The following is a 57,031-nucleotide window of genomic DNA, read 5'->3' on the forward strand; positions in this document are numbered from 1 at the left end:
ACAGCACATGGGTGGTCGACACCGGCAGGCTGAAGATGTTGGCCAGGCCAATCATGCTCGCCGTGGTGATCTGCGCCGACATGCCTTGGGCGTAGGTCATGCCTTGCTTGCCGATCTTCTCGCCGATGGTCAGCACTACGCGCTTCCAACCGACCATGGTGCCCAGGCCCAGGGCCAATGCAACGGCCAGGATCACCCAGAACGGTGCGTACTCGGTGGTGGCGGTCAGGTCTTTGCGCAGCTTGTCGAGGTCGGATTTCTCACGGGCATCCAGGCCTGGCAGCTTGCCGACTTTCTTCGCGGTGTCGTCCAGGCAAAGCAGGTAGCGACGCACTTCGATACGTTGATCGGCGCTCAGCGAATGGTAGTCGGACACACCTTTCAAGGTGTTGACCAGCGCGTTGATGGTCGGCTCGGTCTGTTGCGGGTTGCACTGGAACTTGCCCGGCAGGTCGTCCTTCATGCTTTTGCCCAGGGCCAGGAACTCGCCGAGGGTTTCGTTATTGCGCTGATAGAACTGACTCAAATGCACGGTGGCGTCGCGGGTGCGTTCGATCTGGTAAGTGGTGCTGCCCAGGTCGAGAACGAACTGCGCCGGCACGATACCGATCAGCACCAGCATGATCAGGCCGATACCCTTCTGACCGTCGTTGGAACCGTGCACGAAGCTTACGGCCATGGCCGAGATCACCAGTACCAGGCGGTTCCAGAACGGCGGGTGCTTCTTGTCGTCGAGCTTGCGGCGCTGGTCCGGCGTCTTGTGCATCTTCGACAGCGGGCGCCACCACTTCAGGCCGATCAGCACCAGGGCCGCGACCAGGAACCCGGCCATTGGCGAGAACACCAAGGAGGCACCGATATCGATCGCTTTCTGCCAGTTCACACCGTCAGCCAGGGGGATATCGTTGATCAGTGCGTTGGCCAGGCCGACACCGAGGATCGAGCCGATCAAGGTGTGGGAACTGGAAGCAGGGATACCGAAATACCAGGTGCCGAGGTTCCAGGTGATCGCCGCCGCCAATAATGAGAAGACCATGGCCAGACCATGGCCGGTATTCACATTGATCAGCAGCTCCACCGGCAGCAGATGCACGATGGCGTAAGCGACACCCACACCGCCGAGCAACACGCCGAGGAAGTTGAACACCCCGGAGAAGAACACGGCCAGGTGTGGCGGCATGGCTTTGGTATAGATGACTGTGGCCACCGCGTTAGCGGTGTCATGAAAGCCATTGATGAACTCGAAGGCGAGGACAAAGGCCAGGGCGAGCAACAGGCTCACTAGAACCCACGCATCCAGTCCGCTGAATAAATCGATCATGAAGGTTTTCTGACCCGGTCGTAAGGGGGCGCGATTATGCCAGAAAACCTCGGTAATCGATGCACTAGCTGCTCATCGGTAACATTCATCAATGAAAAAATACCCAGGGACGGCGTGTATCCCAGGGATTCCGGGGCTTTGGCAAGTGTTTGATTTATAAAGCAGAGGGCGTGCGAGGAGGGGGAATGTCACCAAAATGTCATATCGGAAACATTTGTATGAAATTTTACTGGAAGTGGTGAGGTACCAAGGAGCCGGCTGCTAGCCATACGCCAGCAGCCAAGGCCACACCCAGGCTGTAACCGAATCGCTTATGGCTCTTGGGCCTTGAGTTCCTGTTCTATCTTTTGGATTTCCTGGGCAAACGCCTGATCCAGCAGGCTGGCGCGCTTGCGCCACGGTTTGCGCTCAGGTTCAGGCTGGGCGGCGTAGGTGGTGACTTCCCCGCCGTAAACGTCCTTGTAACGTTGTTCCTGGCGCTCAAGTTCCGCGCGCAGTTCATCTTTCGTCACATTGTTACCTAAATGAGTTGAGTGTATTTAAGTTCAAGCGTCATGCCTGATGGCCGCCCCGGATTGTTCAAAGTTGAACCGTTGTCGTGTTCAAGTTTGAAAATACAGAAGACAGACCGTGGCGGTCATTTCAGGCAAGTAGTTGCGCTCGGTCATGCACTGCCTGTGCACGGTTTCGGGCCCGCTTGCGCTAGCAACGTCGAATGGGCCTGAGCACAGGGTGCATTATAGCCGCGCATCTGAATAACACTATCGGCATAGAGTTAAAAAGCTTCAAGGATGTGTGAACATCTTGTGATACCCGCGTGTGCGTATTAATAAAAGTCTGGCGTCAGAAAGTCCGCAACTGCTTTAACGGCGAAGATCGTTTTGTATAACTTTGCGCAGCATCATCAGGTTTGAGCGCTGGGCCTGCCGGGGAGGAATACGACGAGTTGCGATAATCGAATACCCGTTCGATAATCGCCCGGCGTCGTCGCCCCAAGCTTGTATCGCGCGGCCGGCGCGGCTTGTAATACCGGGCAAACCTCCCCTGCGGCTGACAATAAGAGAAGGCATCGAGATGAATGATCAATTGCGCAATTCTTTCGCGTCCGTAGCCCCTCCGATCGTTGCCTCGCCGGCAAAACGCATCCAGGCGTTTACCGGTGATCCCGACTTTATGACCTCCCTGGCCCGCGGCCTGGCCGTGGTGCAAGCCTTCCAGGAGCGCAAACGCCACCTGACCATCGCCCAGATCAGCCATCGCACCGAAATCCCGCGTGCCGCCGTGCGCCGTTGCCTGCACACCCTGATCAAACTCGGCTACGCCACCACCGACGGGCGTACCTATTCGCTGCTGCCCAAGGTCCTGACCCTGGGCCACGCGTACCTGTCGTCCACGCCGCTGGCGGTATCGGCACAGCCCTATCTGGATCGCATGAGCGAGCAACTCCACGAAGCCTGCAACATGGCGACCCTCGAAGGCGATGACATCCTCTATATCGCCCGTTCGGCCACCACTCAGCGCCTGATCTCCGTGGACCTCTCCGTCGGCGGGCGTTTGCCGGCGTACTGCACCTCCATGGGTCGCATCCTACTGGCGGCGCTGGACGATGCGTCGCTGCAGGACTACCTCGACCACGCCGATCTGCAAACCAAGACCAGCCGTACCCTTACCACCCCTCAGGCCTTGTTCGAATGCCTGCAACAGGTGCGTCAGCAGGGCTGGTGCATCGTCGATCAGGAGCTCGAACAGGGCCTGCGCTCCATCGCCGTGCCGGTGTATGACGCCTCCGGCCAAGTGCTCGCGGCGCTGAATGTGAGCACCCACGCCGGGCGGGTCAGTCGCAGCGAGCTGGAACAGCGTTTCTTGCCCAGTATGCTCAGCGCCAGCCGCGAGCTGAGTGCGCAGCTGTTTGCCTAAGTGTTCGGTGACCGCACAGATCCCGGTCTGATCAATTGACGGTGTTTCCCCCGGCTTATTAATGTGCGGCAGCGCTGTTCCAGCGCCCTTTAATAAGAATGACGGCCCCAGGCCGTCAGCCCGCCATCGGTGTGGAATAAAAATAATGAATCAGCCTTCTGTCGGTACTTCTCTGGACGTGCAGTCCTTTATCAATAGCCAGCCGCTGTCGCGCTATCAGTGGCGCGTGGTCATCCTGTGTTTCCTGATCGTGTTTCTCGATGGCCTCGATACAGCGGCCATGGGCTTTATTGCGCCGGCTTTGTCTCAGGACTGGGGCATCGACCGCGCCAGCCTTGGCCCGGTAATGAGCGCCGCGTTGATCGGCATGGTGTTCGGCGCCCTGGGCTCTGGCCCGCTGGCCGACCGTTTCGGGCGCAAAGTCGTGCTGGTAGGCGCGGTGCTGGTGTTCGGTGCATTCAGCCTGGCTTCGGCCTACAGCAGCAGCGTCGATCAGTTGCTGGTGTTGCGTTTTCTCACCGGCTTGGGCCTGGGCGCGGGTATGCCCAACGCCACCACCTTGCTCTCCGAATACACCCCTGAACGCCATAAGTCGCTGCTGGTGACCAGCATGTTCTGCGGCTTCAACCTGGGCATGGCCGGCGGCGGGTTTATCTCGGCCAAGCTGATCCCCGCGTTTGGCTGGCATAGCCTGTTGTTGATCGGCGGCATTCTGCCGTTGATCCTGGCCGTGGTGCTGCTGGTGTGGTTGCCGGAATCGGCGCGTTACCTGGTGGTACGCAACCGTGGCACCGACAAAGTGCGCCGGACCCTCTCGCCCATCGAACCCAATCTCGTCGCCCAGGCCACCCATTTCAGTGTGCCCGAACAAAAAACCGTGAAGGCACGCAACGTGTTCGCGGTGATCTTTTCCGGCACCTACAGCGCCGGCACCTTGTTGCTATGGCTGACCTACTTCATGGGGCTGGTGATCGTGTACCTGCTGACCAGCTGGCTGCCCACCCTGATGCGCGACAGCGGTGCGAGCATGGAGCAGGCCGCGTTTATCGGCGCGCTGTTCCAGTTCGGCGGTGTATTGAGCGCGGTCGGCGTGGGCTGGGCAATGGACCGGTTCAACCCGCACAAGGTCATCGGTACGTTTTACCTGCTGGCCGGTGTATTTGCTTACGCGGTCGGGCAGAGCCTGGGCAACATCACGTTACTGGCAACCCTGGTGCTGATCGCCGGGATGTGCGTCAACGGCGCGCAATCGGCGATGCCTTCCCTGGCTGCGCGCTTCTACCCGACCCAGGGCCGCGCCACTGGGGTGTCGTGGATGCTCGGCATCGGGCGTTTCGGCGCGATTCTCGGGGCCTGGATGGGCGCCACGCTGCTGGGCCTGGGCTGGAACTTCGAGCAAGTGCTCACCGCCTTGGTGATTCCCGCCGCACTGGCCACCACTGCGGTTGTGATCAAAGGCATGGTCAGCCATGCCGACGCGACCTGATCGATAGCCTGCCAACAATCAGTTCGATAATCGAACGCTTAGTCGATTATCGGATTGTTCGGCCCATTTGCCCGGCTTAATCTGCAAGCACTCGGCGCGCCCTCAGCGCCTTTTTCGATCAACACCGGGAGCCCGACCCCCATGGCTGAAATCCTTGCCCTGCGTGATGCGGTAAAGCAATTCGTCAACGACGGCGACACCGTCGCACTGGAAGGTTTTACCCACCTCATTCCTACGGCAGCGGGTCATGAAATCATTCGTCAAGGCAAGAAAGACCTGACGCTGGTACGCATGACACCTGACCTGATCTACGACCAGTTGATCGGCGCCGGTTGTGCCCGCAAGCTGATTTTTTCCTGGGGCGGCAACCCCGGCGTAGGCTCCCTGCATCGTCTGCGGGACGCAGTCGAAAAGCAGTGGCCGCAACCGCTGGAGATCGAAGAACACAGCCACGCCGACCTGGCCAATGCCTACGTAGCCGGGGCCTCCGGCCTACCGTTCGCGGTGCTGCGCGCTTACGCCGGTTCCGACTTGCCCAAGGTCAACCCGCTGATCAAGAGCGTGACTTGCCCATTCACCGGCGAAGTGCTGGCAGCGGTGCCGTCGGTGCGCCCGGATGTCACGGTGATTCACGCGCAGAAGGCCGACCGCAAGGGCAACGTGTTGCTCTGGGGCATTCTCGGTGTGCAGAAAGAAGCCGCGCTGGCCGCCAAGCGTTGCATCGTCACCGTGGAAGAAATCGTCGACGACCTGAATGCGCCGATGAACAGCTGTGTGCTGCCGACCTGGGCCCTGACAGCGGTGTGCCATGTGCCCGGCGGCGCGCACCCGTCCTACGCCCATGGCTACAACGAGCGGGATAACCGTTTCTACCAGGCGTGGGACCCTATCGCTCGCGACCGTGAGACCTTTACCGCATGGGTCGACGACTACATCCGCGGCACTGCCGATTTCACTGAGTTCCAGGCCAAGCTGGCCGCCGCACCGGAGGCCAAGTAATGACCTATTCGACCAATGAGATGATGACCGTCGCCGCCGCGCGCCGCCTCAACAACGGTTCGGTGTGCTTCGTCGGCATCGGCCTGCCCTCCAAGGCCGCCAACCTGGCGCGCCTGACCTCATCGCCGGACGTGGTGCTGATCTACGAGTCCGGCCCGATCGGCGCCAAGCCGTCCGTGCTGCCGCTGTCCATCGGTGATGGCGAGCTGGCGGAAACCGCCGACACCGTGGTGCCCACTGGGGAAATTTTCCGTTACTGGCTGCAAGGCGGGCGCATTGACGTGGGCTTCCTCGGCGCGGCCCAGGTCGACCGTTTCGGCAATATCAACACGACCGTGGTCGGCGATTACCACCAGCCCAAGGTGCGTTTGCCGGGGGCCGGGGGCGCGCCGGAAATCGCCGGCTCGGCCAAGAGCGTGTTGATCATTCTCAAGCAGTCGGCGCGCTCGTTCGTCGACAAGCTGGACTTCATCACCTCGGTCGGCCATGGCGAAGGCGGCGACTCGCGTAAACGGCTGGGTCTGCCAGGCGCAGGGCCTGTAGGGATTATTACCGACCTGTGCGTCATGGAGCCGGAGGAGGGCACCCATGAGTTCGTGGTCACCGCGCTGCATCCCGGCGTGACCCGTGAACAGGTGGTGGCCGCCACCGGTTGGGCGATTCGTTTCGCCGAACAGGTCAGCACCACCGCCGAACCCACTGAGGCCGAGCTGACCGCGCTGCGCGACCTTGAAGCCCGCACCGCCGCCGCCCACGGCCAAGCCCCGGGAGAAGCCTGATGCGCGAGGTATTTATCTGCGACGCCATTCGCACCCCCATCGGCCGCTTTGGCGGTGGTTTATCCAGCGTACGCGCCGACGACCTGGCGGCGCTGCCGATCAAGGCGCTGATGGCGCGCAACCCGTCGGTGCAATGGGACGCGGTCGATGAGGTGTTCCTCGGCTGTGCCAACCAGGCCGGCGAAGACAACCGCAATGTGGCGCGCATGGCGTTGCTGCTGGCCGGCCTGCCGGAGAGCGTGCCGGGCGTGACCCTCAACCGTTTGTGCGCCTCGGGCATGGAGGCCATCGGCACTGCGTTTCGTGCCATTGCCAGCGGCGAGATGGAGTTGGTGATTGCCGGTGGCGTCGAGTCGATGTCCCGAGCGCCCTTCGTGATGGGCAAGGCCGATGCCGCGTTTTCGCGCAACATGACGCTGGAAGACACCACCATCGGCTGGCGCTTTATCAACCCGTTGATGAAAGCCCAATACGGCGTGGATGCGATGCCGCAAACCGCCGATAACGTGGCCGACGATTACAACGTCTCCCGCGCCGACCAGGACGCGTTCGCCCTGCGCAGCCAGCAACGCACGGCTGCCGCGCAGGCCGCCGGTTACTTTGCCGAGGAAATCGTGCCGGTGCGGGTCGCCCATAAAAAAGGCGAAACCGTGGTGGAGCGCGACGAGCATCCACGGGACACCACCCTGGAAGCCCTGGCCAAACTCAAGCCGGTCAACGGCCCCGACAAGAGCGTCACCGCCGGCAATGCCTCGGGGGTCAACGACGGCGCGGCGGCGCTGATTCTGGCGTCCGCCGAGGCTGTGCGACAACACGGTTTGACGGCCCGCGCCCGCGTATTGGGCATGGCCAGTGCCGGTGTGGCCCCGCGCGTAATGGGCATCGGCCCGGTGCCGGCGGTGCGCAAACTGTTGGCCCGTCTGGACCTGGCAGTAAGCGATTTCGATGTGATCGAGCTCAACGAAGCCTTCGCCAGCCAAGGCCTGGCCGTGCTGCGTGAACTGGGCCTGGCCGACGATGCGCCGCAGGTCAACCCGAACGGCGGCGCTATTGCCCTTGGCCATCCATTGGGCATGAGCGGTGCGCGGCTGGTCTTGACGGCCCTGCATCAATTGGAAAAAACCGGCGGCCGCAAAGGCCTGACCACCCTATGCGTGGGCGTCGGCCAAGGCCTGGCCCTGGCGATCGAACGCGTCTGAGTCTAATAAGAGAGGATGGCTCCATGAGTGATAAGCCCGGTTACCGGCGCCCCCAGGCGGGCACCCAGCCTGAATACCTGCATCCGGCGTACCAGTCGACGAACCTGCGTTCGCCGTCCAAGCCGTTGGTGTTTCTGCCCCATTCCTTGTCGGAAATCACCGGCCCGACCATCGGCGCCGAGCGGGTCGGTGAGAAGGACAACGACCTCACCGCCCAGCATGACGGTGAGCCCCTGGGCGAACGCATCATCATCCATGGCCGCGTGCTGGATGAAAACGGTCTGCCGGTGCCCGGTATTCTGGTGGAGATCTGGCAGGCCAACGCGGCCGGGCGCTACAACCACCCGCGCGACCTGCACGATGCGCCGCTGGACCCCAACTTCACCGGCACCGGGCGTACCGTTACCGACGCCGACGGGTGGTACCAGTTCCAGACCATCAAGCCCGGCGCCTACCCGTGGGGCAACCACCACAACGCGTGGCGCCCGGCCCATATCCACTTTTCGCTGTTCGGCCCCAGCGTGCTCACGCGTTTGGTGACCCAGATGTATTTCCCCGGCGATCCGCTGCTCGAATACGACCCGATCTACAACTGCGTGCCGGACACCCGTGCCAAGGAACGCCTGATCGCGCGTTTCGATCTGGAAAAAACCATTCCGTCCTATGCCCTCGGCTACCGCTGGGACATCGTCCTGCGCGGCCGCGATGCCACGCCGATGGAGAAATAAGATGACACTCAACGCAACCACGTCCCACACCGTCGGGCCGTACTACCACATTGGTCTGACCTGGCTGAACCGCGAAGACCTGACCACCCCGGCCACCCTTGGCGAGCGCGTGGCGATCAGCGGGCAAGTGGTGGATGGCAAGGGCGAGGTCGTCAATGACGCCATGCTGGAAGTCTGGCAGGCCAACGCGGCCGGCAAGTACAACCACCCCGAGGACGAGCAGGACAAAGCCCTCGACCCGAGTTTTGAAGGCTTCGGCCGCGTGCCGGTGGACGCCGAAGGGCGGTTTCGCTTCACCACCATCAAACCGGGTAGTGTGCCGGGGCTCAACGGCACGACCCAGGCACCGCACTTGGTGATATTGGTGTTTGCCCGTGGTCTGGTGAAGCACTTGCTTACGCGGATTTATTTCGATGGTGAAGCACTGAATGGGGATGACCCGCTGCTGGCCTGTGTGCCCGTGGAGCGCCGGAGTACCTTGGTGGCCAAGCCGGACGCGCACGGTGTGTATCAGTGGAATGTGATTTTGCAGGGGGCCGATAAGGAAACGGTGTTCTTCGATTATTGATTCGTTTGGTAGGGCCTGATCGGGGGCAAGCCCCCTCCCACAGTTGATAGGCGGTGCGGTCAAGATGTGGGAGGGGGCTTGCCCCCGATCAGGCCGTCTCAGGCACCGCTTTCGGAACATGGCTGTTGCAAAGTGTGTCTAGGCTATAACCGTTCCCACTGAGTGAAAACACTATGACCACCACCACCAGTCATTACACCGGCGAAGAACGCAGCAAGCGCATCTTCGCGATTGTCGGTGCCTCTTCCGGCAACTTGGTCGAATGGTTCGACTTCTACGTCTATGCCTTCTGCGCCATTTATTTCGCTCCGGCGTTTTTCCCATCGGATGATCCCACCGTTCAACTGCTTAACACCGCCGGTGTGTTCGCCGCCGGGTTCCTGATGCGGCCGATCGGCGGCTGGCTGTTTGGTCGAGTGGCCGATAAGCATGGGCGCAAGAACTCGATGATGATCTCGGTGCTGATGATGTGCGCCGGGTCGCTGGTTATCGCCTTTCTGCCCACCTACAAGGATATCGGCGCCTGGGCCCCGGCATTGCTGCTGGTGGCGCGGTTGTTCCAGGGGTTGTCGGTGGGCGGCGAATACGGCACCACGGCCACTTATATGAGTGAGGTGGCGCTCAAGGGGCAACGCGGCTTCTTCGCCTCGTTCCAATACGTGACGCTCATCGGCGGGCAATTGCTGGCCGTGCTGGTGGTGGTGATCCTGCAACAGCTGCTCAGCGAAGAGGAACTGCGCGCCTGGGGCTGGCGCGTTCCGTTCGTGATCGGCGCGATTGCCGCGCTGATCTCCTTGTTGCTGCGTCGCACCCTGAAAGAAACCACCAGCCAGGAAACCCGCCAGGACAAAAACGCCGGCAGTGTGGCCGCGCTGTTCCGTCATCACAAAGCCGCGTTTATCACCGTGCTGGGCTACACCGCCGGCGGTTCGCTGATTTTCTACACATTCACCACCTACATGCAGAAGTACCTGGTGAACACCGCCGGCCTGCACGCCAAGACCGCCAGCTTCATCATGACCGGCGCGCTGTTCTTGTACATGTGCATGCAGCCGTTGTTCGGCATGCTCTCGGACAAGATCGGCCGACGTAACTCGATGCTTTGGTTCGGCGCACTCGGCACGCTGTGCACGGTGCCGATCCTGTTGACGTTGAAAACCGTGACCAGTCCGTTTCTGGCATTTGTGTTGATTTCCCTGGCGCTGGCGATTGTGAGTTTCTACACCTCCATCAGCGGCCTGGTGAAAGCCGAAATGTTCCCGCCCCATGTTCGCGCCCTCGGCGTCGGGCTGGCTTACGCCGTGGCCAATGCGCTGTTCGGCGGCTCGGCGGAATATGTGGCGCTGGGCTTGAAGTCCATAGGCATGGAAAACACTTTCTACTGGTACGTGACTGGCATGATGGCGGTGGCGTTCCTGTTCAGCTTGCGTCTGCCGAAACAGGCGGAATACCTGCACCACGATCTGTAAGGACTGAGTTATGACGTTGCGCACGAGCAACCAACTGTTCGACGCCTATTTCACCGCCGACAGCATGGCCGAGGTGTTCTGCGACCAGGGGCGCTTGCAGGGCATGCTGGATTTCGAAGCCGCTCTGGCCCGGGCGCAGGCGCGCGTCGGGTTGATTCCGCTAGCGGCCGTGGCACCGATTGCCCAGGCGTGCCTGGCATCGCTGTACGACGTGGATGCCCTCGGCATGGCGATTGCCTCGGCGGGCAACTCGGCGATCCCAGTGGTGAAAGCCTTGGGCAAATTGATTGCCAGCGAGGACGCCGATGCCGAGCGCTATGTGCACCTGGGCGCCACCAGCCAGGACGTGATGGACACCGGCCTGGTCCTGCAACTGCGGCGTGCCTTGGTGTTGATCGAAAGCGACCTGGCGCAATTGGGGGATGTGCTGGCCGCGCAAGCCCAGCGCTATGCCGCGGTGCCATTGGCCGGGCGCACCTGGTTGCAACATGCGACACCCGTGACCCTGGGCATGAAAATCGCCGGATGGCTGGGCGCGGTGACGCGCAGCCGGCAACGTCTGGCCGAACTCAAACCGCGTTTGCTGGTGCTGCAATTCGGCGGCGCCTCCGGCACGTTGGCGGCGTTGGGCGAACAGGCCATGCCGGTGGCCGAAGCCTTGGCCGCCGAACTGCACCTGAGCCTGCCCGATCAACCCTGGCACACCCAGCGTGATCGCCTGGTGGAGTTCGCCAGTGTGTTGGGCCTGATCGCCGGCAGCCTCGGCAAGCTGGGGCGGGACATCAGCCTGCTGATGCAGACCGAAGCGGCGGAAGTGTTCGAACCTGCCGCGCCGGGCAAGGGCGGTTCTTCCACCATGCCGCACAAACGCAACCCGGTGGGCGCCGCCGTCCTGATCAGCGCCGCCACTCGTGTACCGGGGCTGGTGGCCACGATGTTCAGCGCCATGCCCCAGGAACACGAGCGAAGCCTGGGCCTGTGGCATGCCGAGTGGGAAACCCTGCCGCAGATTTGCCGGTTGGTTTCCGGTGCCTTGCAGCAGGCGGTATTGCTGAGCCAGGGCTTGGAGGTCGACCCGGCGCGCATGGCGCGCAACCTCGAATTGACCCAGGGCCTGGTGCTGGCCGAAGCGGTGAGCATTGTGCTCGCCCAGTGCCTGGGCCGCGAAACCGCGCACCATCTGCTGGAGCGATGCTGTCAGCGGGCGGTCGCCGAGGGGCGCCATCTGCGCGCGGTATTGGCGGACGAACCACAGATCAACGCCGAACTGTCCCCCACGGAGCTGGATCGCTTGCTCGACCCGGCCCATTACTTGGGGCAGGCGCACACTTGGGTCAGCCGCGCCGTGACCGATCATTTTGCATTGACTGCCTGAGGAGACTGCTGTGGCTTTTGTACAACTCGCCGAGGGCGACCTGCACTACCAACTGGAAGGCCCGGTGGATGCGCCGGTGTTGGTGCTGTCCAATTCGTTGGGCACCAACCTACGTATGTGGGATACCCAGATCCCGGCGTTCACCGAGCATTTTCGCGTGTTGCGCTATGACACCCGTGGGCATGGCAAGTCGCTGGTGACCGAGGGGCCTTACAGCATCGAGCAATTGGGGCGCGATGTGCTCGCGCTGCTGGATGGGTTGCAGATTCGCCGCGCGCATTTTTGCGGGTTGTCCATGGGCGGCCTGATCGGCCAATGGCTGGGCATTAACGCCGGTGAGCGCTTGCAGCGTCTGGTGGTGTGCAACACCGCCGCCAAAATTGGCACGCCCGAGGTGTGGAACCCACGCATCGAGACCGTGCTGCGCGATGGCGCGGACGCGATGGTGGCCTTGCGCGATGCGTCGATTGCGCGCTGGTTCACCCCCGACTTCGCCGCTGCCAACCCACACCAGGCCAAACTGATCACCGACATGCTCGCCGCCACCTCGCCCCAGGGCTACGCGGCCAACTGCGCGGCGGTACGGGATGCGGATTTACGCGCAAACCTAGGGGCGATCCAGGTGCCGACCCTGGTCATCGCCGGCAGTGAAGATGCCGTCACGCCGCCAGCGGGTGGGCACTTTATCCAGCAACAGGTCAAGGCTGCCGAGTACGCCGAGTTCTACGCCGCGCACCTGTCCAATGTGCAGGCCGGTGCTGCGTTCAGTGACCGGGTGATTAAATTCCTGTTGTGCCGCTAAGGAGCTTTTCGTGGACGAGAAACAACGTTACGCCGACGGCCTGCAAGTGCGTCGTGAAGTGCTGGGCGATGCCCATGTCGACCGCAGCCTCAACGCGTTGACCGAATTCAACAGCGAGTTCCAGGAGATGATCACCCGTCATGCCTGGGGCGATATCTGGACCCGACCGGGCTTGCCCAGGCACACCCGCAGCCTGATCACCATCGCCATGCTGATCGGCATGAACCGCAGCGAAGAACTCAAGCTGCACCTGCGCGCCGCCGCCAGCAACGGCGTGACCCGCGCCGAGATCAAGGAGGTGCTGATGCAGAGCGCCATCTACTGCGGGATTCCGGCGGCGAATGCGACCTTTCACCTGGCCGAGTCGGTGTGGGATGAGCTGGGTGTGGAGTCGCGGGAACCGGTTTGAACAGGGGGTTCCCGCGCAGGCGTGGAGGGCTCGGACCTCAGGTCTATGGATTCTCAAAGACACGTTTGCGTAACGGCAGACCCATCTCCCGCTTCAGGGCATTTTCGGTGAAGGGGGGCGGGTTGGTCGTGGTAGGGGCGGTGTTTGGGTCACCATCAAAGTCAAAAGGTGCTGAGGTGGTTTGCAGGCCCACGGCTTGCCGTTCCAGATTCGGCTCCTCGGTATTATTGTTGGCCGAGTCCGCCGTATTGCCCGGCACAAATGTGCCGGTGGCACCGTTGAACGCGTGGGCCATTTCATGGGCCAGGCCGGTGATTGGGCTGGAAGTTTCGTTATACATGGACAAAGGGTTGTAGAGGATTGTGCCGCGGTCAGCCTTTGCTCCCGGCTGACCGTCAACGATGAAACCTCGCTGTGAAAGCGTGAGCGAGTCCAAGTCACCTCCCGCTTCAAGGTGTTGTTCAATGGATGTGTTGTTGAAACCGTACAGCATGTCATCGCGGGCGCTTAATTCACGGAGGGTAATGGGGGCGTTGTTTTGCTCGGCCAGTTCGTCGGCCTTCTGCAACACGCCTTGGCCGGTCGGCGACATTCGCAACAGCTCCAGATTGTCCTCGAAGTTTTGTTTGAACTCGGCAGAGCCCTCTACTCGAAAGGCTTTTTTTCCGGCGTTACTGGGCTCTACATCGATCCGGCGTGAGTTGAGCGAGCTAACCACGTTGTCTGAGGGCTTGGCGTAGATCGTCGTATTGTCGTGGTAGGACCTGACCCTGTTGCTACCACGGCCGGTGTAGATGACCGCGCTGTCGTGGCTGACCATCAGGTTGTTACCACCGCCACCGTGCATCACGGCGTGGCGCTTTCTAGCGACCATTGTGTCGTCACCGTTTCCGCCGTCCATATGCACCATGCCTTTGGCGAGAGGCGTTACGGCATACATCCTATCGTTGCCATTACCGCCATACAGTGCAGTGCTACCGCTGCCCGCGACCAACAGGTCGTTGCCGTCCTCGCCCGAGGCCGCGCCGCGCCCACTGCCCATGACGATATAGTCGTCTCCTGCGCCACCCCTGATCTGAGTAGTGGCGCCACCGGCATGGGCGTAATCGTTACCGGCGCCCAGGTCGATGCGGATGAGGGGGGTAGTGACGTCGGGGGCAATCACTACAGAGTCGTTGCCGCCGTGGGTTTTGATATGCAGGGGTTGGAACTGCCCCAGGTCGGGGCGCGCGTGTAACTGGAGGGTGTAGGCCTTTGCGTTGACGGTGACGAGCAACTTTCCTTCGGTGCCCTTGGTGATGTGGATGTTGTCTGCGCGGTTGCCGGTTTCCAGCACGATCTGGGTGGATATCAAGCTTACGTCGCCTTTTTTTGTCGCTGCGAATTCGAAATCCTGGGAGATTTTGACGTTCTTGTCTTGGAACAAAACTTCGTTGTTGATGTAGTTTTTTTCTCCGATTCTGCCAGCCGGAGAAGGCCGGGAGGCGGCGGTGAATGCATCGGAGTCAGGGCGTTTGTACTTGATCTCAACGGACGGCTCTGGCGGCGTCGTTGATGAATGGCCGGAGTAGGTCGTCGGGTGAGATGTGCTTGCGGAAATAGTCATACTGAAGGCTCGGGGTTGTTAACGGATGTGCCTTATCAGTTGGTTTGCACATAAGTCCCGTTCCGCGTGGGGTCTCCTCGATTGCTTTTCGCGATGTTTATTAATGCCACTCGGCTTTGGTTTTAGTGCGAGTCCGCATCCCACACCCAATTCCACACGCCCGGCAGGTGTACGGTGTCATTCACGTCCTTGACCGTACGGGCCAGGGCGGCGCGTTCCAGTGCTGGGTGGTCGGTGTAGAAAGGTTCTGCGGCGGTTTTCATGCCGTTGATGCGGGCGCTGTCCAACAGGATCTGCAAGTACTCCTGCAGGTGCCGCGCGGTGTAGCGGTTGATGTCGTGGAAGGTCACCACCACCGGGATCACGCCGTCCACCGTGGGCAATTCGCTGAGGGCGATGCGCTCGCGCACCACCGACAGTTGCCGATACAGATTGGCGCGTCGGCGTGGGCTGGCATTGAAACCCCAGATCTTGCCGTCATTGGCGCTCAGGTCCGTAAGCAGTACCTGCATACCGTGGCGTTGATAGGCGGCAAAGGTGCGGCGGTCATAGTTCCAGAACGGCGGGCGCACCAGGCGCGGCGGTGCGCCGGTGATGGCGGCGATATCGGCCGCACCCTGGGTGAGGGTGCGTTCCAGTTCGGCATCGTTGAGCCAGCGGTGATTGGTGTGGAAGGTGGTGGCGGTGTGAAACGCCAGCACATGCCCGCCGGCGTACTCGCGTTCCATGGTCTTGCGACCCCGCGAACTGCCGCCTGCGCGCGCGGATTCGGTCTGTAAGAAGAACACCGCCTTGATGCCCGGCAGCACCGGGTTGTGTGCCAGGTCGGCGATCACCGAGCGGGTCGGGTTGTTATAGCCCGAAGCACTGGGACCGTCATCGAAGGTCAACAGAAAGCGGATTGGCGCCTGGGCTTGCAGGCGTTGTTCGGTCTGGGGCGTCAAGGCGATTGGCGCGCTGATGCAGCCGCCGAGGCTCAAGGCCAGGGCAAGCACGGCAGCGGCGAAAGCAAAGGGTTTCATGGTGGGCACGGGCTCGGCAAAGAGGCCGCTGCTGGGCGGATCAGCAGCGGCAGGCGCGCACCATACAGCAAGTGCCGCGCCGGTTTACAGCAGACTGATCGGGTAACTGACGATCAGCCGGTTTTCATCGAACTCGTTGTTGCTGTAGTCGCGGCGCATGCTGGAATTGCGCCAGCGAACCGTCAGGTTCTTCGCCGCGCCGCTTTGCACGGTGTAGCCCACTTCGCTTTCGCGCCCCCATTCCTTGCCATCGGTGACGATGCCGCTGTGCACATTGCTGCCGCTGATATAGCGGTTCATCAGGGTCAGGCCCGGCACGCCGAGGGCGGCGAAGTTGTAGTCGTGGCGCACTTGCCAGGATTTCTCCTGGGCATTGTCGTAGCTTGAGTTGTAGCTGTCGTTGGCCAAGGTACCGCCGCTGGTGCCGTTGACGCGCATCCACGCGCTGTCGCCGCTGAGCTTTTGCAGGCCCACGTAGAACGTGTTGCCGCCGTATTTGGCCGAGAGCAGGCCGGACCAGGTTTTATTGTCCAACTCGCCCGCGCGGGCGCTGCCGTCTTCTTTGCCATAGAAGAACCCGAGGTTAGCGCCCAAGGTCCAGTCGCCCACGGGCTGGCTGTGGATCAGGTTGACGAACTGTTGGCGGTAAATGTCCTTGAGTTGAGCGTTCCACAGGCCGATCTGGGTGCGCTTGTCGTTGAATATGTATTCGGCGCCTTGGAAGTTGAAGCGGTCCGAGGTAAAGGCCGTTTTGCCCACCATCGACATGTCCGACAGACTGCTGTCGTCGCGCGGGCTGTTAGCGCGGAATTGGCCGCCGTAGAGGGTCAGGCCCTCGATTTCCTTGGATGTGATCTGCCCACCGCGCAAGGTTTGCGGCAGGGAGCGGCCATCGTCGGCGCGCAGGATCGGCAGCACCGGCATCCACTCGCCCACCTTCAGCTCGGTCTTGGACAGCCGTGCTTTGAACGCCACGCCCAAACGCCCGAAGTCATCCGCCGGGCGGCCGTCGTGATCCAACGGCAACAGCTGGGTGCCGCCGGTGCCGCGTCCGCCGTCGAGCTTGAGCGAATACAGCCCCAGGACATCCACGCCGAACCCCACCGTGCCCTGAGTGAAACCGGATTTGGCGTCGAGGATAAAACTCTGCGTCCACTCCTGGGCGCCACCCTGGGTTTTGCTCGGGTTGGCGAAGTTACGGTTGAAGAAGAAATTACGCAGGTTGAGGTTGGCGCTGGCGTCTTCGAAAAAACCGTGGTCTTCGGCGACGGCAGGCAAGGCAAGACTGGCGACAGCGGTGGCCAGCAACAGCCGGCGCGGGTGGAAAGTGCTCATGGTATCGAACCTGTTGTTATTGGGGTTATGCAGGTGGCGGCCATGGTGCGCGGCGGTGCGTGGGCGGTTCAATCGGGGGAGGGCGGGTTGTGGGCGATGATCGAACGCAAGTTGCCGGGCGCTCAGGCCCGGCAGGCTCAGCGTTTGGGCAGATCGATGTGGGTCCAGGGGAACGCCGGCAGGTAATGCTGGGCCGCGACGATCACGGCCACCATCACCACCAGGAACACCGCTTGCCATGGGCTCCAGAACGCCCAATGCAGGCCGTTGAGCCACGGGTAGCCTTCGCTGAAGCGTTGGCTCATATGACCGATGCGTTTTTTGTGCAACAGGTTGATCAACACCATGCCGGCATAGGTGAACGCGCCGAGGACGCCGAGCATCAAGGCGCAGGCCACCAGCATGATCGCTTGCGGCACGCCGTGGCGGATCACCAGCCAATAGTCGTTGGGGTTGAGTCGCTTGGGGATCAAGCGCTGGCTCAGCCACAAGTCCAGCACTCTGTAGGTCGAACTCATCCCGGCCCAAAACTGCGTGACGCGAAAACCGATACCGGCCGGCACCAGTGCCATGAACATAAAGATCGACACCGACATCAAGCCCAGCTTGTCGGGCTTGGAGTGGGCGATGCTCAGGCCGATACCCAGGGCGAACACGGCCCACAACCGGATAAACACTTGGGTGTAGATCGGCCGTGGCACGAATTTGCGCCAGAAGAACAGGTCAGGCTGAGGCAGCCGCTCGATCAGTTGCGGATAACGCCAGGTCAGGGTCTCGGCCAGGTGCTGGCAGGCGTTCCATTCGTTTTCGCCGAAGGTGTCGATGATGCGTTTTTGTTGAGTGGTGGACATCGGCGTCAGCAATAAGCGCGCGGCCAGAGCGTCGGCGGAGTTGCGTCGGGTGTCCTGGGCTTTTTCTTGCAGATGAGTGAAGAAACTCTCCTGCTCACAACGCGACACCAACTGGCGCCACATCCACGCCGGTTCCGGGTACACCCCTTTCTGATCGTCCCAACCAAATGTCTGGCACACCCGTTCGAACAGCGGCACGCTCCATTGGGTGTCATGCAGCAATTGCAGAACGATGCGTTGCCACTGCTGCTGCAAGTCGAATACCTGTAACCAGGCTTGGCTGTTGTACTGGGTCAATTGGCTGATGAACTCGCGTTCGGCCTGTTGCTCCAGCAGTTCTTGCAAGGTGCGGCGATAGTCCTGCAACAGTTCGCCGGTCAGCGCCTCGTATTGCCAAGGGGTCATCGCTACCTGCTGCCACGGCGTCAGCCATTCCAGGTGCTGCGCGGCCCATTGGGCGATGGCGCTGCGTTCGCCGGGGGCATTGAAACAATGGCGCAACAGGCCGGCCTGGAACGCGTCGGCGCAACCCTGTTGCCGAGCCTGCGCCCAGCGTTCATTGAGGTTATGGGCATTGAGGCCGCAGATCAGCGCTTCGGCAGGGTCTGGCGCGGGGGCGTCGAACGGCGCCGGGCTGAGGGGGCGCACGTCCATCAGTTCGGCCAGATCGCTGAGGTTGTCGGGGGCCGCTTCGGCCAGCGGTGCCTCGACGGCCACTGCCTCGGCGTTGTCCATGCGCCAGCGCGCTTCGCTCAGCGCTTCTTCATAGGCCTCGCGCAGGCGCTGGAAGCCGGCGGCGTCTTCATCCGGGCGGCAGCTTTTGAGCAGCCGCGCATAGCTGCGTTTGATGGTGCGCTCGTCGGCATCTTCCGGCAGCTGCAGTACGGTCCAACAATCCATGTGATCTTTCCTCAGCGCCAAAAGCCGTTATCGAGCTGCTCCAGTTGCCGGGTCAGTTCGCTGCGGGCTTCGCGGATGCGGCGTTCGTCCTGGGTGTCGAGCACATGCTGGAACTGAGCGGCCCAATGCCCGAGTTGTTCGCGCAGCTCACCCAGGCTTTCCTGATAGAGCCGTTCAAGGCGCGCGGTCAGAACGGTGTTGACCTGCTGGTCACGCGGATGAATCTTCAGTAGCGCCAGGGCTTGCAGGCGTTGCTGGATTTCCTGCGGGCTGAGCACACCTGGGTTGTTTTCGATCACCAGGGAATGTTGCTCGCCGGTCAGCGGGATATTCACCTGGGCTTCCAGCAGGCCGTTGTTGTCGTAGGTAAAGCGTACGTCCAGGGAGACTTCACCGGCTTTGCGCTTGGGCACGGCGATTTCCAGTTGGCCCAGTTCGATGTTGTCTTTCACCAAGCGGCTTTCGCCTTGATAGATCTTCAGCAGCACGCGGCTCTGGTCATCGTGCAGGGTGACCACACTTTTGACCCGGCTCACCGGCACGCTGCTGTTGCGTTCGATCAGGGGCAGGTAGTGGCCGCTTTCGATATGGCCGCCGTATTGGTTCGAGGTTTCGATGCCCAGGGTGTAGGGGCACACGTCGGTCAGCACCACTTCTTCCAGCGCGGCGGAACGCGCTTTGAGGGCGGCCTGGATTGCGGCGCCGTGGGCCACCACTTGGTCGGGGTCGAGGCTGATGGAGGGAAAACGCCCGAACAACCCGGCGGCGAGTTTGCGCACCAGCGGCATGCGCGTGGTGCCGCCCACCAGCAGGATTTCATCCAGGTCACTGACACGAATGCGCGCATCGCGCAGGGCGCGCTCGATTGGCGCGCGCAGGCGCTCCAACAGCGGCGTGTAGAGCTTGGCCAGCTCCGCTTGAGTGATGGTTTTTACCCACTGCTGGCCATCGACGCGCAGGGTGAAGTCGGCGCTGTCATCTTGGCCCAATGCCTTGCGTACGCGTTCGGCCTCGCGGCGCAAGGCGTGCAGCACGCTGCTGGTGGGCGGAAAGCCTTGGGCGTTGCGCTGGCTGTCGACGAAATGCTCCAGCAGCAGCGTGTCGAAATCTTCGCCGCCCAAGAAATTGTCGCCGGCGCTGGCGCGCACTTCCATGACCCCTTCGAACAGTTCGATGATCGACACGTCAAACGTGCCGCCACCGAGGTCGAACACCAGGAACGAGGTTTCTTTGTCGCGTTGATGCAGGCCGTAGGCGAGGGCGGCGGCGGTGGGTTCGTTGATCAGTTTTTCAACGTTGAGTCCGGCCAGCTCACCGGCAATGCGCGTGGCTTTGCGTTGGCCGTCGCTGAAGTACGCGGGCACGCTGATCACGGCTTCGGTGACGGTGTGGCCGTAGGTGCGCTCGATGTCTTCTTTCAGGCTTTTGAGCACCAGTGCCGAGAGTTCTTCCGGGCGGAACGAACGGTCGCCCAGGCGCACTTCGGTGGCGCTGCCCATGTAGCGCTTGAACAGCGACGTAGTCAGGTGCGGGTGAGTGTGCAGGCGCTCCTTGGCGGCCTGGCCGACCAGCACGCGCCCCTGATCATCCAGCCCGACTACGCTCGGGGTGAGCAATTGGCCAAGGGCATTGGGCACCAATTCGGCGGCGTCACCGCGCCAGACCGCTGCGAGACTGTTGGTCGTCCCCAGGTCGATTCCTACGATCATTACGACAAGCTCCCTCTGTGGTCTGTAAGAATCTGTAACCAATTTTCCCGAAAGGTTGAACGCAAAGCAAGACGGTGGCCGCTGACCCGAGCGGGCTGGCGGTATTTGCCGTCGCGAACGGGCTGCTCAACCTTTCAACCTTACGTTTCACCGCTGCGGTGTCTACTGTCAGGGTTGACAGTAGAACACGGGTTTTTCAGGGCGTAGTTTTGTGGTGGTCACAGTAGATGTTGAAGCACGCGAGGGAGGAAAACTCATGAGCTTCGGAAAAGATATAGGAGAGATCTTAACGTCCGGGGACAGGTTCGAGGCGAACTTGATCATTGATCACGGAAAGCCGGTGCCGATTAAATTTGACCACCTTGAGCTGGAGTCCTACATCAAGGGGTTGCAACTACGTATTCGCCTCGGCATCGAGGATAACCCCGGCTCCAAGAATGAGCTGACCCTTGAAGCCGACAAAGGTGAGCTGAAGGCACCCATGACATATCCGATCGGCCCGGGCCAGTTCATCCGTGCTCATTTTGGTCTGGAAGGTTATGTGGAGTACCTCCCTTCATCGTATTGGGGGAGTTTGACCGTCAACCGTCTCGAAACTGATGAGGCTAATAATAAAACTTCGATGGATCTCAGCTTCTCAATCGGTTGGAAGGCCACTGATGGCCGAGAACTGGAGGTCGATTGTTCAAAGCTTGAGATCAGCCAATGAGTTCATTGTGATACTGAGAAAAACGCACATAAAAAAACGCCTCCTGTCAGGGAGGCGTTTTTCTTGACGACGGCGTTATCAGAACGCCTTGAACGCCGGCGCTTCTTCTTTCAGCGGTTCATTCTTCGCAGTCTGCTCGTTCCAGCCACCGCCGAGGGCCTTGTACAGGTTGACCTCGCTGGTCAACTGCGCGAGGCGGTCGGTGATCAGCGATTGTTGCGCGCTGAACAGCTGGCGCTGGGCATCGAGGAACGTCAGGTTGCTATCCACACCGATGCGGTAGCGACGCTCGGCCAGGCGGTAGTAATCCTGGTTGGCCTCGACGAAACCGCGTTGGGCTTCCAGTTGCTGCTTGTAGGTCGCCCGCGCGGCAAGGCCGTCGGAGACTTCCTGGAAGCCGGTCTGAATCGCCTTCTCGTAGTTCGCCACGTTGATCTCTTTCTGGATCTTCGAGTAGTCCAGGCTGGCGCGCAGGCTGCCGGCGTTGAAGATCGGGATGTTGATCTGCGGCGCGAACGACCAGGTGCCCGAGCCGCCTTTGAACAAGCCGCCCAGGTTCGGGCTGGCGGTGCCGGCGCTGGCGGTCAGGCTGATGCTTGGGAAGAACGCCGCACGGGCTGCGCCGATATTGGCGTTGGCGGCCTTGAGGTTGTACTCGGCCTGCACAATGTCGGGGCGACGTTGCAGCAGGTCCGACGGCAAGCCGGCCGGCACTTCGCTGAGCAGGTCATCCGACAGCGGCTGGCTGGCCAGATTGGCCGGCAGGCCGGTGCCCAGCAGCAGGGTCAGGTTGTTTTCGTCCTGGGCCACCTGGCGAGTGTAGCGGGCCAGTGACACCCGGGCGTTTTCCACCGAGGTGCGCGCCTGGCTGAGGTCGAGGGCCGAGGCCACGCCGACTTCGTTGCTACGCGAAGTCAGCTTGTAGCTCTGCTCGAACGCAGCGAGGGTGTCCTGGGTCAGCTTGAGCAGTTCCTTGTCGGCCTGCCAGGTCAGGTAGGCGTTGGCCACACTGGCCACCAGGCTGATCTGGGTGCTGCGCCGCGCTTCTTCGGTGGCGAAGTACTTTTGCAGGGCTTCTTCACTCAGGCTACGCACGCGACCGAACAGGTCCAGCTCGTAGGAGCTGATCCCAAGACCGACCGAGTACTGGCTGGCGATCCTCGATTCGCCGGTCTGCGACAGGCGAGCCGGGGTGCGCGAGCGCTCACCGCTGCCCGTGGCCGAAACGGCCGGGAACAGGTCGGCGCGCTGGATGTTGTACTGCGCAGCGTAGGCATCGATGTTCAGGGCCGCGACACGCAGGTCGCGGTTGTTCACCAGTGCGGTCTGGATCAGCTGTTGCAGGGCAGGGTCATGGAAAAACTGCTTCCAGCCTTGCTCGGCGGCAGCCTGACCCGGCGCCTGGGCCGACGAATACGCCGGCCCCTGCGGGTACTGCGCTGCTACCGGCGCGTCGGGGCGCTGGTAGTCAGGGATCAGCGAGCAGCCACTGAGCACGAAGGCTGTGACGGCTAGGGAAAGTAGCGACTTGCTCATTGGCCAGCCTCGTTAGAAGTTTGCTTGGTTTCGGGTTCTTTGCGGTTGCCGATGGCCGACACGGTAGCGAAGAACAGCGGCACCCAGAAGATCGCCAGGACAGTGGCGGTGATCATGCCGCCAATGACGCCGGTACCGATGGCGTGCTGGCTGCCTGAACCGGCGCCCGAGGAGATCGCCAGGGGCAGTACGCCGAGGATGAACGCCATGGAGGTCATGATGATCGGCCGCAGACGCATGCGAGACGCTTCGATAGCCGACTCGACGATGCCTTTACCCTGTTCGTGAAGCTCTTTGGCGAACTCCACGATAAGGATGGCGTTTTTCGCTGCCAGACCCACCGTGACCAACAGGCCCACCTGGAAGAACACGTCGTTGGACAGCCCGCGCATGCTGGTGGCGATCAACGCACCCACCACGCCCAGGGGTACTACCAACACCACCGCAATCGGGATCGACCAGCTCTCGTACAGTGCCGCCAGGCACAGGAACACCACCAGCAGCGACAGCGCATACAACGCCGGTGCCTGGGAACCGGACAAGCGTTCTTCGTACGACAGACCCGTCCAGGCATAGCCCACGCCCGCCGGCAGTTGCTTGGCGATGCGTTCCACTTCGGCCATTGCTTCACCGGTGCTGTAACCCGGTGCCGGGGTGCCGAGGATTTCCATCGCGGCCACGCCGTTGTAACGCGAGAGCTTCGGCGAACCGTAGATCCACTTGCCGGTGGCGATGGCCGACAACGGCACCATCTTCCCGGAGTCGCTGCGCACGTACCACTTGTTCAGGTCTTCTGGAGACATGCGGCTGGCGGCTTCACCTTGCACGTACACTTTCTTCACGCGACCACGGTCGATGAAGTCGTTGACGTAGCTGCCACCCAGGGCAATCGCCAGGGTCTGGTTGATGTTGGATAGGGAGATGCCCTGGGCGCTGGCCTTCTCGTCGTCAACGGTGAGTTCGTATTGCGGCTCATCGTTCACGCCGTTGGGGCGCACACCGGCCAGGATCTTGCTCTGTGCCGCCATGCCCAGGAACTGGTTGCGCGCGGCCATCAACTTCTCATGACCGACACCGCCCTGGTCTTGCAGGAACACGTCGAAACCGGTGGCGTTACCCAATTCCAGTACCGACGGCGGCACGATGGCGAACACCATGGCGTCCTGGAACGTCTGCATGAAGTAACCCTGGGCGCGCTTGGCGATCTCGAACACCGAGGTGGACGCATCACGCTCGTCCCACGGCTTGAGCATCACGAACGCCAGGCCGGAGCTTTGGCCACGACCGGCGAAGTTGAAGCCGTTCACGGTAAACACCGATTTGACGCCTTTGCCTTCGCCCGGCTCACCTTCTTTATCGTTGAGCAGGAAGATACGCATGTCGTCGATGACTTTCTGCGTGCGTTCAGCGGTGGAACCGACCGGTGTTTGCACCTGGGCAAAGATCACGCCCTGGTCTTCGTCGGGCAGGAACGCCGCCGGGATGCGCATGAACAGCCAGATCATGCCGGCGAAGATCAGCAGGTACACCAGGAACGCCGGGATCTTGTGCTTGATCATGTTGCCCACGCCGCGCTCGTAGCTCACTACGCTACGGTCGAAGGTGCGGTTGAACCAGCCGAAGAAACCACGCTTGGGTTGGCCGTGCTTCTCGGGATCGATCGGCTTGAGCATGGTGGCGCACAGCGCCGGGGTGAAGATCAGGGCAACCAGTACCGACAGCGCCATGGCCGAAACGATGGTGATGGAGAACTGTTTGTAGATCACCCCGGTGGAACCGCCGAAGAACGCCATCGGCAACAGTACCGCCGACAGTACCAGGGCAATACCTACCAGGGCGCCCTGGATCTGGGTCATGGATTTGACCGTCGCTTCTTTAGGCGACAGGTGTTCCTCGGCCATCACCCGCTCGACGTTTTCTACCACCACGATGGCGTCGTCCACCAGCAGGCCGATGGCCAGGATCATGCCGAACATGGTCAGGGTGTTGATGGTGAAACCGAACGCCGCCAGGATGCCGAACGTCCCCAGCAATACCACCGGTACGGTCATGGTGGTGATGATGGTGGCGCGGAAGTTTTGCAGGAACAGGAACATCACCAGGAACACCAGCACGATCGCTTCGACCAGGGTGTGCACTACACCGGAGATCGATTCGGTCACCACTGGGGTGGTGTCATACGGCACCACCGCCTTCATGCCAGGCGGAAAGAACGGTTCCAGCGACGCCACGGTGGCGCGGATGGCTTTGGCGGTGTCCAGGGCGTTGGCGCCGGATGCCAGTTTGATCGCCATACCGGAGGCCGGCTTGCCGTTGAACTGCGCGCTGATGCTGTAGGTCTGGCCGCCCAGCTCGATGCGCGCGACGTCCTTGAGGCGAACCTGGGAGCCGTCGGTGTTGACCTTCATCAGGATGTTGCCGAACTGCTCGGCGGTCTGCAGGCGTGTCTTGCCAATGATGGTGGCGTTCAGCTGGGTGCCGGGCAGGGCAGGCAGGCCGCCCAATTGGCCGGTGGCCACCTGTACGTTCTGTGCGGCGATGGCGGTGCTGACGTCGACCGGGGTCAACTGGTAGTTGTTCAGCTTGGCCGGGTCGAGCCAGATACGCATGGCGTACTGGGAACCGAACACCTGGAAGTCACCCACGCCGGCTGTCCGCGAGATCGGGTCCTGGATGTTGGACACGATGTAGTTGGACAGGTCGTCCTTGGTCATGCTGCCGTCTTCGGACACCAGACCGATCACCATCAGGAAGTTCTTCACCGACTTGGTCACGCGGATACCCTGTTGCTGCACTTCTTGCGGCAGCAGCGGGGTGGCCAGGTTCAGCTTGTTCTGCACCTGCACCTGGGCGATGTCGGGGTTGGTACCCTGGTTGAACGTTACGGTGATGGTCATGCTGCCGTCGGAGTTACTGTCCGAGGACACATACCGCAGGTTGTCGATACCGTTGAGCTGTTGCTCGATCACCTGCACCACGGTGTCCTGCACGGTTTGTGCGGACGCGCCTGGGTAGGTCACCTGGATATCGATGGCGGTCGGCGCGATGGCCGGGTATTGGTTGATGGGCAACTTCAGGATCGAGAGTGCCCCGACCAGCATGATCACCAGGGCAATCACCCAGGCGAAAATGGGACGGTCGATAAAAAATTTCGACATGGGTTACTCCCCTTTGCCAGCAGCGGCAGCAGGAGCAGCGGTACCGGCGGGCTTGGCGTTGTCCGCGTCCTTGACCTTGACCTCGGCGCCCGGCTTGACGTACTGCAAGCCTTCGGTGATCACACGGTCACCGGCGTTCAAGCCTTTTTCCACCAGCCAGTAGGCGCCGGCGGTACGGTTGGCCACCAGCTCGCGTTGCTCGACCTTGTTGTCCGCATTGACGATCAACGCCGTCGGAGTGCCTTTGAGATCGCGGGTCACGCCTTGCTGCGGTGCCAGGATCGCCTTGCTGTTCACACCGGCTTGCAGTTGGGCGTGCACGAACATGCCCGGCAACAGGGTGTGATCGGGGTTGGGGAATACGGCGCGCAGGGTTACGGAACCGGTGGTCTGATCGACCGACACTTCGGAAAATTCCAGTTTGCCGTCGTGCTTATAGTCGCTACCGTCTTCCAGGGTCAGCTTGACCTTGGCAGCATTGGCCCCGGCTTTCTCCAGTTGGCCGCTTTCCAGGTCGCGGCGCAGTTTCAGCATTTCGGCTGAAGACTGAGTCACGTCGACGTAGATCGGGTCCAGTTGTTGGATCACGGCCATGGCATCGGCCTGGCCATTGCTGACCAGTGCGCCTTCGGTCACCGAAGAACGGCCGATACGCCCGGAGATCGGCGCGAACACTTTGGTATAGCGCACGTTGATCTGGGCGGTTTGAACGTTTGCTTCGGCGGTCATGCGATTGGCGACGGCAGTGTCGTATTCCTGACGGCTCACGGCCTGCTCATCCACCAACTGCTTGTAGCGGTCGCTGATGGATTTGGTCTGGCTCAGGCTGGCCTGGGCGCTTTTCAGGGTGGCTTCATAGACCGACGGGTCGATCTGATAAAGCTGCTGGCCTTCCTTCACGTCCGCGCCTTCCTTGAACAGGCGCTTGAGAATGATGCCGTTGACCTGCGGGCGAACTTCCGCGATGCGGAAGGCCGTGGTGCGGCCCGGCAGTTCAGACGTCAAGGTGAACGGTTGCGGTTGCAGGGTGACGACGCCGACCAGAGGGGTTTGAGCGGGCGGAGCCGCTTCTTCCTTTTTACATCCGCTGAGCAGCGATGCCAGGGCGACGGCAGTGACCAGAGCGGTAACAGCTGGCTTAAGTTGCATGAAGATCCTCGGGTCAGGCGCGCAGGGTGCGCACAAGAAGTGTGGAAGGGTAAAAAACAAGCCGTGAGTAGATAAGTAGCTTGCTACGCAATATACTTACGTTCATGGTTGTTTGTAAACTCTTGACAGGCTTTGCGGATTGTTGACAAAGCAATGTCCAAAGCCTCGATTTTAGTACGTTCGGTGCCCATGACGGCGTCGTCCCACAATTATTCAGATGATCGTTAACATCTATTAACACTGCGTTAACGATAGTCCCACGTGTTCTGATTGAGGTTTTACTGCCATGGTTCGTCGCACCAAAGAGGAAGCTCAGGAAACGCGCAGCCAGATTCTCGATGCCGCCGAGCAAGCCTTTTACGAGCGCGGCGTTGCGCGCACCACGCTGGCAGACATCGCCACGTTGGCCGGCGTGACGCGGGGCGCTATCTATTGGCATTTCAGCAATAAGTCCGACTTGCTCCAGGCCCTGCTCGATACGTTGCACGAGCCGCTGGACGAGTTGGCGCGGGCCAGTGAAAGCGAGGATGAACTCGACCCGCTGGGCTGCATGCGCAAACTGCTGATTCGTTTGTTCCATCAAGTGGCCCTGGATCCGAAAACCCGACGCATCAATGAGATCTTGTTTCATAAGTGCGAATTCACCGACGAAATGTGCGACATGCGTCGTCAGCGTCAAACCCACAGCCTGGAATGCAACCTGCGTATCGGCCTGACGCTGCGTAACGCGGTCCATCGCGGGCAACTACCGGAAAACCTCGACACCACGCGGGGAGCCGTGTGCCTCCATGCGTACATCAACGGGCTGATCGGCCAATGGTTGCTGGTACCCGACAGCTTTCAATTGCAGCAGGAAGCCGAACGTTGGGTAGAGGCCGGGCTGGACATGCTGCGCTTGAGCCCCAGCCTGCGCAATTGAGACAAAATGCGTAATTGCGTCCAGTTGTGTCAACAGTAAAGCCTAAGGACGGTCAATCGTCCTTCTGACTTATTCGTGGGGTGACTTTATATACGGGCTGGCCGGCGCTTGATAGGTAGCCGCCTAAGTATTTTGTAGGGATTTTGTTGCAATGCTGTGAAGGAATGTTACCTAGGGCAAAGTGAGAGGGGGCGTGCCCCCGATAGCAGGGTGCTGGGCAGCTTATAGCCGACCCACCGCTATCGGGGGCAAGCCCCCTCCCACATTTGCTTAGTGTTTTAGGCGATTACAGCGGCAGGGTCGGGTAGTCGATATAACCGACCGGGCCTTTGCCATAGAAGGTTTCCGGATGGGCTTCGTTCAGTGGCGCATCGGCCTCCAGACGAGCCGGCAGGTCCGGGTTGGCAATGAACGGCACGCCGAACGCCACCGCATCCGCTTTACCCTCGGCCAGCCACGCATTGGCGCTGTCCTTGGTGAAGCGTTCATTGGCGATGTACGCGCCGCCGAAGGCTTTTTTCAGTTGCGGGCCAAGGCTGTCGGCGCCTTCTTTTTCACGGGAGCAGATAAACGCGATGCCGCGCTTGCCCAGCTCAGTGGCGACATAAGTAAAGGTTTCTGCCAGGTTGGCATCGCCCATGTCGTGCGAGTCGGCGCGGGGTGCCAGGTGCACGCCCACGCGGCCGGCGCCCCATACTTCAATGGCCGCGTCGGTCACTTCCAGCAGCAGGCGTGCACGGTTTTCCAGGGAACCGCCGTACTGGTCGGTGCGCTGGTTAGTGCTGCTCTGCAGGAACTGGTCGAGCAGGTAGCCGTTGGCGCCATGGATTTCCACACCGTCGAAACCGGCGGCCTTGGCGTTCTCGGCGCCGGTACGATAAGCGTCGACGATGTCGGCGATTTCAGCCGTTTCCAGGGCGCGCGGAGTCGGGTAGTCGGCCAGCGGACGCACCAGGCTGACGTGGCCCTTGGGTTGGATCGCACTCGGCGCCACTGGGGTTTCGCCGTTCAGGTACGACGGGTGGGAGATGCGCCCCACATGCCACAGTTGCAGGAAAATCTTGCCGCCGGCGCCGTGCACGGCTTTGGTCACGTTGGCCCAGCCGCGCACCTGGTCGTTGGACCAGATACCGGGGGTGTCCGGATAGCCCACGCCCATCGGCGTGACGGAAGTGGCTTCGCTGAGAATCAGCCCGGCAGACGCACGCTGCACGTAGTACTCGGCCATCAGCGCGTTGGGTACGCGACCGGCGTCGGCGCGGCAGCGGGTCAGCGGGGCCATGATGATGCGGTTCGACAGCTCCACGTCACCCAGTTTGATCGGATCGAAAATAGTCGTCATCGCACAATACCTTCTCTAGTTACTTGGATCAGTTGGTCGCAGGGGCCAGGTCGGCATCGCCGCTCTGACGGAAAGTTATCAAGGTCACCAGCAGGGCAAGGATCGCCAGGGCAGCGGCCGCCAGCGGCACACTGGTCAGGCCGAAACCATGGGCGATCACGCTGCCACCGACCCAGGCGCCGAGGGCGTTACCGATGTTGAACGCGCCGATGTTCAAGGTGGACACCAGGTTCGGAGCGGCCTTGCCGAAGGTCACCACGTTGATCTGCAGCGCCGGCACGGCGGCGAACGCGGCGGTGGCCCACAGGAACAGGGTGATTTCGGTGGGGATCACGGCGACGCTGGTCCAGCTCAGTGCGGTGGACACCACTGCCATGCTGATAAATACGCCAATCAGCGTGGCCGCCAGACGTTTATCCGCCAGTTTTCCGCCGATGATGTTGCCCACGGTCAGGCCCAGGCCGATCAGCAGCAGGGTCCAGGTCACGCCTTTGGGCGACACCCCGGTGACATCGCCCAACAGCGGTGCCACATAGGTGAAGAGGGTGAACATGGACGCGGCGAACAGTGCCGTCATGCTCAGCGACAGCCAGATACCAGCACCCTTGAGGGCGGCCAGTTCGGCGCGCATGTCGAGCTTTTCTTCATCGCGCTTGGCCGGCAAGAAGCGGATCAGCCCGATCAGCGCCACCACCCCGATCACGGTCACGGCCCAGAAGGTCGAGCGCCAGCCGGCTTGCTGGCCCAGTGCGGTGCCCAGGGGCACGCCGAGGACATTGGCCAGGGTCAAACCGGTGAACATCAGGGCTACGGCCGAGGCCCGCTTGTTGGCCGGCACCAGGTTGGCCGCCACCACCGAACCAATGCCGAAGAACGCGCCGTGGCATAGCGCGGTGACCACGCGGGCAAACATCAGCACGTTGTAGTCGCTGGCCAGTGCGCAGAGCAGGTTGCCGATAATGAAGATCCCCATCAACGCGACCAGCGCCGCCTTGCGTGGCAGTTTGGCCGTGGCCAGTGCCATAAATGGCGCGCCAATGGCCACGCCCAGGGCGTAACCGGTGACCAGCCAACCGGCGCCAGGGATCGATACGCCGAGGTCCGCTGCCACATCGGGCAGCAGGCCCATGATGACGAACTCGGTGGTGCCGATGGCGAAGGCGCTCAAGGCCAGGATGAGGAGCGAGAGGGGCATTTGTGGATCCTTTTTACAGCGGTTCAGCGCTGAGTTCAGTGATAAGCGCCGTGAGGAAGGCTTGGATCGCTTCCTCATTGCGTTTGAAAAAGTGCCACTGCCCGGCCTTCTGGCTGCTGATCAGACCCGCCCGTTGCAAGGTGGCCAGGTGGGCCGACACGGTCGACTGGGACAAGCCGCAGCGCTGGTCGATCTGCCCGGCACAGATGCCGTATTCGTGGTTGTGCAATTGCTCGGGGAATTGCACTTTTGGGTCTTTGAGCCAGTTGAGGATGTCTCGCCGTACTGGGTGCGCCAGGGCTTTTATTATTTCGTCGAGGTCGATGGACATGGCAGTGTGCTCGGTGTCGTAAAGCGTTATATCGCGATGAGGCGAACTTTAAATCGGTATATCCCGATATACCAATACGATTTAGCTCTGAGATCAGCTCAAATCGGTATATCGGGTTATAACGATACGTTGGCGGCAGTGCTAAACTGCGCGCCATGAATTATCTCGCACATCTGCACCTGGGCGGCCAACTTCCTGCGCAACTGCTGGGCAGCCTGTATGGCGACTTCGTCAAAGGCCGTCTGCAGGGCCAGTTCAGCCCATCCATCGAAGCGGCGATCCAGTTGCATCGCTCGATCGACCGGTTTACCGACAGCCATCCGTTGGTGGGGCAGGCGTTGTCGCGCTTCAGCCTGACCCGTCGGCGCTATGCGGGGATTGTTCTGGACGTGTTCTTCGATCACTGCCTGGCGCGGGATTGGACCTTGTATGCCGACCAGCCGCTGGAGCACTTCACCTCGCAGGTATACCGCGTATTGGCTGCCGAACCGCAGTTGCCCGGGCGCTTGGCGCAGATTGCGCCGTTTATGGCGGCCGATGATTGGTTGGGCTCGTACCGTGAATTTGCGGTGATGGAGCAGGTGTTGCGTGGGATTTCGCGGCGGCTGACGCAGCCTGAGGCGTTGGGGCAGGCGATGCGGGAGTTGCGACTTTTATATGAACCGTTGAGTGAAGACTTCCGGCGCTTCTACCCTGAATTGCAGGTGTTCGCACAGTCTCAACTGACAACATCAAACTAAATGTGGAGGAGGGGGCTTGCCCCCTCCCACATTTGTTTCAAGCTGCGAACGCTGGTCGTGCCGCTACTTGTTCTACCTCCGGCACCGGCCCAAACAACACCTTCTGTACCGCCTGCTGCGCCTGGTAAGCCAGCGCCGCGCGTTCCTGCCCGGCGCACGCAATCGGTGTGAGCACATGAATTTCCACATCGCCCTGGTCATTGGCGAACAACCGCATCAGGTGCGAGAGCAAGTCGTCATCGCCGATAAACGGCGCCAGGGGATCGACCTGTCCGTCACGCAGGTAACGGATCGCCACCGGTTGCAGCGACACATCCGCATCGATGGCGCTGGCCAGCAGGCGCCCGTGGAAGGTGCGCAGGCTGCGACCGTCGGTGGTGGTGCCTTCGGGGAACATCAGCAGCGGGTGCTGTTGTTCCAGGTGGCGGGTCATTTGTTTGCGGATCAGTTGGCTGTCGCCCGAACCCCGGCGGATAAACAGGCTACCAGCCTTGGCCGCCAGCCAGCCGGCCACCGGCCAGGTGCGCACTTCGGCCTTGGACAGGAACGACATCGGCGCCACGGCGCCCAACAGCGGAATGTCGGTCCAGGACACGTGGTTGCTCACCCACAGCATCGGCTGCGTCGGCAACTCACCGTTTACCGTTACGCGAAAGGGTAGGGCGTGGGTCAGCCTCGCCATGAAAAACCGCGACCAGCGTTGGCGCCGCACCATCGAGTTGGCGATGCCCAATCGCTCGAACACACCGAACACGCTGGCCATGCTCAAGCCCAGCGCCACCACCAGCAACACCCGGGCGATGCGCCCGTACACGCGCAGGCGGCTCATCACATGGCCGCCTTGAAATGGCGCGCATACCGTGGGCACAACTCGTCGCGCTTGAGCAGGATAAATACGTCGGCCACCTGGAAATCCTCATCCCAGCACGGCTCGCCGCAGATCTTCGCCCCCAGGCGCATATAGGCCTTGAGCAGCGGCGGCATTTCGGCGATCACGTTGGACGGCAGATCCAGGGCCGGCAGTGGTTTTTTCGGCTCGGCGCGCAGGTGCTCGTTGCACAGATAGCGTTCGCGCAGACGCTGCATGATCGCGTGGGCCTGGATGCCGCCGTCGTGCATGGGGATGCTCGCGCAGCCCATCAAATAGCTGTAGCCGCCCTGGTTGAGCACTTCGGCCAACTCACCCCACAACACGGCGATGGTGCCGCCGTTGCGATAGGCCGGGTCGACGCAGGTGCGGCCAATCTCCAGGATCGGGCCTTTGAGATGGAGCAAGCCATGCAGGCTGAATTCTTCTTCACTGTAGAACCGGCCCAAAGTGCTGGCGGCCTGGTGGTCGAGCAAGCGTGTGGTGGCTACCAGGCGACCGGTGTTCAAGTCCCGCACGCCGATATGGCTGCAGTGCACATCATAATCATCCATGTCCAGGCCATGTTCCGCGCCTTTCAGCTTGGCATTGAACTCGCCGCTGAATACGTTGAACCGCAGGGCCTGGGCTTCCTGCAAAGCCTGGGCGCCGATCAGGCGTTCGGCTTGCAGACGGCGTTCATTGCCGGTGTCGCTGATGCGGGCGATCTGAGTCATGGCGAGTCTCCGAGTGCCGGCCACGTTTCGGCCGGTCGACTTTGTTGTCCAAACTCAGGCTATGGAGGCCCGGTGTCATCTCCATGAAGTTATGGTGACGCTTGGATGACAGGCACTGTGTCGTCAATCTGTCATCCACCGGCGCTAGGCTCGCGGGTTTGAATGCCCCGTTGAGTCCGCGTCTATGGTCAAAGGCTTGTTGTGCGCCGTGCTGCTGTTAATCACTATTAACGGCCATGCTGAGACCTGGCCTGACCAGGAGTGGGCCAAGGGCACGCCGCTCACCGGCCCCGCGCTCGAAGCCCTGGACGCCTATGCCTTTGCACCGCGCGACGACGCTACCCGCCAAGGCATTCGCACCGATGCCTTACTGGTGATCCGCGACGGTAAAGTTATTTACGAACGCTACGCCGCGCCCACCAGCGCCAGCACGCCGCACCTGACTTGGTCAGTGAGCAAAAGCCTGATGGCCTGCGTGCTGGGCGTGGCTTATGGCGACAATCGCTTCAAATTGAGCGACCCGGTGGCGCGTTTCTACCCGCCGATGAAGCAGCACCCGACGGTGACCATGGCCGACCTGCTGCACTGGGCCTCGGGCCTGGACTGGCAGGAAGACTACGAATTCGCCCCGCTCAAATCCTCTGTCGTGGCGATGCTCTACACCCGAGGGCGCGCGGATATGGCCGAGTTCGCCGCGAACAGCGACACCTTCAGCGCGCCGGGGCGGGCGTTTCGGTATTCCAGTGGCGATAGCAATCTTTTATCCGCTGCTCTTAAAGGCATGCTTGGCCACAAGGCGTACATAAGTTACCCGTGGGATGCGCTGTTCACCCCGCTGGGTATTCGCAATGCCACCTGGGAAACCGACGCCGACGAAACCTTTGTTGCCTCCTCCTATGCCTACCTCACCGCTCGCGATCTTGCGCGGGTCGGCCTACTGATGGCGCGGGATGGGCGTTGGAAGGACCAGCAACTGCTGCCCAGGGACTGGGTGGCCTTCAATCGCCAGGCGTTCGATAACTACAAAGCCGGCCAGGACGAAGCCACGCCCGGCGGCCATTGGTGGCTCAACCAAGGCACGCCAAGGCCCTGGCCCGATGCCCCCGCCGACACCTTCGCCGCCCTCGGCCACTGGGGCCAGGCGCTGTATGTGATGCCCGAGCAGCGCCTGGTGATCGTGCGCTACGGCGACGATCGCGACGGCAGCTACCGCCACAACGAACTGCTCAAACGCGTGCTTGCGGCGGTGCAACCATGATCCGGCGTCGTCCGTTCACCAGCCTGTTTCTATTGCTGTTGCTCGCGCTGTTGGGGTGGGTTTGGCACGAGCGCGTCAACCTGCAAGCCTTCCCCGATATCATCGCGGCGTACACCGCCAAGGAATATTGCTCGTGCCGCTATGTCGCGAATAACCCGGCGGCGTATTGCCTGGGGTACGTAAAACAGTATCTGCCGACCAGCGCGTTCAATGACAACCCGCTGCGTAGCGAAGTAACGGCCAGTGGCTTGGGGCGCACCCATACGGCGCGTTGGTTGGGGGAGCGCCAAGGCTGTCGCCTGAACCCCTGACACAAGATCCCCTGTGGGAGCGGGCTTGCCCGCCAAAGCTGTCTGTCAGTAAAGATGTGCCAACAGGCTCACCGCATTTTCGCGAGCAAGCACACTCCCACATTTGGATTTGCGCCGTTCGTGACATTGCGCTTAAGGTTCGTGCAGGTTTTTCGCCCCGCGAGTCCTTAATGTTCAATGTTTCGTTTATCCAACCCCTGGCTTTTGTCTTGCTGGCCGCTGTTGCCGTGCCCGCCCACGCCGACTGGTACCTGGACAACGAGTCCTCGCGCCTGTCTTTCGTCACCACCAAAAACACCGAGATTGCCGAGGTTCAGCGCTTCCTGGTCTTGCACGGCAAGGTCGACGACAAAGGCGCGGCGCAGGTGCAGGTGGAGCTGGAGTCGGTCAACAGCGGCATTCCGCTGCGCGATGAACGCATGCGCAATCAGTTGTTCGAGATCAAGACCTTCCCCGAAGCGCTGATCAGCGCACAGATCAACCTGCAACCCATCAATGACCTGGCCCCGGGCGCGCAACTGGAGTTACGCCTGCCCCTGAGTGTGACCTTGCATGGCAAGACCCAGACCTACAGCGCCGAACTGCTGGCTACGCGCCTGGATGACCGACGCTTCCAGGTGGTGACCCTGGAACCGGTGGTGCTGCACGCCAAGGATTTCGACCTGGCGCCCGGGGTGGCCGCGCTGCGCAAGGCGGCCGGGCTCAAGTCCATCAGTTTGTCGGTGCCGGTGGGTGCGGTGCTGATCTTCACGGCGCGCTGACATGGGCGGCGCGGTGTTCCCGTGGCGCAGCGCCAACCGTTTCGAGTTGTTGATCGACGGCCCGCAGTTTTTTCCGCAGATGCTGGTGGGCATTGCCCGCGCCGAACAGCAAGTGGATCTGGAGTTGTACCTGGTAGAGGCCGGCGCGTGCGCCGAGGCAATGGTGCAAGCGTTGGTGCTCGCCGCCGAGCGCGGTGTGCGCGTGCGGTGCCTGTTCGATGACTACGGCAGCCTGGCGTTCACCCTGTCGCTGCGCAAGCGCTTGACCGACGCGGGCGTGGAGCTACGTTTTTACAATCGCCTGAGCTGGCGTCGCTGGATGCGCAACCTGTACCGCGACCACCGCAAGCTGTTGCTGATCGACCAGCATGTGGCGGTGGTGGGTGGCACGGGCGTGACGGACGAGTTCTGGACACCGGGCCACGACACGGCCGAGTGGCATGAAGTGATGGTGCAGATCAGCGGCCCGCTGGTATTGGATTGGCAGGCATTGTTCGACCGCCAATGGCACGCCAACGCGGCGCGGCGCGCGTGGAAACCGGCCACCCATTTTGGCTTGCCGCGTCTGCCCAAAGTACCCGCCAGCGGGCCGGGGCTTGGCCGCGTCGCGTACGCCGACGCCCGCCAGCACCGCGATATTCTGCAATCGCTGATCCGCGCGCTGAACAACAGCCACCAGCGCATCTGGCTGGCCACTCCCTATTTCCTGCCGACCTGGGGCGTTCGGCGTGCCTTGCGCCGAGCGGCGGGGCGCGGCGTGGACGTGCGCTTGCTGCTCACCGGGCCGCGCACCGATCATCCGTCCGTGCGCTACGCCGGACACCGGTATTACCCGCGTTTGCTGCGTTCAGGCGTACAGATCTTTGAATACCAGCCGTGCTTCCTGCACCTGAAGATGGTGCTGGTGGACGACTGGGTAAGCATCGGCTCGTGCAATTTCGATCACTGGAACCTGCGCTTCAACTTGGAAGCCAATCTGGAAGCACTGGACCCCGAGCTGACCCAGGCGGTGGTGGCGAGTTTTACGGCGGATTTTGCCCAGAGCCAAACGGTGAGCCTGGAGGCGTGGAAAGCCCGGCCATTGTGGCGACGGGTCAAGCAGCGCGTCTGGGGGTGGATAGATCGGTTGGTGGTGAACTTGCTGGACCGGCGAGGCTAGGATTAGCGCCTATCCAGTTGAGCTATTGGACGAGCGTGTAGTGGGCTCCTGAAGAGTCAGGAGCCCGTCGAATGCTCGGATGACCTACACCGCCATTCTTGCGCCGCCTGAGGCTGAAACTTCAATGGCCATGAAATTACCCTTGTTGGAATTTTCTTCATATTCCTTATCTAACAGGCGCTGGATTTTATCGTTCAGCGTGCTAACAGATTCCCGATATTGAAGAAGTTTGTCGTTACTGCGATCTGGTGAGTTAGCTGACTCAGGGAATGAATTGTTGTCTGCTAGGTCTTTGGCCACTTGGTGAGTGCTGGAAATTTCATCCTTATTAATGGGGAGTCCATAAAAACTCAGCACGGAATCGAGAGAGGCCCTATCAGTTGGCTCTTCCGCATGCAGTACACCCTGTCCGGATGGGTAGATTATTCTGGCAATATCCACCAATGGCTTAAATGCCTCCTGATGTTTTGGGAACTGCTGCGAGAATTCTTCCTGGGTGAACGATTTCTCTTCGTCATTCCAGGTTTTCCCATGTAGTACTCCGTTGGCCGAGTCGTAGGACAACGAAGAGCGATCTATATTGTTATCATTTGCCCAGCTAGCCAGCCCTGTATTGCTGAATGCTTTCGTGGACGCTTCCAGCCATTTTCCGTAGGTCGACTCTTTGGGGATATCAACCATTGGCGAGGGGGTTGCAAGGTCGCTTTCCTTGAGCCCCAGCATGGTATTGGCAACAACCGTAGCGAGCTGACTGTCGCCGACAGGGTTCGATTGGGCGCTGATCCTCTTGTCGTAATCATTGAGGTCTTTGTGCAGGATATCAGCCCCCATTCTTTCATCTACGCCACTTTCCGGTGGTGCGGGGGCGGGCGTCGGTTCTGGTTCTGCCTCTGGTTCCGCATTCAGCACGTTAAAAAGATCATTGGCCCCGGAAGGGTCTTCACTTTTTTGATGGGGTTGGGTGGACGGAAACAGTGTATTGAAAAGATCATTGGCCTCGTTGGCGCCTTCTCTGTACGCGGACCTTGTGGAGTCAGACCTCTTTTGGCGCGAAAGCATATCACCCGTTGTCTTTTCTTCGGATGCGTTGGCCGAGTTAGAGTCCGATTGTCTGCTTTTTATGATTTCTTGTTTGAATGTGCCGTAAGCAGCGGCGGCCTCTGAATTGAACGGCGCTTTTACCTGTGCTGTTTTGGTCGACAAACTGTACGCTTGCGCTGATTGGGTAACAGTGTTGGATGTTGTTGTATGAGATTGCGGATTTATTGTCGTATCTGCCAATGCAATAGTTGATACGGACTGGTTTGAACTAGGGTGGTTGATATTTAAAGTCATGCAGGTGCTTCCGCGTATTGAATTTAAGTGTTTGTCGAGCCTTTAGTTGTGTGGGGGGATACGGATTTTCGTTCCGCTTGAGATGTTGCTGCTGGTTTCTTAGTTGCGTTTTTTGACAGAAGGGGGCAGTGGGAAGTGTGTTACGGCGTAGAGACCTTGGGAAAGTTTGCAGTCACCTCGGTAGCATCCTTTGCTCCGAGGTGAGGCATTTGCGGCATTGATTCAGAGCAGTTCGAAGCTCTGTTGCTGTACATCCTGAGAGTCCAGGCCGATCTGCACATTGAACTCGCCCGGTTCAGCGGCGTACTTGAGCTGTGTGTTGTAGAACTTCAAGTCGTCTTCGGTGATGGTGAAGTGCAGCGTGCGCTCTTCACCGGCTTTGAGCATGACTTTCTGGAAGTTCTTCAACTCCTTGATCGGGCGGATCATCGAGCCGGCCACGTCCTGGATATACAGCTGCACCACGGTTTCGCCATCGACCTTGCCGGTGTTTTTCACGGTGACGCTGGCGTCGAGCTTGCCGGTCTTGTTCAAGGTGGTGGACGACAGGGCCATGTCCGACAGGCTGAACGTGGTGTAGCTCAGGCCATAACCAAACGGAAACAGCGGTCCGGTGGTGTCATCGAAGTACTGCGAGGTGTAGTTGCCCGGTTTGCCCGGTGTGAAGGGGCGGCCGATGGTCAGGTGGTTGTAGTAGGTCGGAATCTGCCCTACCGAACGCGGGAAAGTGATCGGCAGTTTGCCCGACGGGTTGTAGTCGCCGAACAGCACATCCGCAATTGCATTACCGCCTTCGGTGCCGGCGAACCAGGTTTCCAGAATCGCATCGGCCTGTTGGTTCTCTTCCAGGATCGACAGCGGGCGGCCGTTCATCAGCACCAGGACCAGCGGTTTGCCGGTGGCCTTGAGCGCCTTGATCAGGTCGCGCTGGCTTTGCGGGATGTTCAGGTCGGTGCGGCTCGACGACTCGTGGGACATGCCACGGGACTCGCCCACTGCGGCGACGATCACGTCGGCCTGCTTGGCCGCTTGGACCGCCTCGTCGATCATGGCCTGGGGCGAGCGCTTGTCATCCACCACTTCCGGCGCATCGAAGTTAAGGAAATTGAGGTAATCGACTACGGCTTTGTCGTTGGTGATGTTGGCGCCGCGGGCGTAGATCACTTTGCCTTTTTCACCGATCACGGCGTTGAGGCCGTCCTGCAGAGTCACCGATTGCGCCGGGCGGCCGGCGGCGGCCCAACTGCCCATCATGTCGATAGGCGCCTTGGCCAGTGGGCCGACCAGGGCGATGGTGGCGGATTTCTTCAGGGGCAGGGTGTTGTTGTGGTTCTTCAACAGCACCAGGCTGCGACGGGCGATGTCGCGCGCCTCGGCGCGGTGCAGGCGGCTGTCGGCATAGGTGTCGACCGGGTCGTCCTCGGCCTTGCCGATGCGCAGGTACGGATCCTTGAACAGGCCCATGTCGTACTTGGCGCCGAGCACTTCGCGCACGGCGTTGTCGATGTCGCTCTGTTCGATCTCGCCGGACTTGAGCAGCCCCGGCAGTTCTTTGCCGTATAGCGAGTCGTTCATGCTCATGTCGATGCCGGCCTTGATCGCCAGCTTCGCGGCTTCACGCCCGTCCTTGGCCACGCCGTGCTTGATCAGCTCGAAGATCGCGCCGTGGTCGCTGACGGTCAGGCCCTTGAAGCCCCAGTTCTTGCGCAGCAGGTCGTTCATCAGCCAGGTGTTGGCGGTGGCGGGCACGCCGTTGATCGAGTTGAGCGCCACCATCACACCGCCGGAACCGGCCTTGATCGCGGCGTGGTAGGGCGGCAGGTAATCCTGGTACATCTTGACCGGGCTCATGTCGACCACGTTGTAGTCGCGACCGCCTTCCACCGCGCCGTACAGGGCGAAGTGCTTGACGCTGGCCATAAGGCTGTCGGCATTGGCCGGGCTGGTGCCCTGGAACGCCTTGACCATCACTTCGGCGATGCGCGAGACCAGGTAAGTGTCTTCGCCGAAGCCTTCGGAGGTGCGGCCCCAGCGCGGGTCGCGGGAGATGTCGACCATCGGCGCGAAGGTGATGTCGAGGCTGTCGGCGGCGGCTTCCTGGGCGGCGATGCGCCCGGAGCGGCCGATGGCATCCATGTCCCAGCTGGAGGCCAGGGCCAGGCTGATTGGGAAAATGGTGCGGTGGCCGTGGATCACGTCGTAGGCGAAGAACATCGGGATCTTCAGGCGGCTGCGCATGGCCGCGTCCTGCATCGGACGGTTTTCCGGGCGGGTGATGGAGTTGAACGTGCCGCCGATGCGGCCGGCGGCGATTTCCTTGCGGATCAGCTCGCGGGGCATTTCGGGGCCGATGCTGATCAGGCGCAACTGGCCGATCTTTTCATCCAGGGTCATCTGCTTGAGCAGGTCGCTGACGAAAGCGTCCTTGTCCTTAAGCGCAGCAGGCTTTGTTTCTGCCCATACGGGGTGACTGGCCAGAGTGGCAACAAGGCCGAGCAAACACAGCTTTTTCATGAATATCCTTTTTCGGCTCACTGCACAGCGCTTGCGCTGATCGGCCAAAATGTGGGGAGCGTCTATTGTTGTTCGGGTGTTGTTCAGATAAATGCAGCACACTCTGAACTCTTATTCGCGCTGGGCATCTTTGTAGCTGATTGGCTCGATGCGTACCAGTGGTGGCGGATTATGCCCCAAGCGCGCGGTTTATAGGGCAGGTCATCCAATTCCATCCAGTTTGGGCAGGAGATACACCATGCAAGCAGCACAGGTTAACCGCTGGGGCCTCAAGGCCGCGGCTCTGCTATTGATCAGCACGGTGCTGAGCGGTTGCGGCATCAACAACATACCCACCCTGGACGAGCAGGCCAAAGCAGCCTGGGGCCAAGTGCAGAACCAGTACCAACGTCGTGCCGACCTGATCCCCAACCTGGTGGAAGTGGTCAAGGGCTATGCCGCCCATGAGCAGGACACCCTGACCGCCGTGATCGAAGCGCGGGCCAAGGCCACGTCGATCCAGGTCGATGCCAGCACCCTGGACAACCCGGAAAAACTCAAGCAGTTCCAGCAGGCCCAGGACGGCTTGACCGGTGCCCTCAATCGCTTGATGGTGGTCTCCGAACGCTACCCGGATCTGAAAGCCAACCAGAACTTCCTGGCCCTGCAATCTCAACTGGAAGGCACCGAAAACCGCATCGCCGTGGCGCGCCGCGACTTTATCCAGGCCGTGCAGGCGTACAACACCGAGATCCGCACCTTCCCGGGCCGCCTGTGGCACAGCGTGATGTACAGCGATTTGCCGATCCGCGCCACGTTCGAAGCCACCAGTGCCGATGCCGATAAAGCGCCGCAAGTGAAGTTCAAATAAGGCTGCACTGAGGTGTCGATGCGTTTATTAAGGATAGGCCTGGCGCTGTGGCTGTTGGCCTGCGTGGGCGTGGCCCAGGCGGCGTTGACCTTCCCGGCGCTGACCGGGCGGGTGGTGGATAACGCCCAAATGATCGACCCGGCGGTGCGCGCGCAGTTGACCCAGCAGTTGCAGGCGCTGGAGCAGAAGAGCGGCGATCAGATCGTGGTGGTTACCGTACCCGACTTGCAAGGCGTGCCGATCGAGGACTTCGGTTATCAATTGGGGCGCCAGTGGGGCATCGGCCAGAAGGGCAAGGACAACGGCGCGCTGTTGATCGTCGCCCGCGATGAGCGCAAGTTGCGCATCGAAGTCGGCTACGGCCTGGAAGGTGTACTGACCGATGCGCAGTCCTGGGTGATCATCAATCAGGTGATCGCGCCCAAGTTCAAGGCCGGCCAGTACAGCCAGGGCATCAGCGACGGCGTGGCCGCGATGATCCAAGTGGTCGGCGGTGAACCGCTGGCGGTGCCCGCCCATGTGGCGGATGGCAACTTTGCCAAGGATAATCCGCGGCTCTCCATTGGCCTGTTCGTGTTGCTGATCGGCGTGTTGTGGCTGTGCAATCGCTTGGGCCTGCCGGTGGGCGCGATCCTGTTGGCGATCCTCAGCAGCAGCGGACGCGGCGGTGGCGGCGGCGGAGGGGGCGGTGGTTTCCGGGGCGGCGGCGGTGGCTTCGGCGGCGGCGGGGCCTCGGGCGGATGGTAATGACAATAACGAGAAAAGAGCATCTACAACCATGGCACTACTGAGTGAACACGAACAACGCCAGGTCGCTGAAGCGATCGCCCGGGTCGAGCAGCAGACCGAAGCCGAGCTGGTGACGGTGCTGGCCGCCCGTGCCGATGACTACGCGTACATCCCGTTGTTGTGGGCCAGCCTGATCGCCCTGGTGGTGCCGGGCGTGGTGCATTACCTGTCCGGCTACCTGACCATGTACACCTTGCTGTTGGCGCAGTGGGCGACGTTCATTGTGCTGTGCCTGGTGTTTCGCTTGCCCAAAGTCACTACGCGCCTGATCCCACGCTCGGTGCGGCATTGGCGCGCGTCCAACCTGGCGCGTCGGCAGTTTCTGGAGCAGAACCTGCACCACACAGTGGGCAGTACCGGGGTGCTGATTTTTGTCAGCGAGGCCGAGCGCTACGTGGAAATCCTGGTGGATGAAGGCATTTCCAAGCGCCTGGACGACAGCCGTTGGGACGCCATCGTCCAAGCCTTCACCCAGCAGGTCAAACAAGGCCAGACCCTGGCCGGGTTCATTGCCTGCATCGAGGCCTGTGGCGAGTTGCTCAAGGTGCATGTGCCGGTGACCCAGGCGCGCAATGAACTGCCCAATCGCCTGGTGGTACTTGAGTAGCCCAAACACCGCGATCAAAAAGCGTGGGGGCTTGCCACCGATGGCGGCGTGTCAGCTGGCTCATCCATTACTGAGCCGGCCTGATCGGGGGCAAGCCCCCTCCCACATGGCGCTGTGCTGAGTGAGCGAATTGTGTTGCAAAGGCCAGGTTTGCAGCAGTCCAGCGCCACCCCCAACACCAAGCCCGGCACAGATAAAACTGTGGGAGGGGGCTTTACTGAGTGAGCGAATTGTGTTGCAAAGGCTAGGTTTGCAGCAGTCCAGCGCCACCCCCGACACCAAGCCCGGCACAGATAAAATTGTGGGGGATTGTCCCCTCCCACATTTAGCCCCAGCAGTGTTCAAGTGCAGTACCGTTGATCAAATAACTCCGTGCCCTGAGCCTCCATCCCCCCTAAAATGCCCGGCATTCCCAGCCCGAGGCGTTTTTGTTCATGTCCGTCACCGCTCAACCCGCCCGCCCTGCGCCGGATCATCACGCCCAGTTCATCGAACTGCTCGGCGAAAGCCTCGCGCACAATGCCTTTATCAAGCTGGTGCTGGCCAAGTACGTCGGTGACGAAGCCGAACTGCAACGGCTGATCATCAAACCGGTGACCGTCAAAGAGCAGGCGTGCCTGTCCTTTGTGTACCGCTACAAAACCCGCGACATCACCAAGAACCTGCCCCTAGCCGAAGGCGTCGCGGCCATTGCCGCACTGTTGCCGACGTCGTTCAAGAACGCGCACTTGCTGGCGCTGACCGACGAAGCCCAGCTGGAATACAGCAAGAAGAACAAAAGTTCGCTGTTCAAGAGCAAGCCGCAGCAACTGCGTGAGGCGCCGTCGGCCGAGCATAACCGCGAAAAAAATCGCTTTCTCGACCTGAGCCGGCCGTTTCTGGCCGACCTGGGCGTGACCGATGCCAAGCAGGCGCTGATCCCATCGATGTCGCGCAAGTGGAAGCAGATCAACAAATTCATCGAGGTGTTCAGCCATGCGCTGACCTCGTCGCCGCTGAAACTCGATCAGCCGGTGCGGGTCGCCGATTTCGGTTCGGGCAAGGGCTACCTGACGTTTGCCATCCACGATTACCTGCGCAATACCCTCAACGCTGAAGCCCAGGTCACCGGCGTCGAACTGCGCGAAGACATGGTGACCCTATGCAACAGCGCCGCTGCACGCCTGGAACATCCCGGGCTGGTGTTCAAATGCGGCGATGTGCGCAGCGTGGCGCCCAGCGAGCTGGACGTGATGATCGCGCTGCACGCCTGCGACATCGCCACCGACTACGCGATCCACACCGGCATCCGTTCCGGCGCATCGATCATCATGTGCTCGCCGTGCTGCCATAAGCAGATCCGCCTGCAGATCCAGAGCCCGGCGCTGCTCAAGCCGATGCTGCAATACGGTCTGCACCTGGGCCAGCAGGCGGAAATGGTCACCGACAGTCTGCGTGCGCTGTTCCTCGAAGCCTGTGGTTACGAGACCAAAGTGTTCGAGTTCATCTCGCTGGAACACACCAACAAGAACAAGATGATCCTGGCGGTCAAACGCGCCGAGCCGGTGGATAACGCCTCGTTACTGGAGAAAATCCAGGCCCTCAAGGCGTACTACCACATCACCGAACACTGCCTGGAAACCCTGCTGCGCGCGGATGGTTACCTGGGCACCCGCCGTTAAACTGCGCTGGGCTTGGGAGCTGGCGCAGGCTGCACCGCTGTCTTGCGCCCCAGCATCACCGTCACGATCACCCCGCAGGCGAACACCCACGTGATCGGCTCGATCTGTTCGCCGAAGAACAGCGCCGAGAACGCAATGGTGAAGAAGATCTGCAGCAGTTGAATCTGGCTGACCCGTGCGATGCCGCCCATGGCCAGCCCGGCGTACCAGGCGAAGAAACCGAGGAACTGCGAGAACAGCGACACATAGCCGAACGCCCACCAGGTGCGCGCCGAGATCGCGCCCTGATGCTGCGCCGCCAGGTACCACACCGGGCCGATCAGCAACGGTGTCGACAGCACCAATGCCCAGCAGATCACCTGCCAGCCGCCCATCTCCTTGGCCAATCGGCCGCCTTCGGCATATCCCAGGCCGCCCACGGCAATGGCGCCGAGCATCAGCAGGTCGCCGGCTTGAATACTGCCGGCGCCGGTAATCAGCGCATAACTGAGCACTAGCCCACTGCCCAGCGCCGCGCAGGCCCAGAAGGCTTTGGACGGCCGTTCATGGGACAGCCACGCCGCATACAGCGCCACGCACAAGGGTTGCAAGCCGTTGACCAGCGCACCGTGGGACGCCGGTAAGGTTTGCATGGCCCAGGCCGACAACACCGGAAAACCCAGGATCACCCCGGCGATCACCAGGCCCAGGCCGCGCACTTGACGCCAAGTGGGCCAACGCTCGCGGCGCCACAGCAACAGCGCTGCCGCCGGCACCGCAGCGAATAACGCGCGGCCCAGGCCGTTGAGCAACGGGTGCATGTCCTGCACCACGATGCGGGTGAAGGGCAGGGTCAGGCTGAAGATGATGACGCCCAGCAGGCCGAGGGCCATACCGGTGTTTTCGCGCGAACTCATAAGGGGGGCCGGAATCAAGAGGGCTTCATGGAATGCCCATCTAGCCACAACCCCCGCCGATCAAGGGCCTACAGCTGCGTGCGGATTTATCCGTACAGTTGTTCAGAAAAAACGCGTGACGCTGATCTTCGCATCGCGGCCCTTGGTGTAGGCCCGGTCGCCGCTCAGGGCCGGGCGGTAGTTATTGTTGAACATATTGTCGAGGGTGAAGTTGACTTCGGTGCCCTTGAGGTAAGCCTGCTGCGGTTTCCATTTGGCGAACAGGCCCTGGGTGTTGTAGCGCTTGTTGTTGTATTGGTCGTAAAAGGTATCGCCGACGCTGCTGCCGGGGCCGCCGGAGTATTTGTCGCTGGGCAGGCGGTCGGTGGCGCCGATGAACTGGCCCATCCATCCCACTTGGGCATCCCACGCCGGAATATGGGTGCCGAGCACCAGTACCCATTTGGTCGGCGGGATGTCCCGCGCCGATACGTTCGGCCCCCAAGGGTTGGTGTAGGCGCCTTCATGCTGGCCGGTGGTGTAGGCGTAGGACACCGAACCGAACAGGTACGTGGAGTTATAGAACGATTCCACCTCGAAACCCTTGATGGTCACGCCGCCGATATTGCGGTAGTTGGACATCGGCCCCGGCGGGCAGGCCGTGGAAATCGTGCCGCCATTGATTGCCTGGTTCTGGCAGCCGACGCCGGTGGCCTTGAAGATTTCGTCTTCGACTTTGTTGTGGAACAGCGTGGTACGCACTTGCAGACTGTCGTCCTGGGCGATCAGGTTATCGAAACTGGTGATGTTGCCCACGGTGATCGACGTGATGCGTTCCGGGTCCAGATCGACGCTGGTGGCGGTGCGACTGCCCACGCCCTGCACTTCATATTGTTCGTCGATCACCGGGGCGCGCCAGGTCTGACTCCAGTTGGCGAACAGCCCGACCTGCGGGGTGACGGTCCAGAACAGCGCCAGACGGGGCGACCAGCCGGTGTAGGTGCGGTCGCTGTAGTCATGGCCGACTGCCGGGTTGGGGTTGCTGTAGTACGGCGCATCGTTGGCCTCGCCACGGTTGCGCACATGGTCGTAGCGCAAGGACGGAGTGACCGTCACGTCGCCAAGGGTTACCGCATCCTGAATGAAGAAACTGTTGGTATCGACCTTGCCGTGAGGCATGAAGCCCGGCTGGAAATGCCCGTAGTTGTAGCGCGGCGTGTTGTAGGTGGCGCCAGGCATCCACATCTCGGTTTCCCGCGTGTGTTTGCGGATCTGCGTGCCGACGGTGACCGCGTGCTGCAGCGGCCCGGTGTCGAACAGGCTGACGTTGCGAATGTCGAGGTTTTTGTCGGTGTAGGCGGTGTCCATCCGGCGCCCGCCGCTGGCCAGTTGGAAAAACGCCGTGGCGGTGCGCTCGTCGGTTTGCTCGGTGTCGGACTGCGAATATTTGACGGTCAGATCCACCAGCGGGTTATCCAGGGGCTGGTATTCGTACTTGCCGGACCAAGTGGTGTCGACCGTATCGCGGTTGGCCAGGAAACGCTTCAACGCGCCTTCGTAGCCGTAGCGGTCGATATTGGCCTGGGTCGGTGGCGTGGGGTAGCTGGCGGCGGAAAACGGCGTCCAGCGATCGCTGTGGGAACGCGAGTAGGACAGGCCCACGCTGTGTTCATCGGTGAAGTGCGCATTGACCTTGAACAACTGCCCATCGACGTTCTGCGCAGAGTTGGGCAGGCGCTGGGGGTTGATCGGGTACTGGTTATTTTCGTTGGGCAACTTGCCGGCAACCTTCATGTCGTCGCCATCGCGCTTGGTCAGGTAGGCCAGGGCGTCGAAACGACCGTCGTCGGTGCGACCGAACACGGCACTGCTGTAGACCTGCTCGTGGTCGTTACTGGAGTAACCGTACTTGAGCATCGCGCCGCTGTTGCGGCCGTCTTGCAGCAAGTCCGGGGCGTCCTTGGTGGTCATGTTGACCGTGCCGCCAAAGCCGCCGTTACCAGTGAAGGGCGAGTTGGGGCCTTTCTCTACTTCGATGCTCTTGATCAACTCAGGCTCGATAAACACCGTGCCCTGTTGGTAGCGTTCGAAGCCGCTCTTGGTGGCGCCGTCGACGGTGAGCGGCACGTCTTCGGCATCGCCGAAACCGCGAATGTTGATGGTCTGGCCACCGGGTTTGAGCGAGCCACCCTGGCTGACCCCGGGCAGCGTTTGCAGCAGGCTGGGAATGTTATTGGCTTGGTAGCGCTCGATATCCGCCTGGCTCAAGGTGGAGCGGCCGACGGTGCTGGAGTCGACTTCATTGCCGGTGCCGATCACGCTCAGGGCTTCCAGCTGGATGGCGCCGCTGGTGGTGGTCCTGGCCTCTTCGGGTTTGACCACGTAAGTGCTGCCGACTTTGATCAGGATGAACTCGCCATTGGACAGCAAGTTGCGGATTGCCGTCTCTGCGCTGTAGTCACCGTTGAGTGCCGGCGCCTGCACGTTCTTGAGCTGGGCCTCGTCGAACAGCAACTGGATTTTCGTCTGCTGCGCCACTTGGCTCAGGGACGCGGCCAACGGCTGGGCGGGCAGGTGCAGGGTGAACGATTCGGCCTGGGCGCCGAGGCTGAATGCCACGCAGGTGACGGCAAGGGTCGGTCGAAACAACGGCAGAGCAAGGCAAGGCGCGCGAAACATGAAATCCCCCAGGGTGGCTAAATGGCCAAAAAGGCGTGCGTATCAAACGCAGACGGGAGGAAGACGGGGCTGCGGAAAAAATCCACACATGCGAATGCAAAATATTCTCAAGTATGGCGCTCGGCGGGTTAACGGTTCGGTTCGATCCTGATCGCGCCGTCGGCCAGCACCACGGTTTTCACCGGCAGCAGCGCGGGAAGGGCGTTGAGTAGCGCATCGGGGTCATTCACATCCAGGTTGCCCGATACCTTCAACTGCGCCACCGCCTGACTGACCTGCAACGGTGCCTGAGGGCGGTACAGGCTCACTTCGTCGATCAGGCTGGCCAGCTCGCGATTGCGAAACGCCAGGTGCCCGCTGCGCCAATCCGCCACCGTTTCGTCGGTGAGGGAGGATTGCACCAGCGTGCCTTTGGCGTAGTTGTAACCGGCGCGTTGCTGCGCCCCGAGCATGGCGACCGGGCTTTTGGCCGTGGGTTCGAACGCGACCTGACCGTGGGCAACGCTGACCACCAGTTGTTGCGGGCTGCGGCGCACATCGAAACCGGTGCCGACCACCCGCACGCGGGCTTCCCCCGCCTGCACGAACAATGGCCGTTCCTTGTCGGCGGCCACTTCGATATACAGCTGGCCCTGATCCAAGTGCACGATGCGCTGGTGGGCGCTGAAGTCCACGCGCAGGCGGGTGTTAGCGTTCACGTACAGCGTGCTGCCATCCGGCAGGTTCAGGGTGCGCGTGCCTTTGGCTTGGGCCGCCACCTGGGTGTGATACAGCTCGCGGGGCGCGCCGAGGTGCGTCGCCATCACCGCGCACAACACGGCAGCGGCCACCGCCAGCGCCGGACGCCACGGGGACGATTTACGGGGCGCCAGCGCCACGGGTTTGTTCAGTTGCTGCAATTGGGCCAGGTCGGCCCACAATTGTTCGAACTCGGCATAAGCACGGGCATGTGCTGGCACCGCGTACCAGGCCGCGAAGGCCTTGCGGTCGGCACGGCCGGTGTCCTCACGGTTGCGTGCAAACCAACTGGCGGCTTGGGCATCGATGGAATCGCTGGCTTCGATATCCAGGCTGTCGGTGTCGCTCAGGCGGTTCATTCTGGCTGCTCCGTGCCGGGGTCGTGTTGAAGGCGTCGCTTGCAATGCAGCAGGGCAAAGGCAATGTGCTTTTCCACCATGCTGGTCGAAATGCCCATGCGCTCAGCGATCTGCGCCTGGCTCAGGCCTTCGAAGCGGTGCAGCATAAGGGCTTCTCGTCGGCGGGGCGAGAGTTCGGCGAGGACTTCTTTCAACTGTTCCAGGCGTTGCAGGCGCAGGGCGGCGGCCATGGGTTCGTTTTGCTCGTCGGTGAGTGGCTCGCAGGGCTTGTCGGCTTGTTCGCCATGCACGCTCTGGCGCACCTTTTGTTTGCGCCAGTGGTCACGCAGCAGGTTGCGCGCCATCTGGAACAGAAACGCCCGAGGCTGCTCGACCTTGGCTCGGTCGCGGTAATCCAGCCATTGGGTGAACACGTCCTGAGTCATGTCCGCCGCGTCGCTGACGTTGTCGGTGCGCTTGCGCAGGAAATGCAGAATGTCTGCATAAAACCCGCGAAAGGCATCGGCCGACAGCGGGTCGGGCTTGGGACGAGACATGGATATCCTTCTTGACGACGTAGGCTGTGAAAAACGTCGCGAATGATATCGAGAACTATTGTCATTTGTCTCCAGGTAAATACCGGACGCCTGTTCAGGCTGGCAATACGGGGTGCTTAGCCTTTAATCCTACGAGCTGGTAAACGAAATCCCACTTCGAAGGAACACAATCATGGCTGGATGGTATGAGTTGAGTAAAAGCAGCAACGGGCAGTTTCGTTTTGTGCTGAAGGCGGCGAACGCAGAAACCATTTTGACCAGCGAGCTTTACGCCACCCGCAGCGCTGCAGAAAACGGCATCGCTTCCGTGCAGACCAACAGCCCGCATGACGAGCGCTATGAGCGAAAACTGGCCCAGAACGGTAAGCCGTACTTCAACCTTAAGGCGGCCAATCACCAAGTGATTGGCACCAGTGAGCAGTACTCTTCAGAAGCGGCGCGGGACCAGGGTATTGCCAGCGTCAAGAGTAATGGCCCAAGCACCACGATCAAGGACAAGACCTGACGTTGCAGAGGTATAGCCAACGCCCCGGCTCATAGGAACCGGGGCGTTTTGATTCAAACGGCTTCCAGCAAGCCCTTGAGTTGATTGCGTGCGTTATCGCCCAGCGGGAACACCGGTAACCGCGGGTCTCCCACCTCCAAACCGGTCAAGCCCAAGCCCGCCTTGATCGTCGCCGGCAGCCCGCCCTTGAGGATGAAGTCCAGCAACGGCAACTGTTGATAGAACAGGGCCTGCGCCTGGCTCAGGTCATTGGCCAGCACCGCGTCATACAACGCCAGGTTCAGCGCTGGGATCAGGTTCGGCGCCGCCGTGCACCAGCCCTTGGCGCCGGCCACGAAGGCTTCCAGCGCCAGTGGGTTGCAGCCGTTGTAGAACGGCACATCGCTGCGACGGCGCAGTTGGTGCATGCGCTGGATATCGCCGGTGCTCTCCTTGACCATGGTCACGTTGTCGACCTGTTCCACGATACGCAGGATCAAGTCCACCGACATGTCCGTACCGCTGGTGGCCGGGTTGTTGTAGAGCATGATGGGCACGCCGATGCTGGCACCGATCGCGGCGTAGTGGGCGAGGATTTCGGCTTCGCTGAGTTTCCAGTAGGAGGCAGGCAGCACCATCACGACGTCGGCGCCATGGGCTTCGGCGTAGCGCGCGCGGCGCACGGCTTTGGCGGTGGTCAGGTCGGACACGCTGACGATGGTCGGCACGCGTTTGCCGACTTTTTCCAGGCTGTAGGCGCTGACTTCGTCCCACTCGGCGTCGCTCAGATACGCGCCTTCTCCGGTGCTGCCCAAGGGCGCGATGGCATGCACACCGCCGGCGATCAAGCGGTCGATGGAGCGGCCGAGCGCGTCGAAGTCGATGCGTTGCCCATCGGCACTGAACGGGGTGATGGTGTAGCCGATGATGCCGTGAATGTTGAGGCTGGACATGGGAATTCTCCGGTCAAAAAGGGGGGCTTCAGTTCAGGCAATCGACGTGCTGGCGCAGGGTCTGCCGTGCGTAGTAGTTGAACGCGGCGCCGTGGCGCTTGGGTTTGGAGATCCAGTCATGGGCCTCGCGCCCCAGTTCCGGCAAGATCGGTTGGATCGTCCCGGCCGCCATTGCCAGCAACTGCAACTTGGCCGCGCGTTCGATCAACTGCGCTATCACGCAGGCCTCCTCGATGGCTGCCCCGGTCGACAACTGGCCGTGGTGCGAGAGCAGAATCGCGCGCTTGTCCCCCAGGGCCGTGGTGATGATTGCCCCTTCCTCATTGCCCACCGGCACACCCGGCCAGGTTTGCAGGAATGCGCAGTCGTCGTACAGCGGGCAGAGGTCCATGTGCGAGACCTGCAACGGCACTTCCAGCATCGACAGCGCGGCAACATGGGTAGGGTGGGTGTGGATGATGCAATTCACATCCGGGCGGCCACGGTATACCCAGGTGTGAAAGCGGTTGGCCGGGTTGGGAATGCCGTGGCCTTCCAGCACTTCCAGGTCTTCGTTGACCAGCAGTAGGTTGCTGGCGGTGATCTCGTCAAACCCCAGGCCTAACGGCTGGGTGTAATAGGTGCCTGGCATTGGCCCGCGTGCGGTGATCTGCCCGGCCAGGCCGGAGTCGTGGCCATGGTCGAACAGGATGCGACACGTGAGCGCCAGCTTTTGCCGGTCGGTCCACGTATTATCCGCCAGGGTGTTTTGCATCTGGGTCAGTGCATGCTTGACCAGTTGGTCTTTGGGGAGCGCTAATGTCTTGGCCATATCGGTGTCCTTTGAGGGTTGCAATGGACGTCGGATTTGCTGGTCTCCCGCTGCTCGCAAGGTCGTTGGGTGAACGCAAATGACACTAAAGATGCTATATGACACAAAGTGTCATTGGCAAGCACGGCTCATCGTTTCCTGCATGGATTAATCGCAGCGCATGTCTATCCGTTTGAAATTATTGAGAAAAAAACTTGGCGTTACGTTGGAGACCCTGGCGGAAAAGTCCGGGATGACCAAAAGTTACCTGTCCAAGGTGGAGCGCGGGCTCAACACGCCGTCCATCGCCGCCGCGCTGAAATTGGCCAAGGCCCTCAACGTGAACGTCGAGGAGTTGTTCAGCGAGGAACGCGCAAGTCTCGACAGCTACAGCCTGGTGCGCAGCCATGAGCGCCCTGACACGTCACCGGGCTATGCCGTGCTTGCCCACCAGGTCAGCGAACGCAGCCTGTTGCCCTTTATCATCTACCCGCCCGCGGAGTTCTCCGACAAGACCTTCAAGGAACACGTGGGGGAAGAGTTTCTGTTCGTGCACGAAGGCCAGGTGGAAGTGGATTTCATGAACGAACGCGTGACCCTCGAGCGCGGCGATGCGCTGCATTTCAACGCGCAGAAGCCGCACCGCATCCGCTCGGTGGGGCCGGTGCAGGCGCAGCTGTTGGTGGTGGTTCACAGTACTGATGAGTGAGGTTCTTGCAGTAAGCAGGGCTGTCCCGCGCTGGACCGCGAAATGGCTCCCAAGCCAAGCGCCCGCCAGGTAACCACGTTGTCTGGAGTGGGGCTGCTCCACAGCCCAGCGCAGGGCAAGCCTGCTCGTCACAGCGTACGCATCAGCCTTTGAGATGTGTGTAGAGACCTGTGTCAGCCAGCTCATGGGTAACTGACACGCCGCTATCGGAGGCATGGGTATCTACATCTCTTCGCTGAAAACATCACCAGAAAAATGCGGTTTTAGTGGTGAGCAGGCTTGCCCTGCGCGAGGCAAGCCCGTTCACCACAGCGCTATAGAGCCGCTTTAGGATATCTATGTCTCCACGGGGACCGACAACGCCGGATTACCCAATGCGTGAGTGCGCGCCGCAAAGAACTTCAGCGCGACTCCAGTGCCGTCGAACAACTGCGAATACCGGCGCTTCTGCTGACGAATGAACCCCTCACTGCGCCCCGACACCGAGATCGCCAATGTGCTGGGGCGAGCGTGGCGAATCGCGTCCACCAGGTGGCTGTCCTGCGTGCCCAACTCGTGGCCGAAGACGCACAACGCACCCTGATGGTTGAGCAGTTGCGCGTAACAGTACGACAGGTAATCCGAACTGCGGATGGTCTTGAGCTTCTCCTGAACGCTACCTTCGCTGACGAACAGCGGCACATCGTCCAGGGTCTTGAGGGTGTTGTTGATCGCGAAACTGCTGAGCAGGGTGCTGTCGGTACTCGGCAGTTTGCGCGCGGTGCCGTCGAGGTTGCGCACCAGATGCAGGCCGCCATGCAGGTAGAGAATACGCGTGGCGTCGGTGCGGGTGTCACGTAGATCGAAGCAAGCTTCGGCGCCGCGAAACAGGTCATCGATGCCCGGGGCGTGCAGGATCGCCCAATAGTTGAGCAAGTCGTAATTGCTGGTGAACACCGTGGAGTAGCGAGCCAGCTCGCCATTGATCGCCGCCAGGGTCGAGGGCTGCACCAGGCGCCATGGGATATGCACGGCGTGGATGGTATTGATCAGCGCTTCCTTGATCGCGTAATAGCGATTGCGTGGCGCAGCTGAGCTGACTGCCAGCGCTTTGTTGACCCGGCTGGTGGTTTTCAACGCGCCCAGGGCTTGCTCGAAGCTGCGGGTCTGTAACGCATCAAACACACTGAGTTCGGAGGCGCTCAAGGGTTTTTCTTCGACGGTGCGGGCGTTTTCGAACAGTGAGTCGTAGGCAAAGTCTTCCCAGATCGCCCGGCTGGCGCCGTTGCCGATCAGTATCGCGCTGAAGTCGTGGGTGCTACGCAGCGCGCTCCAGTCTTCAAGGTGGGCGTCAATATCCTGGAAATCCTTCATTGCGGCGGGTCTACTCGAAATCGGCTGGGCGGTGACTTTATCACGAGCCGGCGTTGATCTTGATCAAGGTGCGCCAGGCGGCTGAGGTTGATGCTGTACCTATAACGTCATCCGAGGATTCGCCATGAGCAGCACTTTCTTTATTCCCGCCGTCAACATCATGGGCACCGATTGCCTCGACGAAGCCATGAATGCCATTCGCAACTATGGTTTTCGCAAGGCCCTGATCGTCACCGACGCAGGGCTTGCCAAGGCCGGCGTGGCCGCGATGATCGCCGAGAAACTGGCGATGCAGGACATCGACTCGGTGATCTACGACGGCGCCAAACCCAACCCCAATGTGGAAAACGTCGAGAAAGGCCTGGCGCTGTTGCAGCACAGCGCCTGTGACTTTGTGGTGTCCCTGGGCGGCGGCTCGCCCCATGACTGCGCCAAGGGCATTGCACTGTGCGCCACCAACGGTGGGCATATCGGCGACTACGAAGGTGTCGACCGATCCAGCAAACCGCAACTGCCGCTGGTGGCCATCAACACCACCGCCGGCACCGCCAGCGAAATGACCCGGTTCTGCATCATCACCGACGAAACCCGCCACGTGAAAATGGCCATTGTCGACCGTAACGTCACGCCGCTGCTGTCGGTCAACGACCCATCGCTGATGGTCGGCATGCCCAAGGGCCTCACTGCCGCCACCGGCATGGACGCCCTGACCCACGCCATCGAAGCCTACGTGTCCACTGCCGCCACGCCGATCACCGACGCTTGCGCGATCAAGGCCATTGAACTGATCAGCGCCAACCTGCGCCTGGCCGTACGTGACGGCAGCGACAAAGTTGCGCGGGAGAACATGGCCTACGCGCAGTTCCTCGCCGGCATGGCCTTCAACAACGCGTCCCTGGGCTTCGTGCACGCCATGGCGCACCAGTTGGGCGGTTTCTACGATCTGCCCCACGGCGTGTGCAACGCGGTATTGCTGCCTCACGTACAAAGCTTCAACGCCAGCGTCAGCGCCAAACGCCTGAGCGACGTCGGCCGCGCCCTGGGCGCCAATACCCAAGGCGCCAGTGACGAAGAGGGCGCCCAACTCGCCATCGCCGCCATCCGCAGCCTGGCCCACGACGTGGAAATCCCCGCCGGCCTGCGCGAACTGGGCGCCAAGTTGCAGGACATTCCCCTGCTGGCCACCAACGCACTCAAGGACGCCTGCGGGCTGACCAACCCACGTCGGGCCGATCAGCGTCAGATTGAGGAGATCTTTCGCAGCGCGTTTTGAGAGGGGTAGGCGTAAGCCGCAAGCGTTAAGCTATAAGTTGCCAAGGTGTGATACTTACACTGCGATCACTATGTGGTTTATAGCTTGCGGCTTAACGCTGAGGTCCCCTTATGAGAGTTCTGTTATTCGGCGCCACTGGCATGGTCGGCCAGGGCGTGTTGCACGAGTGCCTGCTGGCGGCGGATGTGCAGGAGGTCGTCGCGGTTGGCCGTACGCCGCTGCCTCAGGTGCATGGCAAGCTGCATCAGGTGTTGCACGCCGATATGCTGGATTTCCAGCCGTTGGAAAATCTGTTGCAAGGCTTCGATGCGTGTTTCTTCTGCCTGGGTGTTTCTTCGGCGGGCATGAGTGAAGCGCGCTACACCCATCTGACTTACGACCTGACCCTCGTCGCCGCCAGTACCCTGGCGCGGCTCAATCCGCAGATGACGTTTATCTACGTGTCCGGCGCCGGCACTGACAGTACCGAGATGGGCAAGTCGATGTGGGCGCGGGTCAAGGGCAAGACCGAGAATGCTTTGCTGCGCTTGCCGTTCAAGGCGGTCTACCTGTTCCGCCCCGGGGTCATTCAGCCGTTGCATGGCGTGCGTTCCAAAACGCCGCTGTATCAGGCGTTCTACAGGCTGTTCGGGCCGTTGCTTTCGCTGGTGCGTCGGATAAAACCCGAATGGGTAGTGAGCACCGAGTCGGTCGGGCGTGGGATGCTGGCGGCGGTGCGCCATGGCGCGCCGCAGGCAGTAGTGGAACAGGCCCAGATCCAGCGTCTGGCCAGCGAGCGTGTGTGATGTTGCACAAGAGCCTGGTGCGGCGCCTGGACCTGATCACCCTGCAGCTATTCGTCGCGGTGTTCGAAGAGGGCACGCTGACCCGCGCCGCCACCCGTGAAGCCATCGCAGTGTCCGCCGCCAGCAAACGCTTGATGGAATTGGAGCAGGTGCTCGGAGTCAGTCTGTTTGTGCGCCGGGCCAAAGGCATGGAGCTGACGGCAGCCGGCGAGACCCTGCTTCACCATGCGCGCAGGATGCTGTTCAACGTCGAAAAAATGGGCCTGGAGCTGGGCGAACACAGCCATGGTGTGCGCGGTTATGTGCGGATGCTGGCCAATCTGTCCGCGATCATTCAGTTCCTGCCCGAAGACCTGCGGGATTTTTCCGAGCTGCACCCTGAAGTCAAAACCGATCTGGAAGAGCGCCCCAGCAACGGCGTAGTGCAAGGTGTACTGGACGGGGTGGCGGACCTGGGGATCTGCTCCTGCGACACCGACACCAAGGGCCTGCCCAGCGTGACCTATCGCCACGACAAACTGGTGGTGCTGATGCCGGCCGATCATCCGCTCACGGCCCGGCCGGCCCTGGCGTTCGCCGACACCCTGGGCAGCGATCACATCGGCCTGCACGCCGCCAGCTCGATCAACATGCGCACCCATGCCGCCGCGCGCGAGGCTGGCCAGATGCTGCGCCTGCGCATTCATGTGCCGGGGTTCGATGCGATGTGTCGCATGGTCCAGGCCAAGATGGGCATCGGCATCCTGCCGCGCAAAGCCTATGAGCTGTTCGGCCGCCCGCTGGGCCTGCACGCCGTGGCGCTGACGGACGCCTGGTCGGACCGCAGTCTGATCCTGGTCGTACGCGATGAAACACAGTTGTCGCCTGTCAGCCGTTTACTGTTCGACTACCTGAGTCTCTCAGTGCCTTCCCTGGAGCGGCCTGACAGCCTGGTCCTACGGAAAAATCCCTGAGCGTTCGCGTTTAACGAACGCTCCTTGCCAACTGACGGTTGGATTTCTCCCGCAGCGGTCCTCTAGCCTTGGTCACTATTCCAAGAATAAGAGGGACTCCCGATGACGGCTCCACTAAGCGGAATCAAGGTGATCGAGATCGGCACGCTGATCGCAGCGCC

At 61.2% G+C, this 57,031-nt stretch carries 52 protein-coding genes (2 of these 52 running past the window's edge); 28 read left to right on the forward strand and 24 right to left on the reverse strand.

Going from position 1 to position 57,031, the window contains the following annotated elements:
• Together QRN41_RS19180 and QRN41_RS19185 are read right to left on the reverse strand one after the other, a co-directional pair.
• Positions 1–1,321 carry the 5' portion of an inorganic phosphate transporter gene (locus QRN41_RS19180; RefSeq protein WP_034096310.1) on the reverse strand. Its footprint begins 155 nt before the window's first position, so 1,321 of the gene's 1,476 nt are visible here — the first part of the coding sequence; the start codon lies at positions 1,319–1,321; its stop codon lies off the left edge, out of view.
• Positions 1,322–1,632: 311 nt separating this feature from the next.
• Positions 1,633–1,833 carry a hypothetical protein gene (locus tag QRN41_RS19185; RefSeq protein ID WP_034137291.1) on the reverse strand — a complete coding sequence of 67 codons (201 nt, stop codon included), beginning with the start codon at positions 1,831–1,833 and terminating at the stop codon, positions 1,633–1,635.
• A 562-nt stretch (positions 1,834–2,395) separates the two neighbouring features.
• Between QRN41_RS19185 and pcaR the strand changes: the two genes are divergently transcribed.
• The 11 genes from pcaR to pcaC all read left to right on the forward strand — a co-directional run bounded on the left by pcaR (position 2,396) and on the right by pcaC (position 13,052).
• Entirely contained in the window at positions 2,396–3,238 is an 843-nt protein-coding gene (gene pcaR / locus QRN41_RS19190) for a pca regulon transcriptional regulator PcaR (RefSeq protein ID WP_003189296.1), read from the forward strand.
• 145 nt (positions 3,239–3,383) lie between these two features.
• Positions 3,384–4,724 (forward strand): 4-hydroxybenzoate transporter PcaK, encoded by a 1,341-nt coding sequence (gene pcaK / locus QRN41_RS19195; protein WP_034096312.1) that lies wholly within the window; start codon positions 3,384–3,386, stop codon positions 4,722–4,724.
• 141 nt (positions 4,725–4,865) lie between these two features.
• Positions 4,866–5,723, forward strand: coding sequence for a CoA transferase subunit A (locus QRN41_RS19200; RefSeq protein WP_123480511.1), 858 nt, complete (start codon positions 4,866–4,868; stop codon positions 5,721–5,723).
• Complete coding sequence (locus QRN41_RS19205) at positions 5,723–6,502, forward strand: CoA-transferase subunit beta (protein WP_034137294.1); 780 nt, start codon at positions 5,723–5,725, stop codon at positions 6,500–6,502. Before QRN41_RS19200 ends, QRN41_RS19205 begins: the two co-directional genes overlap by 1 nt.
• On the forward strand, positions 6,499–7,701 hold the full coding sequence (gene pcaF / locus QRN41_RS19210; RefSeq protein ID WP_173603576.1) for a 3-oxoadipyl-CoA thiolase: 1,203 nt from the start codon (positions 6,499–6,501) through the stop codon (positions 7,699–7,701). Before QRN41_RS19205 ends, pcaF begins: the two co-directional genes overlap by 4 nt.
• Before the next feature lie 23 nt (positions 7,702–7,724).
• Positions 7,725–8,429, forward strand: coding sequence for a protocatechuate 3,4-dioxygenase subunit beta (gene pcaH, locus QRN41_RS19215; protein WP_034137295.1), 705 nt, complete (start codon positions 7,725–7,727; stop codon positions 8,427–8,429).
• Position 8,430: 1 nt separating this feature from the next.
• On the forward strand, positions 8,431–8,997 hold the full coding sequence (gene pcaG, locus QRN41_RS19220; RefSeq protein WP_167416465.1) for a protocatechuate 3,4-dioxygenase subunit alpha: 567 nt from the start codon (positions 8,431–8,433) through the stop codon (positions 8,995–8,997).
• Between the two features lie 173 nt (positions 8,998–9,170).
• Positions 9,171–10,466: an MFS family transporter gene (locus QRN41_RS19225; RefSeq protein WP_167416466.1), complete on the forward strand. Its 1,296-nt coding sequence runs from the start codon at positions 9,171–9,173 to the stop codon at positions 10,464–10,466.
• Positions 10,467–10,476: 10 nt separating this feature from the next.
• Entirely contained in the window at positions 10,477–11,841 is a 1,365-nt protein-coding gene (locus QRN41_RS19230; RefSeq protein ID WP_285422002.1) for a 3-carboxy-cis,cis-muconate cycloisomerase, read from the forward strand.
• Between the two features lie 10 nt (positions 11,842–11,851).
• Entirely contained in the window at positions 11,852–12,643 is a 792-nt protein-coding gene (gene pcaD / locus QRN41_RS19235; RefSeq protein ID WP_094064709.1) for a 3-oxoadipate enol-lactonase, read from the forward strand.
• A 10-nt stretch (positions 12,644–12,653) separates the two neighbouring features.
• Positions 12,654–13,052: a 4-carboxymuconolactone decarboxylase gene (gene pcaC / locus QRN41_RS19240; protein WP_034137300.1), complete on the forward strand. Its 399-nt coding sequence runs from the start codon at positions 12,654–12,656 to the stop codon at positions 13,050–13,052.
• Positions 13,053–13,095: 43 nt separating this feature from the next.
• On the opposite strand, the gene QRN41_RS19245 is transcribed toward pcaC, so the two are convergent.
• From QRN41_RS19245 to QRN41_RS19265, 5 genes are all read right to left on the reverse strand, one after another.
• Positions 13,096–14,658, reverse strand: a complete 1,563-nt coding sequence (locus tag QRN41_RS19245) for a M91 family zinc metallopeptidase (RefSeq protein ID WP_285422003.1) — start codon at positions 14,656–14,658, stop codon at positions 13,096–13,098.
• 122 nt (positions 14,659–14,780) lie between these two features.
• Positions 14,781–15,680: a polysaccharide deacetylase family protein gene (locus QRN41_RS19250; protein WP_285422004.1), complete on the reverse strand. Its 900-nt coding sequence runs from the start codon at positions 15,678–15,680 to the stop codon at positions 14,781–14,783.
• An 84-nt stretch (positions 15,681–15,764) separates the two neighbouring features.
• The gene (locus QRN41_RS19255; RefSeq protein WP_285422005.1) at positions 15,765–17,015 is read right to left on the reverse strand and encodes an OprD family porin; all 1,251 of its coding nucleotides are present in this window, start codon (positions 17,013–17,015) and stop codon (positions 15,765–15,767) included.
• 137 nt (positions 17,016–17,152) lie between these two features.
• Complete coding sequence (locus QRN41_RS19260) at positions 17,153–18,766, reverse strand: J domain-containing protein (RefSeq protein WP_285422006.1); 1,614 nt, start codon at positions 18,764–18,766, stop codon at positions 17,153–17,155.
• An 11-nt stretch (positions 18,767–18,777) separates the two neighbouring features.
• The gene (locus QRN41_RS19265) at positions 18,778–20,475 is read right to left on the reverse strand and encodes a molecular chaperone HscC (RefSeq protein ID WP_285422007.1); all 1,698 of its coding nucleotides are present in this window, start codon (positions 20,473–20,475) and stop codon (positions 18,778–18,780) included.
• Between the two features lie 256 nt (positions 20,476–20,731).
• On the opposite strand from QRN41_RS19265, the gene QRN41_RS19270 reads away from it, so the two are divergent.
• Positions 20,732–21,184, forward strand: coding sequence for a hypothetical protein (locus tag QRN41_RS19270; protein WP_040267536.1), 453 nt, complete (start codon positions 20,732–20,734; stop codon positions 21,182–21,184).
• A 78-nt stretch (positions 21,185–21,262) separates the two neighbouring features.
• Here QRN41_RS19270 and adeC read toward each other — a convergent pair whose 3' ends face one another.
• Genes adeC through QRN41_RS19285 form a run of 3 tightly spaced genes read right to left on the reverse strand, consistent with a single transcriptional unit; the run spans position 21,263 to position 27,027 of the window.
• Positions 21,263–22,720, reverse strand: a complete 1,458-nt coding sequence (adeC, locus tag QRN41_RS19275) for an AdeC/AdeK/OprM family multidrug efflux complex outer membrane factor (RefSeq protein ID WP_034112333.1) — start codon at positions 22,718–22,720, stop codon at positions 21,263–21,265.
• Positions 22,717–25,878: an efflux RND transporter permease subunit gene (locus QRN41_RS19280; protein ID WP_123480502.1), complete on the reverse strand. Its 3,162-nt coding sequence runs from the start codon at positions 25,876–25,878 to the stop codon at positions 22,717–22,719. The genes adeC and QRN41_RS19280 overlap by 4 nt, the downstream gene beginning before the upstream one ends.
• A gap of 3 nt (positions 25,879–25,881) precedes the next feature.
• Entirely contained in the window at positions 25,882–27,027 is a 1,146-nt protein-coding gene (locus tag QRN41_RS19285) for an efflux RND transporter periplasmic adaptor subunit (RefSeq protein ID WP_034137305.1), read from the reverse strand.
• Positions 27,028–27,313: 286 nt separating this feature from the next.
• Between QRN41_RS19285 and QRN41_RS19290 the strand changes: the two genes are divergently transcribed.
• Positions 27,314–27,946, forward strand: coding sequence for a TetR family transcriptional regulator (locus tag QRN41_RS19290; RefSeq protein ID WP_034096329.1), 633 nt, complete (start codon positions 27,314–27,316; stop codon positions 27,944–27,946).
• A gap of 286 nt (positions 27,947–28,232) precedes the next feature.
• Here QRN41_RS19290 and QRN41_RS19295 read toward each other — a convergent pair whose 3' ends face one another.
• From QRN41_RS19295 to QRN41_RS19305, 3 genes are read right to left on the reverse strand one after another with little or no spacing between them, the layout of a single operon-like run.
• Entirely contained in the window at positions 28,233–29,288 is a 1,056-nt protein-coding gene (locus QRN41_RS19295; RefSeq protein ID WP_034137307.1) for an alkene reductase, read from the reverse strand.
• 28 nt (positions 29,289–29,316) lie between these two features.
• Positions 29,317–30,483 carry an MFS transporter gene (locus QRN41_RS19300; RefSeq protein ID WP_034096331.1) on the reverse strand — a complete coding sequence of 389 codons (1,167 nt, stop codon included), beginning with the start codon at positions 30,481–30,483 and terminating at the stop codon, positions 29,317–29,319.
• Positions 30,484–30,496: 13 nt separating this feature from the next.
• Complete coding sequence (locus QRN41_RS19305) at positions 30,497–30,814, reverse strand: ArsR/SmtB family transcription factor (protein ID WP_034096332.1); 318 nt, start codon at positions 30,812–30,814, stop codon at positions 30,497–30,499.
• Between the two features lie 155 nt (positions 30,815–30,969).
• Between QRN41_RS19305 and QRN41_RS19310 the strand changes: the two genes are divergently transcribed.
• On the forward strand, positions 30,970–31,554 hold the full coding sequence (locus tag QRN41_RS19310) for an acyl carrier protein phosphodiesterase (protein WP_034137308.1): 585 nt from the start codon (positions 30,970–30,972) through the stop codon (positions 31,552–31,554).
• 37 nt (positions 31,555–31,591) lie between these two features.
• Here QRN41_RS19310 and QRN41_RS19315 read toward each other — a convergent pair whose 3' ends face one another.
• Complete coding sequence (locus tag QRN41_RS19315) at positions 31,592–32,383, reverse strand: lysophospholipid acyltransferase family protein (protein ID WP_285422008.1); 792 nt, start codon at positions 32,381–32,383, stop codon at positions 31,592–31,594.
• Positions 32,383–33,138, reverse strand: a complete 756-nt coding sequence (gene olsB / locus QRN41_RS19320; RefSeq protein WP_034096335.1) for an L-ornithine N(alpha)-acyltransferase — start codon at positions 33,136–33,138, stop codon at positions 32,383–32,385. Before olsB ends, QRN41_RS19315 begins: the two co-directional genes overlap by 1 nt.
• A gap of 184 nt (positions 33,139–33,322) precedes the next feature.
• Here olsB and QRN41_RS19325 point away from each other — a divergent pair, with 184 nt between their 5' ends.
• The 4 genes from QRN41_RS19325 to QRN41_RS19340 all read left to right on the forward strand — a co-directional run bounded on the left by QRN41_RS19325 (position 33,323) and on the right by QRN41_RS19340 (position 36,627).
• Positions 33,323–34,396 (forward strand): serine hydrolase domain-containing protein, encoded by a 1,074-nt coding sequence (locus tag QRN41_RS19325; protein ID WP_285422009.1) that lies wholly within the window; start codon positions 33,323–33,325, stop codon positions 34,394–34,396.
• The gene (locus QRN41_RS19330; RefSeq protein WP_034137310.1) at positions 34,393–34,707 is read left to right on the forward strand and encodes a hypothetical protein; all 315 of its coding nucleotides are present in this window, start codon (positions 34,393–34,395) and stop codon (positions 34,705–34,707) included. The genes QRN41_RS19325 and QRN41_RS19330 overlap by 4 nt, the downstream gene beginning before the upstream one ends.
• Before the next feature lie 170 nt (positions 34,708–34,877).
• Positions 34,878–35,468 carry a YceI family protein gene (locus QRN41_RS19335; protein ID WP_285422010.1) on the forward strand — a complete coding sequence of 197 codons (591 nt, stop codon included), beginning with the start codon at positions 34,878–34,880 and terminating at the stop codon, positions 35,466–35,468.
• 1 nt (position 35,469) lies between these two features.
• A complete protein-coding gene (locus QRN41_RS19340) occupies positions 35,470–36,627 on the forward strand; it encodes a phospholipase D-like domain-containing protein (RefSeq protein ID WP_094064697.1) in 1,158 nt (385 codons plus the stop codon).
• Between the two features lie 84 nt (positions 36,628–36,711).
• Here QRN41_RS19340 and QRN41_RS19345 read toward each other — a convergent pair whose 3' ends face one another.
• Complete coding sequence (locus tag QRN41_RS19345) at positions 36,712–37,962, reverse strand: hypothetical protein (protein ID WP_285422011.1); 1,251 nt, start codon at positions 37,960–37,962, stop codon at positions 36,712–36,714.
• Between the two features lie 222 nt (positions 37,963–38,184).
• On the reverse strand, positions 38,185–40,476 hold the full coding sequence (bglX, locus tag QRN41_RS19350; protein WP_167416474.1) for a beta-glucosidase BglX: 2,292 nt from the start codon (positions 40,474–40,476) through the stop codon (positions 38,185–38,187).
• 238 nt (positions 40,477–40,714) lie between these two features.
• Here bglX and QRN41_RS19355 point away from each other — a divergent pair, with 238 nt between their 5' ends.
• The 4 genes from QRN41_RS19355 to QRN41_RS19370 all read left to right on the forward strand — a co-directional run bounded on the left by QRN41_RS19355 (position 40,715) and on the right by QRN41_RS19370 (position 44,383).
• Positions 40,715–41,326, forward strand: coding sequence for a LemA family protein (locus QRN41_RS19355; RefSeq protein ID WP_094064696.1), 612 nt, complete (start codon positions 40,715–40,717; stop codon positions 41,324–41,326).
• A gap of 18 nt (positions 41,327–41,344) precedes the next feature.
• On the forward strand, positions 41,345–42,073 hold the full coding sequence (locus QRN41_RS19360) for a TPM domain-containing protein (protein WP_034096342.1): 729 nt from the start codon (positions 41,345–41,347) through the stop codon (positions 42,071–42,073).
• A gap of 31 nt (positions 42,074–42,104) precedes the next feature.
• Positions 42,105–42,722, forward strand: a complete 618-nt coding sequence (locus QRN41_RS19365) for a TPM domain-containing protein (protein WP_167416475.1) — start codon at positions 42,105–42,107, stop codon at positions 42,720–42,722.
• A gap of 434 nt (positions 42,723–43,156) precedes the next feature.
• Entirely contained in the window at positions 43,157–44,383 is a 1,227-nt protein-coding gene (locus QRN41_RS19370; protein ID WP_034137316.1) for a class I SAM-dependent methyltransferase, read from the forward strand.
• Here the strand turns inward: QRN41_RS19370 and QRN41_RS19375 are convergent.
• The 4 genes from QRN41_RS19375 to QRN41_RS19390 all read right to left on the reverse strand — a co-directional run bounded on the left by QRN41_RS19375 (position 44,380) and on the right by QRN41_RS19390 (position 49,570).
• Complete coding sequence (locus QRN41_RS19375; protein ID WP_094064693.1) at positions 44,380–45,279, reverse strand: DMT family transporter; 900 nt, start codon at positions 45,277–45,279, stop codon at positions 44,380–44,382. The genes QRN41_RS19370 and QRN41_RS19375 overlap by 4 nt on opposite strands.
• A gap of 102 nt (positions 45,280–45,381) precedes the next feature.
• Positions 45,382–47,937: a TonB-dependent receptor gene (locus QRN41_RS19380; protein WP_285422012.1), complete on the reverse strand. Its 2,556-nt coding sequence runs from the start codon at positions 47,935–47,937 to the stop codon at positions 45,382–45,384.
• Positions 47,938–48,065: 128 nt separating this feature from the next.
• Positions 48,066–49,034: a FecR family protein gene (locus QRN41_RS19385; protein WP_278406966.1), complete on the reverse strand. Its 969-nt coding sequence runs from the start codon at positions 49,032–49,034 to the stop codon at positions 48,066–48,068.
• Positions 49,031–49,570, reverse strand: coding sequence for an RNA polymerase sigma factor (locus QRN41_RS19390; protein ID WP_094064690.1), 540 nt, complete (start codon positions 49,568–49,570; stop codon positions 49,031–49,033). The genes QRN41_RS19385 and QRN41_RS19390 overlap by 4 nt, the downstream gene beginning before the upstream one ends.
• Positions 49,571–49,742: 172 nt before the next feature.
• On the opposite strand from QRN41_RS19390, the gene QRN41_RS19395 reads away from it, so the two are divergent.
• Positions 49,743–50,075, forward strand: coding sequence for a YegP family protein (locus QRN41_RS19395; protein WP_034096349.1), 333 nt, complete (start codon positions 49,743–49,745; stop codon positions 50,073–50,075).
• A 53-nt stretch (positions 50,076–50,128) separates the two neighbouring features.
• Here QRN41_RS19395 and QRN41_RS19400 read toward each other — a convergent pair whose 3' ends face one another.
• Positions 50,129–51,007 carry a dihydrodipicolinate synthase family protein gene (locus QRN41_RS19400; RefSeq protein WP_094064689.1) on the reverse strand — a complete coding sequence of 293 codons (879 nt, stop codon included), beginning with the start codon at positions 51,005–51,007 and terminating at the stop codon, positions 50,129–50,131.
• Between the two features lie 28 nt (positions 51,008–51,035).
• Entirely contained in the window at positions 51,036–51,818 is a 783-nt protein-coding gene (locus QRN41_RS19405) for an aldolase (RefSeq protein WP_034137321.1), read from the reverse strand.
• 160 nt (positions 51,819–51,978) lie between these two features.
• On the opposite strand from QRN41_RS19405, the gene QRN41_RS19410 reads away from it, so the two are divergent.
• The gene (locus QRN41_RS19410; RefSeq protein WP_123480494.1) at positions 51,979–52,506 is read left to right on the forward strand and encodes a helix-turn-helix domain-containing protein; all 528 of its coding nucleotides are present in this window, start codon (positions 51,979–51,981) and stop codon (positions 52,504–52,506) included.
• Positions 52,507–52,842: 336 nt separating this feature from the next.
• On the opposite strand, the gene QRN41_RS19415 is transcribed toward QRN41_RS19410, so the two are convergent.
• Entirely contained in the window at positions 52,843–53,859 is a 1,017-nt protein-coding gene (locus tag QRN41_RS19415; protein WP_167416481.1) for a DUF4917 family protein, read from the reverse strand.
• A gap of 124 nt (positions 53,860–53,983) precedes the next feature.
• Between QRN41_RS19415 and yiaY the strand changes: the two genes are divergently transcribed.
• The 4 genes from yiaY to QRN41_RS19435 form a co-directional block, all read left to right on the forward strand.
• Complete coding sequence (yiaY, locus tag QRN41_RS19420; RefSeq protein WP_123480492.1) at positions 53,984–55,132, forward strand: L-threonine dehydrogenase; 1,149 nt, start codon at positions 53,984–53,986, stop codon at positions 55,130–55,132.
• Positions 55,133–55,242: 110 nt separating this feature from the next.
• Positions 55,243–55,917: an NAD(P)H-binding protein gene (locus QRN41_RS19425; protein WP_285422013.1), complete on the forward strand. Its 675-nt coding sequence runs from the start codon at positions 55,243–55,245 to the stop codon at positions 55,915–55,917.
• Positions 55,917–56,870, forward strand: a complete 954-nt coding sequence (locus QRN41_RS19430; RefSeq protein ID WP_285422014.1) for a LysR family transcriptional regulator — start codon at positions 55,917–55,919, stop codon at positions 56,868–56,870. Before QRN41_RS19425 ends, QRN41_RS19430 begins: the two co-directional genes overlap by 1 nt.
• 102 nt (positions 56,871–56,972) lie before the next feature.
• Positions 56,973–57,031 carry the start of a CaiB/BaiF CoA transferase family protein gene (locus tag QRN41_RS19435; RefSeq protein WP_094064684.1) on the forward strand. Its footprint extends 1,135 nt past the window's final position, so only the first 59 of its 1,194 coding nucleotides appear in the window; the start codon lies at positions 56,973–56,975; its stop codon lies off the right edge, out of view.

Source organism: Pseudomonas sp. efr-133-TYG-23 (assembly GCF_030209215.1).
In the GTDB taxonomy this organism is placed as follows: Bacteria; Pseudomonadota; Gammaproteobacteria; order Pseudomonadales; family Pseudomonadaceae; genus Aquipseudomonas; species Aquipseudomonas rhodesiae.

Coding starts and splice junctions, on each gene's coding strand:
- QRN41_RS19310 (WP_034137308.1), top strand. CDS start 30,970: ATGAATTATCTCGCACATCTGCACCTGGGCGGCCAACTTCCTGCGCAA.
- QRN41_RS19380 (WP_285422012.1), bottom strand. CDS start 47,937: ATGTTTCGCGCGCCTTGCCTTGCTCTGCCGTTGTTTCGACCGACCCTT.
- QRN41_RS19265 (WP_285422007.1), bottom strand. CDS start 20,475: ATGATCGTAGGAATCGACCTGGGGACGACCAACAGTCTCGCAGCGGTC.
- QRN41_RS19255 (WP_285422005.1), bottom strand. CDS start 17,015: ATGAGCACTTTCCACCCGCGCCGGCTGTTGCTGGCCACCGCTGTCGCC.
- adeC (WP_034112333.1), bottom strand. CDS start 22,720: ATGAGCAAGTCGCTACTTTCCCTAGCCGTCACAGCCTTCGTGCTCAGT.
- QRN41_RS19415 (WP_167416481.1), bottom strand. CDS start 53,859: ATGAAGGATTTCCAGGATATTGACGCCCACCTTGAAGACTGGAGCGCG.
- QRN41_RS19430 (WP_285422014.1), top strand. CDS start 55,917: ATGTTGCACAAGAGCCTGGTGCGGCGCCTGGACCTGATCACCCTGCAG.
- pcaK (WP_034096312.1), top strand. CDS start 3,384: ATGAATCAGCCTTCTGTCGGTACTTCTCTGGACGTGCAGTCCTTTATC.
- bglX (WP_167416474.1), bottom strand. CDS start 40,476: ATGAAAAAGCTGTGTTTGCTCGGCCTTGTTGCCACTCTGGCCAGTCAC.
- QRN41_RS19425 (WP_285422013.1), top strand. CDS start 55,243: ATGAGAGTTCTGTTATTCGGCGCCACTGGCATGGTCGGCCAGGGCGTG.
- QRN41_RS19405 (WP_034137321.1), bottom strand. CDS start 51,818: ATGGCCAAGACATTAGCGCTCCCCAAAGACCAACTGGTCAAGCATGCA.
- QRN41_RS19370 (WP_034137316.1), top strand. CDS start 43,157: ATGTCCGTCACCGCTCAACCCGCCCGCCCTGCGCCGGATCATCACGCC.
- olsB (WP_034096335.1), bottom strand. CDS start 33,138: ATGACTCAGATCGCCCGCATCAGCGACACCGGCAATGAACGCCGTCTG.
- QRN41_RS19200 (WP_123480511.1), top strand. CDS start 4,866: ATGGCTGAAATCCTTGCCCTGCGTGATGCGGTAAAGCAATTCGTCAAC.
- QRN41_RS19375 (WP_094064693.1), bottom strand. CDS start 45,279: ATGAGTTCGCGCGAAAACACCGGTATGGCCCTCGGCCTGCTGGGCGTC.
- QRN41_RS19340 (WP_094064697.1), top strand. CDS start 35,470: ATGGGCGGCGCGGTGTTCCCGTGGCGCAGCGCCAACCGTTTCGAGTTG.
- QRN41_RS19305 (WP_034096332.1), bottom strand. CDS start 30,814: ATGTCCATCGACCTCGACGAAATAATAAAAGCCCTGGCGCACCCAGTA.
- QRN41_RS19355 (WP_094064696.1), top strand. CDS start 40,715: ATGCAAGCAGCACAGGTTAACCGCTGGGGCCTCAAGGCCGCGGCTCTG.
- QRN41_RS19335 (WP_285422010.1), top strand. CDS start 34,878: ATGTTCAATGTTTCGTTTATCCAACCCCTGGCTTTTGTCTTGCTGGCC.
- QRN41_RS19280 (WP_123480502.1), bottom strand. CDS start 25,878: ATGTCGAAATTTTTTATCGACCGTCCCATTTTCGCCTGGGTGATTGCC.
- QRN41_RS19245 (WP_285422003.1), bottom strand. CDS start 14,658: ATGACTATTTCCGCAAGCACATCTCACCCGACGACCTACTCCGGCCAT.
- QRN41_RS19205 (WP_034137294.1), top strand. CDS start 5,723: ATGACCTATTCGACCAATGAGATGATGACCGTCGCCGCCGCGCGCCGC.
- QRN41_RS19225 (WP_167416466.1), top strand. CDS start 9,171: ATGACCACCACCACCAGTCATTACACCGGCGAAGAACGCAGCAAGCGC.
- QRN41_RS19270 (WP_040267536.1), top strand. CDS start 20,732: ATGAGCTTCGGAAAAGATATAGGAGAGATCTTAACGTCCGGGGACAGG.
- QRN41_RS19315 (WP_285422008.1), bottom strand. CDS start 32,383: ATGAGCCGCCTGCGCGTGTACGGGCGCATCGCCCGGGTGTTGCTGGTG.
- QRN41_RS19230 (WP_285422002.1), top strand. CDS start 10,477: ATGACGTTGCGCACGAGCAACCAACTGTTCGACGCCTATTTCACCGCC.
- yiaY (WP_123480492.1), top strand. CDS start 53,984: ATGAGCAGCACTTTCTTTATTCCCGCCGTCAACATCATGGGCACCGAT.
- QRN41_RS19325 (WP_285422009.1), top strand. CDS start 33,323: ATGGTCAAAGGCTTGTTGTGCGCCGTGCTGCTGTTAATCACTATTAAC.
- QRN41_RS19365 (WP_167416475.1), top strand. CDS start 42,105: ATGGCACTACTGAGTGAACACGAACAACGCCAGGTCGCTGAAGCGATC.
- QRN41_RS19250 (WP_285422004.1), bottom strand. CDS start 15,680: ATGAAACCCTTTGCTTTCGCCGCTGCCGTGCTTGCCCTGGCCTTGAGC.
- pcaG (WP_167416465.1), top strand. CDS start 8,431: ATGACACTCAACGCAACCACGTCCCACACCGTCGGGCCGTACTACCAC.
- QRN41_RS19300 (WP_034096331.1), bottom strand. CDS start 30,483: ATGCCCCTCTCGCTCCTCATCCTGGCCTTGAGCGCCTTCGCCATCGGC.
- QRN41_RS19410 (WP_123480494.1), top strand. CDS start 51,979: ATGTCTATCCGTTTGAAATTATTGAGAAAAAAACTTGGCGTTACGTTG.
- QRN41_RS19290 (WP_034096329.1), top strand. CDS start 27,314: ATGGTTCGTCGCACCAAAGAGGAAGCTCAGGAAACGCGCAGCCAGATT.
- QRN41_RS19390 (WP_094064690.1), bottom strand. CDS start 49,570: ATGTCTCGTCCCAAGCCCGACCCGCTGTCGGCCGATGCCTTTCGCGGG.
- QRN41_RS19295 (WP_034137307.1), bottom strand. CDS start 29,288: ATGACGACTATTTTCGATCCGATCAAACTGGGTGACGTGGAGCTGTCG.
- QRN41_RS19360 (WP_034096342.1), top strand. CDS start 41,345: ATGCGTTTATTAAGGATAGGCCTGGCGCTGTGGCTGTTGGCCTGCGTG.
- pcaH (WP_034137295.1), top strand. CDS start 7,725: ATGAGTGATAAGCCCGGTTACCGGCGCCCCCAGGCGGGCACCCAGCCT.
- QRN41_RS19285 (WP_034137305.1), bottom strand. CDS start 27,027: ATGCAACTTAAGCCAGCTGTTACCGCTCTGGTCACTGCCGTCGCCCTG.
- QRN41_RS19345 (WP_285422011.1), bottom strand. CDS start 37,962: ATGACTTTAAATATCAACCACCCTAGTTCAAACCAGTCCGTATCAACT.
- QRN41_RS19260 (WP_285422006.1), bottom strand. CDS start 18,766: ATGGATTGTTGGACCGTACTGCAGCTGCCGGAAGATGCCGACGAGCGC.
- QRN41_RS19330 (WP_034137310.1), top strand. CDS start 34,393: ATGATCCGGCGTCGTCCGTTCACCAGCCTGTTTCTATTGCTGTTGCTC.
- pcaR (WP_003189296.1), top strand. CDS start 2,396: ATGAATGATCAATTGCGCAATTCTTTCGCGTCCGTAGCCCCTCCGATC.
- QRN41_RS19400 (WP_094064689.1), bottom strand. CDS start 51,007: ATGTCCAGCCTCAACATTCACGGCATCATCGGCTACACCATCACCCCG.
- QRN41_RS19385 (WP_278406966.1), bottom strand. CDS start 49,034: ATGAACCGCCTGAGCGACACCGACAGCCTGGATATCGAAGCCAGCGAT.
- QRN41_RS19395 (WP_034096349.1), top strand. CDS start 49,743: ATGGCTGGATGGTATGAGTTGAGTAAAAGCAGCAACGGGCAGTTTCGT.